This is a genomic window from Deinococcus sp. Marseille-Q6407 (assembly GCF_946848805.1).
GTDB lineage: Bacteria > Deinococcota > Deinococci > Deinococcales > Deinococcaceae > Deinococcus.
Genome location: NZ_CAMPFU010000007.1, coordinates 57672 through 102037 on the forward strand (window position 1 = coordinate 57672; position 44366 = coordinate 102037).

34 protein-coding genes, 2 pseudogenes and 1 riboswitch (1 of these 37 only partly in view) are annotated in these 44366 nt (G+C 60.2%); of the genes and pseudogenes, 13 read left to right on the top strand and 23 right to left on the bottom strand.

Translation table 11 applies throughout. The annotated features are described in order from the left end of the window. On the bottom strand, positions 1-503 hold the 5' portion of the coding sequence (locus OCI36_RS12420; RefSeq protein WP_261665397.1) for an ABC transporter permease. 322 nt of this gene lie to the left of the window's left edge; the window shows 503 of its 825 coding nt (coding positions 1-503); the start codon lies at positions 501-503; the stop codon falls past the left edge of the window. A 168-nt stretch (positions 504-671) separates the two neighbouring features. Between OCI36_RS12420 and OCI36_RS12425 the strand changes: the two genes are divergently transcribed. After that, positions 672-1823 (top strand): ABC transporter substrate-binding protein, encoded by a 1152-nt coding sequence (locus OCI36_RS12425; protein WP_261665398.1) that lies wholly within the window; start codon positions 672-674, stop codon positions 1821-1823. Between the two features lie 59 nt (positions 1824-1882). On the opposite strand, the gene OCI36_RS12430 is transcribed toward OCI36_RS12425, so the two are convergent. Next, positions 1883-4201: a glycoside hydrolase family 3 C-terminal domain-containing protein gene (locus OCI36_RS12430; protein ID WP_315941287.1), complete on the bottom strand. Its 2319-nt coding sequence runs from the start codon at positions 4199-4201 to the stop codon at positions 1883-1885. Positions 4202-4222: 21 nt separating this feature from the next. Continuing rightward, entirely contained in the window at positions 4223-4354 is a 132-nt protein-coding gene (locus OCI36_RS12435) for a hypothetical protein (RefSeq protein WP_261665399.1), read from the bottom strand. 140 nt (positions 4355-4494) lie between these two features. Continuing rightward, positions 4495-4617, top strand: a riboswitch (SAM riboswitch). 164 nt (positions 4618-4781) lie between these two features. Between OCI36_RS12435 and OCI36_RS12440 the strand changes: the two genes are divergently transcribed. From OCI36_RS12440 to OCI36_RS12460, 6 genes and pseudogenes are all read left to right on the top strand, one after another. After that, positions 4782-5804 (top strand): methionine ABC transporter ATP-binding protein, encoded by a 1023-nt coding sequence (locus OCI36_RS12440; protein WP_409996744.1) that lies wholly within the window; start codon positions 4782-4784, stop codon positions 5802-5804. Further along, on the top strand, positions 5801-6460 hold the full coding sequence (locus OCI36_RS12445) for a methionine ABC transporter permease (protein ID WP_261665400.1): 660 nt from the start codon (positions 5801-5803) through the stop codon (positions 6458-6460). Before OCI36_RS12440 ends, OCI36_RS12445 begins: the two co-directional genes overlap by 4 nt. A gap of 96 nt (positions 6461-6556) precedes the next feature. Beyond that, positions 6557-7486 carry a MetQ/NlpA family ABC transporter substrate-binding protein gene (locus tag OCI36_RS12450; RefSeq protein ID WP_261665401.1) on the top strand — a complete coding sequence of 310 codons (930 nt, stop codon included), beginning with the start codon at positions 6557-6559 and terminating at the stop codon, positions 7484-7486. A gap of 46 nt (positions 7487-7532) precedes the next feature. After that, the gene (locus OCI36_RS12455) at positions 7533-8465 is read left to right on the top strand and encodes a MetQ/NlpA family ABC transporter substrate-binding protein (protein ID WP_261665402.1); all 933 of its coding nucleotides are present in this window, start codon (positions 7533-7535) and stop codon (positions 8463-8465) included. A 318-nt stretch (positions 8466-8783) separates the two neighbouring features. Continuing rightward, positions 8784-9230 (top strand): annotated as a pseudogene (locus tag OCI36_RS13465) (TniQ family protein); the annotation flags it as partial. Positions 9231-9848: 618 nt separating this feature from the next. Beyond that, positions 9849-10328, top strand: a complete 480-nt coding sequence (locus OCI36_RS12460) for a hypothetical protein (protein ID WP_261665403.1) — start codon at positions 9849-9851, stop codon at positions 10326-10328. 585 nt (positions 10329-10913) lie between these two features. Here OCI36_RS12460 and OCI36_RS12465 read toward each other — a convergent pair. The 5 genes from OCI36_RS12465 to dcm form a co-directional block, all read right to left on the bottom strand. Next, positions 10914-12842, bottom strand: a complete 1929-nt coding sequence (locus OCI36_RS12465; RefSeq protein ID WP_261665404.1) for an AIPR family protein — start codon at positions 12840-12842, stop codon at positions 10914-10916. Continuing rightward, positions 12832-13833, bottom strand: coding sequence for a PD-(D/E)XK motif protein (locus OCI36_RS12470; RefSeq protein ID WP_261665405.1), 1002 nt, complete (start codon positions 13831-13833; stop codon positions 12832-12834). The genes OCI36_RS12465 and OCI36_RS12470 overlap by 11 nt, the downstream gene beginning before the upstream one ends. Beyond that, a complete protein-coding gene (locus OCI36_RS12475) occupies positions 13830-16574 on the bottom strand; it encodes a Z1 domain-containing protein (protein ID WP_261665406.1) in 2745 nt (914 codons plus the stop codon). Before OCI36_RS12475 ends, OCI36_RS12470 begins: the two co-directional genes overlap by 4 nt. Then, positions 16571-18025, bottom strand: a complete 1455-nt coding sequence (locus tag OCI36_RS12480; RefSeq protein WP_261665407.1) for an ATP-binding protein — start codon at positions 18023-18025, stop codon at positions 16571-16573. The genes OCI36_RS12475 and OCI36_RS12480 overlap by 4 nt, the downstream gene beginning before the upstream one ends. Positions 18026-18099: 74 nt before the next feature. Beyond that, positions 18100-20388: a DNA (cytosine-5-)-methyltransferase gene (gene dcm / locus OCI36_RS12485; RefSeq protein ID WP_261665408.1), complete on the bottom strand. Its 2289-nt coding sequence runs from the start codon at positions 20386-20388 to the stop codon at positions 18100-18102. Positions 20389-20467: 79 nt separating this feature from the next. Here dcm and OCI36_RS12490 point away from each other — a divergent pair, with 79 nt between their 5' ends. After that, the gene (locus tag OCI36_RS12490) at positions 20468-21556 is read left to right on the top strand and encodes a transposase (RefSeq protein WP_261665409.1); all 1089 of its coding nucleotides are present in this window, start codon (positions 20468-20470) and stop codon (positions 21554-21556) included. A gap of 125 nt (positions 21557-21681) precedes the next feature. Here the strand turns inward: OCI36_RS12490 and OCI36_RS12495 are convergent, their stop codons facing one another. The 10 genes from OCI36_RS12495 to OCI36_RS12535 all read right to left on the bottom strand — a co-directional run bounded on the left by OCI36_RS12495 (position 21682) and on the right by OCI36_RS12535 (position 34007). Next, a complete protein-coding gene (locus OCI36_RS12495; protein WP_261665410.1) occupies positions 21682-22482 on the bottom strand; it encodes a DUF2726 domain-containing protein in 801 nt (266 codons plus the stop codon). Between the two features lie 23 nt (positions 22483-22505). Further along, positions 22506-23159 carry a LexA family protein gene (locus OCI36_RS12500; RefSeq protein ID WP_261665411.1) on the bottom strand — a complete coding sequence of 218 codons (654 nt, stop codon included), beginning with the start codon at positions 23157-23159 and terminating at the stop codon, positions 22506-22508. Further along, positions 23114-24574: a TniQ family protein gene (locus tag OCI36_RS13470; RefSeq protein WP_409996745.1), complete on the bottom strand. Its 1461-nt coding sequence runs from the start codon at positions 24572-24574 to the stop codon at positions 23114-23116. The genes OCI36_RS12500 and OCI36_RS13470 overlap by 46 nt, the downstream gene beginning before the upstream one ends. Beyond that, positions 24571-25386 carry a TniB family NTP-binding protein gene (locus OCI36_RS12505; RefSeq protein ID WP_261665412.1) on the bottom strand — a complete coding sequence of 272 codons (816 nt, stop codon included), beginning with the start codon at positions 25384-25386 and terminating at the stop codon, positions 24571-24573. The genes OCI36_RS13470 and OCI36_RS12505 overlap by 4 nt, the downstream gene beginning before the upstream one ends. A 2-nt stretch (positions 25387-25388) precedes the next feature. Then, positions 25389-27770: a Mu transposase C-terminal domain-containing protein gene (locus OCI36_RS12510; RefSeq protein ID WP_261665413.1), complete on the bottom strand. Its 2382-nt coding sequence runs from the start codon at positions 27768-27770 to the stop codon at positions 25389-25391. Between the two features lie 486 nt (positions 27771-28256). Further along, entirely contained in the window at positions 28257-29267 is a 1011-nt protein-coding gene (locus OCI36_RS12515; RefSeq protein WP_261665414.1) for an LLM class flavin-dependent oxidoreductase, read from the bottom strand. 162 nt (positions 29268-29429) lie between these two features. Next, the gene (locus OCI36_RS12520; protein WP_261665415.1) at positions 29430-30758 is read right to left on the bottom strand and encodes a hemolysin family protein; all 1329 of its coding nucleotides are present in this window, start codon (positions 30756-30758) and stop codon (positions 29430-29432) included. Continuing rightward, positions 30755-32098: a hemolysin family protein gene (locus OCI36_RS12525; protein WP_261665416.1), complete on the bottom strand. Its 1344-nt coding sequence runs from the start codon at positions 32096-32098 to the stop codon at positions 30755-30757. Before OCI36_RS12525 ends, OCI36_RS12520 begins: the two co-directional genes overlap by 4 nt. Positions 32099-32422: 324 nt before the next feature. After that, complete coding sequence (locus OCI36_RS12530) at positions 32423-33478, bottom strand: DUF475 domain-containing protein (RefSeq protein WP_261665417.1); 1056 nt, start codon at positions 33476-33478, stop codon at positions 32423-32425. Positions 33479-33680: 202 nt separating this feature from the next. Continuing rightward, positions 33681-34007 carry a WGxxGxxG family protein gene (locus OCI36_RS12535; protein ID WP_261665418.1) on the bottom strand — a complete coding sequence of 109 codons (327 nt, stop codon included), beginning with the start codon at positions 34005-34007 and terminating at the stop codon, positions 33681-33683. A gap of 211 nt (positions 34008-34218) precedes the next feature. Between OCI36_RS12535 and OCI36_RS12540 the strand changes: the two genes are divergently transcribed. Next, complete coding sequence (locus OCI36_RS12540) at positions 34219-35307, top strand: transposase (RefSeq protein WP_261665419.1); 1089 nt, start codon at positions 34219-34221, stop codon at positions 35305-35307. 105 nt (positions 35308-35412) lie between these two features. Then, positions 35413-36996 carry a catalase gene (katA, locus tag OCI36_RS12545; RefSeq protein WP_261665420.1) on the top strand — a complete coding sequence of 528 codons (1584 nt, stop codon included), beginning with the start codon at positions 35413-35415 and terminating at the stop codon, positions 36994-36996. A 176-nt stretch (positions 36997-37172) separates the two neighbouring features. Here katA and OCI36_RS12550 read toward each other — a convergent pair whose 3' ends face one another. Then, a complete protein-coding gene (locus OCI36_RS12550; RefSeq protein WP_261665421.1) occupies positions 37173-38225 on the bottom strand; it encodes an MBL fold metallo-hydrolase in 1053 nt (350 codons plus the stop codon). Between the two features lie 240 nt (positions 38226-38465). Between OCI36_RS12550 and OCI36_RS12555 the strand changes: the two are divergent. Beyond that, positions 38466-39256 (top strand): annotated as a pseudogene (locus OCI36_RS12555) (IS5 family transposase). 113 nt (positions 39257-39369) lie between these two features. Then, entirely contained in the window at positions 39370-39852 is a 483-nt protein-coding gene (locus OCI36_RS12560; protein ID WP_261663422.1) for a transposase, read from the top strand. Positions 39853-39866: 14 nt separating this feature from the next. Here OCI36_RS12560 and OCI36_RS12565 read toward each other — a convergent pair whose 3' ends face one another. Together OCI36_RS12565 and OCI36_RS12570 are read right to left on the bottom strand one after the other, a co-directional pair. Next, positions 39867-40850 (bottom strand): IS4 family transposase, encoded by a 984-nt coding sequence (locus OCI36_RS12565; RefSeq protein ID WP_261665430.1) that lies wholly within the window; start codon positions 40848-40850, stop codon positions 39867-39869. 350 nt (positions 40851-41200) lie between these two features. Further along, positions 41201-42206 (bottom strand): IS630 family transposase gene (locus OCI36_RS12570; RefSeq protein WP_261663102.1). Its coding sequence is split into 2 segments (ribosomal slippage): positions 41201-41737 and positions 41739-42206, totalling 1005 coding nucleotides; the frame shifts between segments, so codons are not numbered across the junction. Positions 42207-42476: 270 nt separating this feature from the next. Here OCI36_RS12570 and OCI36_RS12575 point away from each other — a divergent pair. Then, positions 42477-43397 (top strand): manganese catalase family protein, encoded by a 921-nt coding sequence (locus OCI36_RS12575; RefSeq protein WP_261665422.1) that lies wholly within the window; start codon positions 42477-42479, stop codon positions 43395-43397. Positions 43398-43550: 153 nt separating this feature from the next. On the opposite strand, the gene OCI36_RS12580 is transcribed toward OCI36_RS12575, so the two are convergent. Beyond that, a complete protein-coding gene (locus tag OCI36_RS12580) occupies positions 43551-43739 on the bottom strand; it encodes a hypothetical protein (protein ID WP_261665423.1) in 189 nt (62 codons plus the stop codon). Positions 43740-43758: 19 nt separating this feature from the next. Further along, a complete protein-coding gene (locus tag OCI36_RS12585) occupies positions 43759-44253 on the bottom strand; it encodes an APC family permease (RefSeq protein ID WP_409996746.1) in 495 nt (164 codons plus the stop codon). Between the last annotated feature and the right edge of the window lie 113 nt (positions 44254-44366).

Below are 44366 nucleotides of genomic sequence, written 5' to 3' on the forward strand. Positions count from 1 at the left end.
AGCGCCGGCGGCACATTCAGCAGCGCCCCCGAGACAGCCAGCGCCACCGGAATCAGGGCTTCCAGCACCACCACAGCCAGCACCGCCCGCTCGTTCAGCCCAAAAAACAGAATGGCGAAAGGGACGAAGGCAATGCTGGGCACGCTCTGCAGGCCGGTCAGGTAGGCGCCCAGGGTGGCCCGCAGCGGCACCCAAATGCCCATCAGGATTCCCAGCAGGCCACCAGTCAGCAGGGCCAGAAGATAGCCGGATAGCACCCGGCGCAGGCTGCTCAGCACCGAGATCAGCAGTTTGCCGTCCTGGGGACCTGTGCCCCACAGACCGTAACTGATCTCGTCCCAGACGGCACCGGGGCTAGGAAATACATAGGGCGGGTACAGTTTCAGCACATCGGTCACTAGCCACCAGACGGTCAGCAGCAACAGCAGGCCGCCCAGTTGCCAGGCCAGAGCGGTCCAGCGGCCAGGGGTGCGGGAGGCGGAAGAAGGCACAGTTTCTGTCATGAACACATCCAGGCAAAGGGGAGAAAACGGTGATATGGCTTGATTCGATAGCAGATATAGTGCTAAACCATACCCCATCGCCGGGAAACTTTACAGTGACGGCGCAGCGAAAGCAGGCCCCTGTGCCTGTCTCCCCCTTTTTTCAGCCCCCTTGCAGGAGGTTCCCCTATGACGACCACCGCCATCTCCCGTTTCCGTGCCCCGCTGGGGCTGCTGCTCACCGCGCTGCTGGCAGCCTGCTCGTCCCAGAATGGCAACGGGTCGGCGTCCTCGGGAACTGCGGCCACGTCTCAGGCAGAGACGGTGACTACCAGTGCGGTCAGCACGACCAGCACCGAGACAACCAGTGGCAGTGCTAATAACAGTGCTGCCAGTAATAGTGCGGCCAGTGCAGCAACCGGCGGCGCCACCGCGCCGGAACTGCGGCTGGGGCTGTTTCCCAACGTAACCCACGCGGCCGGCCTGGTGGGCGTGGACAAAGACCTGTTCAAGAAGAACCTGGGCAGCACCACCCTGGCGGTCAGTCATTTTGCCAACGGTTCACAGATCAACGAGGCGTTTGCGGCCGGTGCGCTGGACGCGGCGTATGTGGGCCCCGGCCCGGCCATGAACGCTTTTATGCAGGGCATTCCGCTGAAAGTCTATGCCGGCGCGGCCAATGCGGGCGCAGTGCTGGTGGCGCAGTCGGGCAGCAAGGCGCAATCGGTCAAGGACCTGGCCGGGCTGAAAGTGGCGGTGCCTACCCGGGGGTCCACCCAGGACATCAGCCTGCGGCACCTGCTGCATGAAAACGGCCTGAAAACCACCGATGAGGGCGGCGACGTGACCGTGGTGCCGATCAACCCGGCCGATATGCCGGCTGCCTTTGCCGGCAGGCAGGTCGAGGCCGCACTGGTGCAGGAACCCTGGGGCACCGTGCTGGAAGACCAGGGCGCCCGGCTGCTAGTAGACGAAAAAGGCATCTGGGCGAATGGTGACTACACCACCACCGTCCTGGTCGTGAACAGCGACTACGCCGAGAAGTACCCCGGCACCCTCCAGGCACTGCTGAAAGCGCACCGTCAGGCGGTGGCCTTTGTGAAAGACCAGCCGGACGAGGCCCGCGCCGCTGTGGCCCGGCAGGTAGAAGCCATGACCGGCAAGCGCCCCAGCGACGCCGACCTGAAAAAAGCGCTGGGCCGCACCCAGGTGACCTGGGACATCAACCAGACCACCCTGGCCGAGTACGCCCAGCTGAACCAGGAAGCCGGGTTCTCGCGGCAGGTGCCGGACCTGAACAAGATGCTGGACCTCAGCGTGGTTCGCAGCCTGAACGAGTAATAGTGACCCGAGAGGGGCGCCCGCCTGAGCTACACAGGCAGGCGCCCTTTTCCTTTGGCTTAGAACCGGCGTTTGTGCCAGCTGCGGCGCAGGGCCAACGACAGTTCACGGCCGGCGGCCCGGTAGCGGCCGTTGATCACTTCGGCCAGAAAACGGGCCAGCGGCGGATTGGCGGTTACGCCGGGGTTCATGGTCATGGCCCGCAGCGGCAGCTGGCGCAGGTTGTGGGCCAAGTTCATGCTGGCGCCGCTGTCGTCAACCAGTTCGCGCTGATGCCACACCAGTGCCCGGAACAGGCTGCTGGCCAGCGGGTGCTCCTGCATGGCGTCCAGCGGGGTGTTGGCGGTGTACTCACCACTGCGGTAGTCGCGGTTTTCCGGCAGCGGCCGGCCATACAGCGCCCGGAACGCCGGCTGACCGATGCGCAGCGGGAAACCGGGATAGCGGTACTCATTCGGCAGCTGATCGGGCAGAGTCTCACCCGAGACCTGCAGGCGGTACTCCACCCGGATATCCCGCGACGAAGCCCCGATACGTACCTGCCACTCACCCGCCTCGGTGCGCCAGCGGCCCCAGAAAGGGTCGTAGTGGGCAAAGGCACGGGGCGGCAGCTGCAGGGTAATGTCCCGCGATTCGCCGGGCGCCAGGTCCACCCGGGCGTAGGCGGCCAGCTCCTGCCCCGGCCGCAGCACCGCCGAGGTGGCCTGCGAACGGCGCAGATACAGCTGCATGACCTCGGCACCGGCGCGGCTTCCTACATTGGACACGGTCAATGTCACTGAGCGGCCATCCGAGGAGGGCCGGGCGTCCGCATAGCGAAACCGGGTGTAGCTCAGGCCATGTCCGAAAGGAAACGGCACCGGCGCCGGCACGTCTTCCCGGTCAAAATAGCGGTAGCCCAGCAGCAGGCTCTCGCGGTACTCCACCGTGCGGGGACCACCCGGAAACTGCGCGGACGAGGGCCAGTGTTCCAGCTGCGCAGCCCAGCTCTCGGCCAGCCGCCCGCTGGGGCTGGCCGCTCCGCTCAGCAGGGCGGCCAGGGCGCTCCCGCCGGCTTCCCCGCCAAGGTACGCGTTCAGCAGCGCCGGCACCCGGTCGGCCCAGGGCAGTTCGGCCGGCGCGCCGCCCTGCAACACCACCACCATCCGCGAGTTGCTGAGTAGCAGTTCCTCAATCAGATCGTTGTGGCTGGCTGGAAGCCCCAGGTGCTGCCGGTCGATGCCCTCGACCTCGAAGGCTTCGGGCAGGCCCACGAACGCCACCACCACGTCCGCCTCGGCAGCCAGCCGCGCCGCTTCTGCCAGCAGCTCCGGGTCGGTTTCCTCGCCGTAGCGGTCGTAGCCGGCCGCGTAGCTCACCTGGGCCGCGCCGAAAGTTTCCCGCAGCGCTTCCAGCGGAATATCCAACTGCCGCGGCACCATCTGCGAGCTGCCGGCCCCCTGGTAGCGTGGCTGCGCTGCAAAAGCCCCAACGACCGCCAGTCGCTGGCCTTGGTGCAGCGGCAACAAGGGTGTGCCGGCCAGCGGTGCATTCTTCAGCAGCACACTGCCCTGAATCGCTGCTTCACGGGCCAGGGCGTGGGCCTCGGCTGGCACGAACGGCTCGGCAGCCTGGGCCTGTGCCGTGTCTGCCCGGGCGGCCAGTTGCAGCACCCGGGCGGCGGCGCGGCGCAGGTCGGCTTCCTGAATCTGGCCTGCTTGCAGGGCGACTTCCAGTGCCGGAGCCGTGAGGGCCGCCACGCCGGGCATATCAAGGTCCAGACCACTGCGGAAGGCGGCGGCCCGGTCGCTCACGGCGCCCCAGTCACTGACCACCAGGCCGTCGTAGCCCCATTCCTGGCGCAAAATGCCCTGCAGCAGCCGGGGCGACTCGCAGCAAAAGCGGCCGTTGACGCCGTTGTAGGCGGCCATCACCGTCCAGGGCCGAGCGTCCTGCACCGCTTTTTCAAAACTGGCCAGATACAGTTCGCGCAGCGCCCGCTCGTCCACCACCGCGTCAATCGACATTCGGCGGTATTCCTGGTTGTTCGCCACAAAATGCTTCAGGCTGGCACCCACGCCCTGGCTCTGAATGCCACTGATCCAGGCCACCGCCAGGTCGCCCGAAAGCAGCGGGGCCTCGGAGAAATACTCAAAGTTGCGCCCACACAGCGGGGACCGCTTGAGGTTGGCCCCCGGCCCCAGCAGCACATCCACCCCGGCCGCCCGGGCTTCCCGGCCTAACATCTGCCCCACTTCACGGATCAGGGCCGGGTTCCAGCTGGCGGCCAGCGCCGCCGCTGTAGGGTAACAGGTGGCCGGCGCGCTGTTGTCGAGGTCGGAGGTGGTCTGCTCGCCCAGCTGCCGGCGAATGCCATGGGGGCCGTCGGTCAGGTGCAGCGCCCGCGCGCCGCCCGCCGCCTAGGTGTGCCAGTAGTCGCTTCCCGAGAGCAGGGCCAGCACCTCGGCCAGCGGCAAGGCTTCTGCGCGGCGGAGGCAGGCCTGAAAGTCGGTCGAAGGAGAAGGGGCGGGCGGAGGTGTCGTGGCAGGCATGACAGGCAGTCTAGCGGGCCAGAGAGCCTTTTCAGCTGCTTGTGGCGCATGCTGGTGCATGTGCTCCAGGTGGCCGCCCCCTTGACACTCCTGCCCCCGGGGACTACACTTTTCCACCAGACCCCCATACGCGGGTCACACCTTTATCCAGAGCGGTGTAGGGATCTGGCCCGATAACCACCGCAGCAACCGGCCCTCATTACGGCTAAGGTGCTCTGCCAGCCCGCGTGAATCACGATGTGAAGCGACGGGAACGATAAGGGAAGGGGGCACCCCACCTACGGGTGGCAAGCGGCGCCAAGCGAGAACAGATTTTTCAGCGTTCCCTTCCGAGTTTTAACGCCCAGGAAAGGGAACGTTTTTTTATCTTCCGGCTGCCCCGCGTGGCCCGTTCCGCTGACCGCTCACTCACGAAGAGGTACTTTCCGTGACCACAGCGCCCCTCTTTGCCGTTTCTGCCGCCGGCACCGCCGCAGCTCAGCCTGCCGGCGGCCCCGCCCTGGAACTGCGCGGCATTACCAAACGCTTCGGTGACCACACCGCCCTTGACGACTTTACCCTCAGCGTGCCGCGTGGCAGCCGCACCGGCATCATCGGCCGCAGCGGCGCCGGCAAAAGCACCCTGGTCCGGCTACTGAGCGGCCTGGACACCCCCGATAGCGGCGAACTGCGGCTGAGCGGCGAGAACCTGCTGGCCCTCAGCCCTGCCCAGCGCCGCGCCCGGCAGGCCCGCACCGGGCTGGTATTCCAGCATTTCAACCTGCTGGCTCAGCGCACCGCCGTGCAGAACGTGGCTCTGCCGCTGGAATTTGCCGGCGTCCCCAAAGCCCGCCGTGAAGCGCTGGCCCGCGAGGCCCTGGCGCAGGTTGGCCTGGCTGACCTGGGTGGCCGCTACCCGGCGCAGCTGTCGGGCGGCCAAAAGCAGCGGGTAGGCATTGCCCGCGCCCTGGTCACCAACCCCGAACTGCTGCTGGCCGATGAAGCCACCAGCGCCCTGGACCCCGAAACCAGCGCCAGCATTCTGAACCTGCTGATCCGTATCCAGCAGGAGCGCGACCTGACCCTGATCATCGTGACCCACCAGATGGAAGTGGTGCGCAGCTCGACCACCCACGTGGCGGTGCTGGACCAGGGCCGGCTGGTGGAAAGCGGCGAAACCGGGCAGGTATTGGCCCGGCCGCAGCACGCGACCACCCGCGCCCTGCTGGGCGCCCACCAGCCGCAGGTGCAGCTGAGCGCGGATGAAGCGCTGCAGCAGCTGACCCTGCCTGCACTGGACGCGGCGGTGCTGAGCCGCCTGGCCGCGCTGGGTGGCCGGGTGGTAGAGGCGCAGCCCACCGTGATCGGTGGCCGCCAGCAGGTGCTGGCCTGGCTGGCGGTTCCGGCACAGTTCAGTGTCGCCGAGCTGTACGCTCAGCTGTTGGTCAACCCGGTGGAGGTGAGCGCATGACCCTGGATCCGGCTGTCTGGCCGCTGCTGTGGCAAGCCACGCTGCAAACCCTGTGGATGGTGATTCCCGCTGCCCTGCTGGGTCAGTTGCTGGGCACCCTGCTGGGCGTCTGGCTGACCCTGACCCGCCCCGGCGGGCTGACGCCCAACCCGGCGCTATACCGGGTGCTGGACGCTGTCGTCAACGTGGGCCGCTCTTTTCCCTTCATCATCTTGATGATCGTGCTGATTCCGCTGACCCGCGCCCTGGTCGGCACGTCTATCGGCAGCACCGCCGCCATCGTGCCGCTGACTGTGGCCGCCGTCCCGTTTCTGGCGCGGCTGGTAGAAGGCTCGCTGCGTGAGGTGCCGGCTGGCGTGACCGAGGCGGCCCGGGCCATGGGCGCCACCACCGGTCAGATCGTGACCAAGGTGCTGCTGCCCGAGGCCTTGCCGGGCCTGCTGCACTCCCTGACGGTGCTGGTCATCAGCCTGCTGGGGTACTCGGCCGTGGCCGGAGCCATCGGCGCCGGCGGGCTGGGCGACCTGGCCATTCGCTACGGGTATCAGCGGTTCGACACGCCCACCATGGTCGTGACCGTTGTGGCGTTGCTGCTGATCGTGCAGCTGATGCAGTGGCTGGGCGACTGGGCCGAGCGCCGCGCCGACCACCGCTGACCCATGTCTGGCCGCTCATTCTAGAGCCGGCGAATCCCTTTCCAAACCGGCAGAGTGCCACTTTTTACCCCTCATTTCCCTTCAAGGAGCACCTCTATGCGCCACGCCCTGCCTGCACCTGTCCTGCCCACGCTTGCCCTGACCAGTCTGTCTCTGCTGGCTGCCTGCAACAAGACGGCCCAGCAAACGACCAGCAGCACCCAGACTGTTACTGCGTCCTCCACGGCGACTACGGCCAGTTCAGCAAGTGGCGAAGCAGCCCCGGCTAGCGCTGCAACCACTTCGGGAACGGCGGCCAGCAGTCAGCCAGTTACCCTGCGTGTTGGCGCCACCCCGGTGCCGGCCGGCGAGCTGCTCGAATTCGTTAAACCCAAGCTGGCCCAGCAGGGGATCAATCTGGTGGTGACCGAGTTCACCGATTACGTGACGCCCAACACGGCGCTGGGCGAGGGCAGCCTGGACGCCAACCTGTTCCAGAGCCAGTCGTATATGGACACTTTCCAGGCTGACCGGCCACTCAACATCGTGGCGGTGCGGGACATCTATTTGCCGCCGCTGGGCCTTTACAGCAAAAAGGTCACCCGGCTGGCCGACTTACCCGACGGCGCCACCATCGCTGTTCCTAATGACCCCACCAATGAAGGCCGGGCGCTGCTGATGCTGCAAAAGGGCGGCCTGCTGACCCTCAAGCCGGAGGCCGCCACCGACGCCGGCCTGAACGCCATCACCGAGAACCCGCACCACTTCAAATTTCTGGAACTGGAAGCGCCCCAGCTGCCCCGCTCGCTGCCCGACACCGACGCTTCTATCGTGAACGCCAACTACGCCCTGGAAGTAGGACTCAGCCCGGCCAAGGACGCCATCTTGCACGAGGATAAAGGCAGCCCTTACGTGAACGTGCTGGCCACCACCGCCGACAAGAAGAATGACCCCAGCATCCAGCGGCTGGCTGACGCCCTGACCACCCCTGAAGTGCGCGACTGGTTGCAGCAAAAGTACAGCGGCAGCGTCATTCCGGTTTTCTGAACTTTTTTCCCTCTCCCGAACTTTCACGTTGAAAGGAAGACACATCATGGCTCTCCCCTCCTCCCTGCGTTTGCTCCCGGCCCTCACCCTGACCGCCCTGCTGGCCGGCTGCTCGTCGCCCAATACGGCCAGCGGAACCACCAGCACCGATACGGCCACCAGCGCCCCTGCAGCGGGTACGGCCAGCGCAGCCACCACGGCTGTCTCTGGGACTGCCGCTGCTCCGGCAGGCGAGGCTTCGGGCACGGACAGCACCCAGAACGCCGTACTTCGAGTAGGCGCCAACCCGGTGCCGCACGCAGAAATTCTGGAATTCGTCAAACCACAGCTGGCCAAAGAAGGCGTAGACCTGCAGATTGTGGAATTCAGCGACTATGTGCAGCCCAACGTGGCGCTGGGCGAAGGCAGCATTGACCTGAACTACTTCCAGCATCAGCCGTATCTGGATGAATTCCAGGCGCAGCGGCCCCTGGGCATTGTGGGTGGCGCCAAGATTCACGTGGAACCGCTGGGCCTTTACAGCCACCGCTACAACACCCTCAGCCAGCTGCCGGACGGCGCCACCATCGCCATTTCCAACGACCCCAGCAACTCGGGCCGCGCCCTGAAACTGCTGGAAAAAGGCGGCCTGCTGAAAGTGGACCCCAAGGCCGGCATCAGTGCCACGGTGCTGGACATCAGCGACAACCCCAAGAAACTGCAGTTCCGCGAGCTGGACCCTGCGCAGCTGCCGCGCTCGCTGGACGATCTGGACGCCGCCGTGATCAACACCAACTACGCGCTGGAAGCCAAGCTGAACCCATTGAAGGACTCGCTGCTGCTGGAAGACGCCGACAGCCCCTACGCCAACCTGCTGGCCACCAAACCCGAAATGCTGAACGATCCCCGTTATCTCAAGCTGGTCAAGGCCCTGCAGAGCAACGAGGTCAGAAAGTTCATTCTGGACAAGTACAAGGGCGCCATCGTCCCGGCTTTCTGAGCCACCGATTCTCCCCGCTGCAGCCTCTGCCCCAGCCAGGCGGGGGCTTTTTTTGGTCTACGGGAGGTCAAAGAAAACCCGGGAAAGAGGCGCCATTTGCTCTCTCCCCCGGGTTCGCTGCAGCCGGGTGGCGGATTGGTCAGCTCACACCGTCGCCAGGTCTGCAGGGGCCGGAGCTGCCGTCAGGCCAGCAGCTGTCAATTATCGTTCCCGGTGGCACTGGTTGTGCGTTTGCGTGGCATTAGTGTTTGCGGTGGCACTACTCCCACGTAACTGGATTTTTCTCGTCAGGGAGACCAGACTCTTCCAGATTGGCCTATGCGTGAGCGTTTGCCATGGCACTGCCTCACGTGCTCTGATAGCAGGGCCGTGACTACTCAAAGTAACCTCTGGCCCATTCACCCTCGCCTTCAACAGGGTGAGTGGCTGGGCAGCTGGATGCTCCGGGTCGCTGCGGCTAACGAGACCACTCTTCAGCGCCTTCTGCTTGACATGGGTCTGGAGCGCGGTGATGTGCGTGATGTCCTTCCTGCGGACAGGCTGGGCGATCTTGCTAGGCGTTCCGGTCAGCCTGTCTCCGCTCTTCTGGCGGCCGGGACACCTCCACCAGTCATACTGCGTACTGCAGGACGGAACGGTGAAGTGCCTGCGCCGTTCCTTGGGATTCACCTGCTGCAGTACTGTCCGCTCTGTCTTTCCGGGGACACTGTGCCGTACATTCGTCTTTCATGGCTCAATCGCCGGGAAGTGCACTGTCAACATCACGGAAGATTGCTGCTCGATGCATGTCCGCACTGTTCTGGTGCACTCCGTGCCTCTTTCAACCTGGACAGAACCTGGCGCCGTCCTAGAACCGGCGGCACCCCAGGAAGAACGCCTGTCACATCCTGTCCGTGGTGCCTGGGTGATCTGGCTGCTCCAGCCGTTCTGCCTTCTCCCGAGAGTGCAGTCCTGCCTGTTGTAGAGCGCTCTGTCGTCTCCGGATCTGACTGGACGCTCTTTCTGACATGTCTGGAGGATTTCCTGGCCGGCTTTGGCCTCTGGGACATCCTGCAGAATGAACACCCTGTCGCCAGCATTGAACCTCCCCCGGCAAGTGCCTGGATGTCTTCGAACGGAAAGGGATTGAGACCCTCTGTTCAGGAGAGACTGAATGTGCGTCTGGGAGCTGCTCGGACTGGAACGTGGCTCATACAGGGTAACGTCCAGCTGCGTCTCAAGCATTTCGCACGTGTTGCGCTGATTGAATCTGAGTCGCCCTACGGTGCGGGAGCGAACCGGGTATTGCTCCTACGCATCTGGCTACTCCAGGCGTTGCTGGACATGTCTCCTGGGAAGTTGCAAACTGATTGGCCAGGGTTGCTTGAAGGTGCACATGCCTACATGAGCTGGGAACACCGTGCTCTGCCGGACTTCTCGCTCACTGACGAGCAGTGGGCAGTCATAGCAGAAGCAGTTGCCCCAGCTTCGAATTGGAATGTGAACAATCGAAGGGGGCCGCAGACAGGTGCTCTTGATCGCCGTACTGCTGTGAATGATTTCCTGAACGCGTTGCGTACAGGTCAGGGAGTCACCTCGGCTCACAGTGTCAGTGGTAGAAGTCTCTCGCACCTCATCACACGCCTCAGCGACGGCGCTCAGCTGGGCTTCGCTCTCGGACTTCTGTACCGTCACCTGAACACTCCGATGCTGGAGATTCGCAAGGAGCGTAGTACCCGACGAGGCGGCGATGCTGACTGGCGGCGTCAGACGGACGCACTCTTCCTGAGCGACGGGATGATCGAGCTGATGCGCTGGCTCAATCCCGCCCTGCACCGCGAGCTGGTGGCGCGCGTGCTTCTGGGGAAACGCTTGCCAGAGTAGAGATGTGCACGATCGTGTTCGGGCAGGCCCCGGAAATGAACTACCATGCACAGGTGAACCATTCCTCTGATGGACTTCCTATCCTGTATGGAGCTGTGGAAGCTGGACTGGTACAGACCAGCCAGGGACCTCATATCAATACTGGACAGCTATGTACTCTCTACGTTTACCCGGATGCTGCCCGGGTCCTGTGGGTGCCAGATTGCGATGAAGATGAGATTGTCCTTCAGGACGGCATGGAAGGAGAGGGACAGTGGTTTGTTGCCACAAGGGAATCAGATGCGTGGACCCTCCGGCGAGATTACTGGGATAGGGTCCGTGATGAATCGGCGGAGGAGGTGGTGATTACCGGTGACAGGAATGATGTACTCAGATACCTTGCGGCAATCCTCCTGAGTCCACCCACTCATGTTTGAGCCTGACGGAATGATTCCCTCAGGCTCCGGTATGCTCCCACGTCCCACGCCTGCTGAGCTGATTGAAGCTCCGTTTCCGAGCACCTGAACTGCAGCATTTCATTACAGCAAGCTTTTCTACTGGTTCTGGAGGCGCTGATGAAAGTTCATGGCTATCCCCCTCCTGATTTCAATCAGGCGAGGCCTTCTGTTCGGGGTAAATGTCCTCCAGGGGCGTGGTCGACAGATGCTGTTCTGGCCCGGTATTGCCTTCGGCATCGTCATCATCCAGGATGTTTGCTGCAGGGTTTTCCTCCCGGGGAAGAGCCTGGAGTAAGACAATCGGCTGATTAGTAAGGAAATTGCTGAGACTGTCGGTAGCCGGGATGCTCAGTTTCATGATTTCCTCCCAGGCCACTGGTTTCTTGCACCACTCCGTGACATTGGCGCCGGCTGGTCTGGTATTGATCTCATTCTGAATCTGCTTCATAACGGCCTGCATGATGTCCAGTAGTCCCTGTGGCACTGCCTGTTCACGCCAGATGCGATCCAGATCAAGGCGCTGTTCCGTTCGGTTCACGATCCACGCCAGTGTGTAGGTGACGATATTGACCTTGTATGCTGGATAGGCACGTGCCATTTTGCTGGCTTCCCTGGAGAGGATAGCTATAGCCACGAGGCGCTGGAACAGCTCCCTGTTCACATCTACCGCGCCGATGTTGCTGAGACGAAGTGTGAAGTACGCAAAGTTCTTCTGATTACCACGGCTCACAACGTCTGGCATCCCGTCCCAGATATCAATGAAACGGGCCACGTCAACCTTGGTGATCTTCTGATTCTTCGGATTCTCCTTGCGGAAGGCTTTCTTGCGCGCAGTCGTGGTCATGCCTGACTCTGCATCCTGGTATTGCCCACGAGCACGCTCATAGAACCAGTGTGACTGGGTGACTCCTGCCAGTGCAGGTGTCCACACTCTCTTGGACTCCTGCTCAAGTGCTACATGGAAGGAATCGTTGGCCGCCAGATCAGCCTCCTCGATCTTGTTCTGACTGTTGGCATAGCGTGAGATCAGTGGCACCATCTCCATCATTCGCTGCTGGTCGACGATGGTAATCTTGGCCTGCACATGCACCTGTCCGAGGTCCGCCCTGTCGCGCACCATTGCCCGGTGCAGCGAGGCGGTGGTCTGACCCCCGTTGACAATCTGGAGATCATGGATGCGGCTGATGGCCCGGCGCCCATTGGAGAGTGTCACGTACTCAACCTTTGATGCAGTGGCGGAGATGCCGTTGTTGTAAGCAAGGAACCGGCCCGGCTCCTTCAGTATGGTATGACGGATCCCCTTGTTCACTCCACCACGTGCCTGCAGGAATGCACGCACGTTGCGCTCGAGGAGACGCATTCCATGCTCAGCGTAGATCCTCGCTACCACATTCCCTGGGATGATGGCGAGGCAGGCATCGTAGTCCTGCCCACTGCCAGGCATTTCGAGGCAGGGAATGTACTGCCCGAACATCTCCTGTAGGTCTATGATAATGGTTCTCGGTTGCTGTCGGTGGGCATGGTGCCGCTGGAGTTGCTGGATGTCCCACACGTGCCGCTTCACCATGAAGGTGCCGATGTTCACGTCCTCAGGCCGGTGGTCTCTTACTAGCCCGTCCGTGAACAGGTGCATCTGGACATGGCTCAGGTACTCGCGGTTCTCGTGTATCCGGAGGGCCATGTCGTAGCCAGGCATGGCCGACTCCATGTTCAGGTGCAAGGGGTTCTCCGCTGAGAGCGCACGTTCCAGAAAGCGACCAAGCTGCCTGAAGGCACGCTGTACCTCCACGGGCGGGATGTACTCAGGCGGTATGACGCCGCGCTGGATGGTCACGAACAGATCCAGCCGGTCTCCGGCATCTGAAAGGGAGTAACCACTGACCCGCATTCGGGCATTCTGGTAGTGGGCAACCTCGCCATCCTCGAATGGGGCGTTACGTAGGTCATCGGTGAGCTGGTCGATGAACAGAGTCGTCAGCATCTCCGCGTGGTAGGCACCGCCTTCCGGAGCGCTGTCGAGGCCAGTGCTGATGTCCTCCTGTACGCGTGTGGCAAATTCGATCAGATCAGTGTTCATTGTTGCTGGTGATCTCCAGGGCAGGGTTCCAGGGAAAGTCTGTCGGGACCTGAAAGTAGTGGCATGAGGCGAGGTTGATGGTGTAGGTACACTGTTCGATACCGACTGGTACGCTAGCGACAGTCAGTGCCGGGAAACCGGATGTGACGTGGAAGATGCGAAGATCCTGCACGGCAAGCCGTAGATCATCACGCAGTTCGCGGTCCTGTTCAACATAGCCTGCGGCCAGTAGACGGCTTTCCAGAAGCTGGTGCGCCTCTGGTGGAAGCATTGCGCGGATGCTGGCGCTCAGTTCCCTGAGCGTCATTCCCTGGCTGTCCCGGCGCAGGCGCAGGTGGCCCAGCAGGAGCTTGCTACCGGGAGACGGTGTCAGTTGCTGAAGACTGGAGATGCTGACGGTCTCGCTGCCAGTTGTCCCGGTTTTCAGTTCAATGGTGCAGGCACCCAGCTCGAAGTCATGGGCGGCACCGGCTGGCCCGAGCCAGCATCCCAGACCGGCCAGACCGGGGCGGTGGGGCAGAACATGGTGCTTCAGGTACCACAGTTCCCCGAAGAGTCCACGCGCCCAGCGTTCAGTGTCTCCCTCTTCCCGGCGACGCAGGAACTCCCGCCACAGGTCGAGGCGCGCGAGGATCACATGTCCTGCATTCACGGGGTCATCTTCAAGCTGGGCGATGAGGTCATCACCGATCAGGGTGAAGAGTTCCTGGTAGCGCTGATCAGCAGAAGCCAGCTCAATGTTCACCTGTCCGGAGAACAGCCGGTCATCCTGCAATCGTGTGAGCGTGATCGCGGTGGTCATGCCCTGGCGTTGGAGGATTCGCGCCTGAGCGGAGTCCAGCCGGAGGATGAGCACCCGCTGTGCATCCGGAACACGCAGGCCCGCTGCCACGGCTGAGTGAACGCCATCATGGCTGCTCTGCATCAGCAATGCTGTGTCAGGCCCGTGGGGCTTACTCTCCAGGGCTGCCCAGGTATCACTGAGATTCAAAGCGCGTCCTCTTCAGAGTCAGGGAGTCCATGTTCATTCTGCCAGTAGGTCTCGTTGACCAGATACTTCATCTCACGTGCTTCCGGGTCGGACGGAAAGCTTACGGCAATGCCGAAAGTTTGCAGCGCAGGTGAGGAAGTAGGTTCGGCTGTCTGCGGATTATCCCCGGACTGTCCGCCAGGTGCGCGCAGCTGGAGAGGATAGATCAGTAGCAGCCCACGCTGCGGGCCGCGCTTCCTGCGGGCAGCCACAGGCGAGAACTTGACCACCGGTCCGTTGCGGCCCTGCACTTCCTGTATGCAGGCCTTCCTCTCCCCGGGTGTCAGATCAAGGGCCTCGTCCGGCGGGCTGAGGAGACGGCGGATTGCGAGACGTTCCTGCCTTGTGGGGGGAAGGTGAGTGCGCTGGATGTAGCCCACGGTCTGACCGGCCAGGGTCGTTGTGTTGTCCCCCGCCCGGCTGTTCGAGACGAGCACGACTGTCCAGTCGATGAGGGCACCTTTTGTGTTACGTCCCTCGATGTACTGGGCCAGCGCGGTGGGGATCATGCGGAAATTCGCGCTCGATATCCGGTAGCCACGTAGGAAGTCCACGATGAGATCTGGATCGACATGGTGCCAGATGATGTTCGGTAGCTTTCCTTGTTGATCTGCTGAAGCTGCCGGCTGCCCTGCAGAAGTCAGAAGCTTCTTCACCTGATTCTGATTGTTAATATTGACCGCTGGCGCAGTCAGGAAGGTCACCTGCTCACTCAGCGTGGCGGAGTAGCTCAGTTGGAGCGGCGTGCCAGAGCGCATCTTGTTCATGGACGTGACCGTCATAGTCTGATTTGGATCGGTCCGGACCCGCAATCCGAACTGTTCCGGTGTCATCTCCAGCTCGGACATCAGCTCCAGCTGCCGCCGCAGCTCCTCGGATGCCAAAGTTACATGCACGTACTGTTCGATCAGCGACGGCGAGGTGAAGAGGCGGCACAGATCGAGGTAACCTGGCCGGTACCCGAACCAGCGGCCCATCTGCAGCAGTGTGTCATAGGCACCAGCGTTCCGCAGATAGTAGCTGGTCACCAGTCCCTCGAGCGTCAGGCCTCGTGAGAGGCGATCGCCGCCGATGACGATGACTTTGAGGCCCACCTCGCAATGCTCATGGTACTGAAGGCTGTCCTTCGCATCGCCATTAATTGTCTTGACGACGATTTCCTCTGTAGCCTCGGTGAGGCAGTCATTGACCTGCTCCCAGGTCAGGCCGTCATCCAGTGGCGTGAACTCGGCATCCCACAGCTCATGTAGTTCGTCACGTATCGTCTCGTCTTTGAGTCCGTAACGTATACGGTTTCGCAGGGAACTCATTTCGTCATTGATCTGATCGGTCACCCTCTTCTGCACAGCCTTGAGACGGGTGACATGGACCAGCATGGAAGAGTGCTTCAGACCCTGGCCGCGTGCACGCCGGGCTGCGGTAGCTAGGATGAAACAGCGAATAGCCGTGTGCAGACTGGGGGGCAGATCAGGCGAGGGGATCCAGGCAGTGTCATGTTTTGCGGGAACCCAGTCTGCCCAGTCGGTCACTGGACGTGCCAGGTCGAGACCCTCTCTTCCAGTGCCGAGAATGGGATCGTCACTCATGCCGAAGATACGTTCAGGGCCGATGTAGTTATCAGGTGCTGGCAGGCTGACGATGAAGCTGCGTGGGAAGAGGTCATCCCCGTACTTCGTTGACCTGCCCTCGCGGGTAATGAAGATGTTGGCGTACGGGGTGGCGGTGTAGCCCAGATAGCATCGACGGTCGAAGGCGTTCAGGATGAGCCGGATCAGGCCGTTGATAACAGTGGGATCGTATTCCGGGTCGAGATTCCCATTCTCGTCCAGGATGGTCCTCGTGTTGACCGATGAGTCGTCCGCTTCGTCATCAATGATAAGGACCGGCATCGGTGTCGACTTCAGGTTCTCGCACCACTTCAGAAGGCGCTTGAGCACGGTCTTTTGCTTCTTGACCACCATGACCACCGGGTCCTTGCCCGGTTTGATTCCGCCAGCCGAACTGGAGAAGTCACCGTTCTGGGCGCTGGTGGTCGGGCTGTTGATGTGGCGGGTGCCATAACCGTACACCTGCCCCACTCCGATGCGGTGTGGAGCATTCTGAGCAGGGTTGAGCGTCAGGGTGTCGTAGCCTAGAACCCCCTCATCGATGCGCTGCTGCGTCTGACTGCGCAGATCGTTGAAGCGTCCAGCCAGGACGATGATCAACGGGTACCCTGCGTCCAGCGCACGGTTGATCAGGGCAGTGTAGTTCGCCGTCTTGCCGGACTGTACCTGCCCGACGACCATGCCCCGCCGGTCCCAGGAGCCCTCGCGCCTGGGATCCTCGAGCAACCCGAGGATACTGGCGGACAGTTCGCTGAGTCGGCTCAGCGTCCTCGGATGCCAGCCCTGGCTGGCGAGGTACTTCTCGTAGCGGCGATAGAGGTTCCAAGTGATGGATGCGCTGCGTGCCTGGAGCCAGGGTTCGTGGTCGCGGTTATCTATGAGGATGGCCCCCTGGCCGATCGACACTGCATAGAGTTCTCGCAACTGTGAGTTGATCTGTTGCACCTCCTCCGGCATCAGAGTCAGCTTCAGGGTCTGCGATGCCTGGGTCACAGTCTCCGCGATCAGGTCATAGGTGATCTCCTGCCCAGCAATGTTGAGCAGCGTGCGGGTGAGTTCGAGGATACCTTCATGATGGTTGTTGATGGTGGTCATGTAGCTGACTCCGGTGGCAGGGGAAGGGGCGTGATGCCGGGATGATTACAGAAGGGCTCCATGCCGCGGGCCAGCAGGAGAGCCTCCTCCTCGTTGTAACCATTGCTGACGAGCATAGTCACAACATCGGTCAGTGTTTTCCGGAGAGCATCGAGCTCATCGGGACTCTCCGGCGCAGACTGATCCCTGGTGGTCTCTGTGAGCCAGATGCGTTCAACTGGCAGGGTCGCCTCGATCATTTTGAGAAGCGCGTTCAGGCCCGGTTGTGCGCCTGGCACCTGCTGGAGAGCCTGGATCAGAGGATGGAGACGGTCGATCTCATGCTGGTAGCCCCCCTGCGTGGTGGTCCGCACAGTCCACAGGCTGACAGGCTCATCCGGCCGTCGGGGGGATAACAACCTCGCACGATGACGGTAGACACGCAGTGCCCGGTCGCGGGTAAGCCGGGCAATGCTCCTCAGGCGTTCACGGAGGGATGGAGGGACAGTCACCCGAGCCTTGCGGATATCCACTCCCCACTGGGCGTCCAGGCTGGAGGGCAGGTCAATGCGGATGCGGGCCAGACGGAATCTGTCGTCACGTTCAAGGCCAAGCCCTAGCCACCCACCTGCGACAAGCAGGCGCCCGTCACGGTAGACGTGAAACCCCTGCTGGGAATTCCAGCCGCGTGGCCCCTCTGCCTCCAGCAAATCTGGACCCGCTAGGCGGGAATGATGGGGCAGGACGGTTCCCTGTACCCGTATGGCCTGTCCATCCAGCCAGAGCCACTCCTCGGGCTGCTGCTCAATGTATTCTCGGCTGGCAAGCAGTGGATCCCATGGTTTAATCGGCTTACCATTCAGGAGGAGTTCAACCTTCCCCTGGCCTGTGAGAAACTGATGGAACGTCATGGCTAGGTGCTGTTCCACCTTCCTCGCCTGGGCCAGGAACTGAGCCCGTGCGCGCTGCTGCGAAGCAGGATCAGCCCCGACCGTCCCTGTCAGTCGGTCCAGACATTCCCAGAGGACAAGCGTGCCATGCTCTATTCCGGTCAGCCTGTCAGCCTGCCACTCGCTGCCAGGCCGGAAGCCGTGCAGCAGTTGCCACTCCTCCGTAGCAGCCACATGATCCAGGTCCCAGCGCCTGACCTCGATTGGGCCTCCAGCTACCCGCGTAGCAACAGTGAGGCAACGACACTGCGAGAACGATGCAGTCTTGAGGCCCATCCCGAAGCGGCCGAGGTCACCAGCCGCCCGCTTCTCCAGCGGGTTGCGGGAACCGGGCCGCATGGCGTTGATCAGCGTCTCACGGTTCATCCCGATCCCATCGTCGAGGACGGTAACTGTGGCCTGATGTTCACGCCAGTCCAGGCGGATCTCGATCCTGCGGGCATTAGCAGAGATGGAGTTGTCAACAATATCGGCAATGGCGGCTTGGAGGCTGTAGCCCAGAGCACGCATCGCCTCGATCATGGCAGTAGCTGGAGGCGGAGCGAGATCATGCTCCGGTATGGCTACGCCCTCGCTCACGGTGTTGCCTGGCGCCTTCACTCTCTGATCTGCCTCTCGCGTGCCGCCCTGCTGTCGTAGCCAGCCGCCTGCAATAGATTCAGGATGCGCAGCAACTGTTTGGCGATCGCTTTCCCGAGACGCGGTGGCACAGCGTTGCCGATCTGCTGATACTGATCTCCCCGGCTGCCTGTGAAAATGTATGAATCCGGGAACGACTGGAGCCGGGCAGCTTCCCTCACGGTGAGGGATCTCGTCTGCGTGGGATGGATGAAGCTGTTCCCGTCCTTCCGGAGGTGAGCAACGATAGTCTTTGAAGGCTGATCGGGGTGCAGCCGGAAGTACTTGTCGTGGAAGCTGCCAGTACTGTAGTTCCGGAGGTCGCTACGGCGTTTGACCAGATCAAGGTAGTTCTCCCCGGGCTGCAGTTCTGCATAACGTTCCAGGTCCGTGTCATTGTTGTAACGCGCGACATGGGATGTCAGCAGCCCCTGTGGATGGCGGAACGCCGTGCCGGGTGTTTCCATGTAAGACTGACCGGCAGTCATATCGCCGGCATGTCCGACCCACTGACCCTGTCCTGCTTCCACCGGGGGGAGATCCCCGATGGCTTCCCGCAGTGTGACTGGCGGTAGTAGATCCGCCTTATCACTGCGTGAGTGTTCGCGGAACTGGTTGCTGGCAACGCGGTGCGTCACTGGCGGTGGTTCCTCGATCAGGCTGCGAATGTATCTCTGCAAATGGGCAGGCATGCGTGCCAGGCCATGGACACCGACGATGATGCGCCGGACTCGCATCTGAGGAACGCCATAGGCAGCAGCGTTCAGCAGCCAGACATGGGTTGTGTAACCCGCACGGCGCATGGCCTTCTGCATGACGTCAAGGAAACTGTCACCGTTCTCGAATTGCACCTCACCAATGCCAGGAACATTCTCCATGACAAAGATGCGTGGCTGCATCACATGCAGCAGCCCAACCAGTTCCTTGAACAGGTAGTTGCGGTCATCCCCTGTGGCTGTGAACCTCCGTCCGGTGTTGCGGGAGCGCCACCCTGCCCTGGAGAAACCCTGGCAGGGTGGTCCCCCGATCAGCACGTCGATCCGCCGATCACCGACAAGCTTCATCAGGTGCTCGCCGTCCTTCCTGAAATCACGTAAATCCTGGCACACAACACGGTCCTCAGCCACTTCTGGATGATTCAGCCGGTAGGTCTGCAGGGCAGTGTGGCTTGAGTCAACAGCCAGAATGGTGCGAAAGCCGGCCTGCCGGAATCCCTCACTCAATCCACCGGCACCGCAGAATAGGTCGACGATGGTCGGCTGATCGGAGGTCTCCGCCTGATGTACCTGTGCATCACGGTAGAAGTTGCACATATTCCGGACGGCACATTCACCGCAGAGTGGTGTCTGTTTGCAGACTGCCCGTCCGTGCAGGACGAGACTGACATGAAGTGAATGTCTCAGCTCGGGCGCGACCAGATCAGCCAGGACATCCTGCACAGCCTTGTGATCCAGGCTGGCCAGGTCAAGCCCTGCCTCGCGGAAGACGCCCACACGGGTGAGCACACGGATCGCGTGGGTGTCCACCGGAAAGGCTGCGCGACCAAGCGAGTACATCATCACGCAGTAGGCAGACTTTGGCCCCACGCCTGGCAGGTCTGTCAGAAATGCCTCGATCCGATCGTCTTTCCAGTCACGCAGCTGTTCAAGGCTATATTCCCCGAGTTTCTCCCTGATCTGTTTCAGGGCAGTTTGCAGGTCCCGGGCGCGCTGGATACCCATGCCAGCGGTTGCAGTGATGGCATCAACCTCCTCCACCGGTGCTCTGGCCAGCATCCCCCAGGTCGGGAAGCGTTCCTTCAGACGGGCAAAGACCTGCTGATACGCTCCCTCACGTGTGCGCCGGGAGATCATGATGTAGATCAGTTCATCGAGGGGATCCGGCAGATTGCCAAGGTCACGCTCCGGGTAGACGACCTGGAGGAAACGGGTGGTGGCTCCCTGTTTGGCTGCCTCACGGTCAATCATATTGCGCAGCAGGGTATCGCTGGCGGCAGTGGCATCATCCAGTCCCGGGAATCGTTTGCGGTTGGCCCTCAGAAAGGTCATCATGCGGCGGCGCCAGGCATTATGAGCAGGCGAGAAGCTCTTACGCTCCGGCCACAGTTCCCCATCCGGAGCGAGCACAGAACAGGTGCTGATCATTGCTGGGAGTCGTGGAGATCTTCCGGGCATATGGTCATCCTTGCAGTCACCCTGCTGTTCATGAGTGTCACTCATGACAGGAAGTGACGGAAGATCTGCCTGGAATGGTGGAGCAATAGTCATCTGGAAACAAGTATAGAACTCAGAACTTGCACCTGTATAGGGAGACAAAAAGCGCTCCCAGAGCTGAAATTCTGGAAGTGTGTACAAACAGGCTTCAGGGGAGCGCGCCCATATTCTCTCACAGCGGATTCTGGACATTCCAGAGACGCTGTACCAACGGCGAAGCCTGGAGGCTTCGCTGCACCTCTTCCACAGTCCAGGTCAGAAGACCAAGTTCAGCCAGGCAGAGGGAGTCAGCCCCAGTGCACTCAGCCGTTTCTTCAACATCTACGACTGGGATTCAGACCGTTGCTGGGAAGAGATGCAGGACACCCAATGGCGCATGTTGCTGGACGCGGCTCGTCACAAACGCAGACCTCGTCTGCGTCTCAGTGTGGACCTGACCACGGTGGAAAAGGTGGGGACTCAACTGCCCTACGTCAGCGTCTACAACGGCAGGCACGGCATCCATCTGGTGGTCCTGTTCGCCGAAAATGGGGAACTGAAGTTCCCCATTTCTTACCGGATCTACCAGGGCAAGCACACCAGCACCCCGGTCACACTGGCCCTCGACTTGCTGGAAGAGGTGCCAGACTTCGTCGGGAAGCGCTTTCAGGTCTGCGTACTGGCAGACAGTGGATTCGAATCCGCTGTTTTTCTGGAAGGCGTGCAGCGCCTGGGTTTTGAGTTCGTGGTGGGTGTGCGGAGCAACCGACGCACGGATCATCCTGGGCGGGTGACGGTTGCGGACTGTCCGCATGGGGGGTACGTCAACCTCGCCAACTGGCCTCTGGAAACGCTGTCTCTGGGGAGGATGGACCGTGGGGACCGTGAATTCTTCGCGGTGTCGTCTGAGCTGTTAGAGGGGGATGACATCCTGGCCGAAGGAAAACGGCGCTGGGCACTGGAGTCGTTTTTCAAAGAAGGGAAGCATCAGTTTGGGTTGGCGCAGTTCGCGCTGCGAACTGCCAGGGGTCTGGACCGCTGGATTCTGATGGTCTTCCTGGCCTTCACCCTGACGACGCTGCACCGCTCAGAGGCCCTGACCTTGAAGGAAGCTGCACGCCTGGCTCTCTACGCCTTGTTCCCCGAAGTCAGGCTCAACCACCTGCTGGGCCAGCTTCGGAAAGAGCAAGAATTCCTCCACCAGCACGGCTATTCGCTCAGCTATGCAAGGTGCAACTTATGAGTAGAATGCCTCCTGTTGCATTTTCTGTCAGTTTTGCGCTCCATGCAGGGACCAGCTGGCGGAAACAGAGCTACCTTTTCCGGATAACCCGGGTTCAAATGTACTGTTCACGCATATCCTGATCTTTAACGCCTCAAACCTGTTAGGGCGCTGGCCAGTTCCTCATGACCGCGGTGTTCTGGTCGGGCAGCACGTGCCAGGCGGGTGAGTTGACTTCCAGGCTGCCGGACAACCTTCTCTTCATTTATCTGTGTGCGGATGCGGACACGTACCAGTGGCAATCCTACGACGTGGCAGATGCGGTTCTTTTTAGTGTCCTGTGCCACTTGATCGGGGTGATTGTGCTGGTCGCCGTCTGCTTCAATGGCAAGGATGGGTCTGAGGGAGGTTGCCCCTAGCACCACGACATCGAAGTGAGCGCTGGGATGGGTGGCGAACCGCATGTCCTCCTCGTTCAGAAAGCGGCTGATGGTATCAGCGTTGATCACGCGGTGCAGAGGCACGTTTAGGATGACCGGGCACCCCGTGAACAGCTGGATGCAGACCTTGTAGATCATGCGTTCGTGGTACGACTCGCACGGTTGAAGCAGCATATTGGGTTGCGCAACGATCAGCGATACGTGCATGGAGGCTCTGGCATCTGCCTGGGCGATGGGCCGGGCAGCACTGGTGAGTTTCCAGCCCCCGGGAACCTGAATGACCATTCCTGCCCCAGAGAGCTGACTCATGCGGCTGCGGATCAGATCCATGTCAGTGGCAAGGCTGGACGTGCTCATCTCTCCACCTGCCCTGGCCAGGGCACAGAGCATATGGCGCTGATACAGATCCAAGCGCTGATACTGCCCGGTGGCACTACGGTAACCGGAGGATTGCTCCACATGACCTGACGGGAGCGCTGGTGTCTTTACCCTGGTGATGGCTGTCATGGTCTTTCCTCCGTATGCGAAGTTCAGCTTCGCGTGGCGATACAGTGTAAGAAATACCCCTGCATCTGAACGCTCTCCACATCGAACGTCAGCGGCGAGCAGTCCAGATTCTCACTGGTGAGGGTGACGCACCGACCCTTGCGGTGCCAGCGTTTGAGTATGGCGGTGTCCTCGCCCGGAATGCAGACCAGCGTGATGGTACCGGGTTGTGGCTCCTCATGGCTGGCGCGAATCACCACCAGGTCACTGGGCTGAATCCCGATGCCGATCATGCTGTCACCGCGTACCCTGAGGAGAAAGTCTCCCGGGCGCACACGGAACAGGTGCTGCAGATGGCCGGCATGACCTGGGGCCTGATCGGAGGTGCATGTGGGCTGTCCTGCAGCCACCTCACCCAGGATCGGCAACCCCGTGCTCTCCGTTGCCGGTGTCATGCCCAGCTCCGCATACCCGACCGGCCTTAGCCTGATGATCATCATCCTGCCAACCTCGTCTGTCTCGGGTTCGATCAGGTCCAGTGATTCCAGCTTCAATACCTGCTGCCGGACATTCTGTCTGATCATGTCTGTACGGGCCGTGATGCGTGAACTGGTAATCATGACATCCTCCACGGTCAGTTCTCCGATGATGTTCAGGACCTCGCAGGCGCGTCCACCAATTGCTTTTTCTCGTTGCATGAGGGCCTTACAGTTCTGTTTGTTCCATGCTTCTCTTTCCCGGCTTCTATGATCATGCAGGCGGACTGACCGATCACAAGGCGTCTGTCTGTCTGGCATATGGTGAGCTGAGCCAGATATTCCGCTTCACTACAGCCTGCCTGTCTGAGCTGGCGCACCGTCTCGGGACTGGAGAGAACCTCGCAGGTATTCCCTGTTGGGTGGTCCAAGAGAACCTGTATGATCCGGTCAAGGACCCCTGTCTGTGCCAGGGTCCGGGTACGTCTGCGCATAGTTGGGACGCTCACTGCCCCCTTCCAGTGCTCATCCGTGGTTCCCGCTGCGCAGCGGGAGAGGAAGTTCTCGAGGACCTGGCGGTGGGTTCTGCGTCCTGCCCTGCCACCACCGGTGGTGGGTTCAGGTGGGAGCAGAGGTGTGATGGCCTCCCACTGCTCTTCCGTGAAGGTGAACGAGGCCGGGCCCTGCCAGCTCCGGCGCGCATGAGGTCGTCTGGACAGAACGTCCTGCACTGCCTGAGCGAACCAGTGTGGTACGCACTCCTGGGGGAGTCGTGCCAGCAGGGTGACAGGGGTTAAATCCTGCTGCTGGAGCCGAGACAGGCACCCTGTCAGCCCTCCGGACATCAGGTGGCCGGTTGAGGACACCATGCCCAGACGAAGCTGAATGGGAGCGGTTTCCGGGCGCCAGCGGGGATGCCGGAGCGCGGCCGCTGGGCGGTTCAGCCTGAGCAGACATTCAGTGATGCCGGCGAATTCGTGGCTGCTGAGGGTCAGATCTCCCCAGCAGACGTTGTCCCCGTTTGCCGCTCTGGACATGGCCTGCTGGAGCCACAGAGCGTATCCGTCCTGCAGGGTGGGAGCCTGAAGTCCCTGCTGGCAGATGCCACACAGGTCGGGGGTGTAATCGAGGGGTTGTGCCGTGCGACCTGCACGAACGTGTTTACGGCTGTGGTTGATGGCATGGCCACAGTGGTTACATCTGTCGACCAGCGCCAGGCCGTGCTCCTGGCAGAGAACGGTAGTGGTCAGTCGCCACTCACGCCGCATGGGTTTTCCTTCAGCCAAGCAACGGGGACACACAGGATGCCCGTACTGTCCGGGAACGCGGGTATGGCGGCCTGTGACGGTGATGAATCTGATCAGGGTCGTGTCGCCTGGCATGGCAAGGTGCAGGTTGCGTATCAGGGCACGCATGCTGGTGGTTTCCAGTGTGCCCACGGGGAGGCCGGTTTGCCTGTCCATTTGACGGAGGAGGTCCTCCGGGACATGGCAGTCAGGATCGCGTTGCCACAGGCGTGGCTGGTTCAGGTACCGGGCCAGCTGTGCAGGCCGCAGGCTGTTGGCCAGTGCCAGCCGGATCAGGTAATCACTCAGCAGACCACCCGGTGCCGGTACAGGATGAACCGGCAGGGTCATAAGAGACCGTCCAGGACATCCATTGTCTGTCTGACCTCACGCAGGTTTCCGATGGTGATGGCGCCGTGATGTTGCAGGGTATCCTCAACCAGATCGAGGAGGTGGCCCATGACACCACGCGTCTCCTTCAGGATGAAATGGATGCACTCGTCGGTGGGCTGTGGAGTACCGGGGCCTGACAGTTGCTGTACGAGGCTCAGGACGACTGCGGGGTCCTGTACCCGTCTGAGACGTGCGCGGGAGAAATGGAACCGGGAGCTCAGCTGCCGGTCCTGCGCAAGCACTGCCGCGAGCTCCTCGGTGCCGATGGGAACGACCATGAAGCCGTCGTTCATCAGTCCCTTGACGATCCGCAGGAAGGCCTGCCCCCGTCCCGTGGTGGTGGCACAGTCATGGAATTCGTCGAGGAAGATGATGTTCAGCTGTACCGCTTCTGCGAGTTTGCGGAAACGATTGAGGCGTTGCTCATGGGATCCCGAGGCAGAGTCGGGGGCACCGATCTCCTCCAGGAGGACGCGGCTCAGATCCTCGACGCGTGCGAGGAGAGTCATGTTGATGAAGATGGCCGGAATGATCTGGTGATCGCCTGCATTCACCGGGGGGTGGGTTTTCATGAAGCGTCTGACGAGTGCTGTCTTTCCGCCATTTGACTCCGCGACGATGGCAAAGGAGCGTTTACGTTTGCGTTCCCCGGTCTGCAGCAGGAGCTCGAGGTCGTTCAGCAGTATCTTCCTGGATTCCTCTGCATACCACATCTGTTCACGCCGCCGAATCAGTTCTTGAAGGGGTGTCAGCTCGTTCGAACGTGCCATCTTCAGGCGTCCCGTTCGAGTTCAAGCTCGATTGCGGCGGGTTCAAGGGTAATCGCGTTCTTTGCGGATTTTTCCTTTCCCGTGTCCTGAACCCTGAGTTCGCGCCTCGGTTTGCGCTGCTTCCGGCTGGCCTGTGTGAACACGTCGGATTGTAGTTGCTGGAGTCCGGGCAGGCTCTGGTGAATAGCTTCCCGGAAATGAATGGCCTGTTTCCGGTAAGCGTCCCAGACCGCCAGGGGCACCGGAGCGGAGGGGTCAGGGAAAGCGTCGATGAAAGACTGTGGTAGACGTGCTGTGGCGCGGATGATCACTCCGGTGGCCGGGTGGATGATGTCAACGGTCCGGATATCTCCGGGATCATGCGAGACAATGACCTGTTCCCTGGTAACGGCCAGTTCTGCAAGAGCGTCTGCGCGGTATTTCAGCCCGTGCAGACTGACGCCATCGCGTGCGACCCGCCTCCTGTGTTCCACGAACAGACGCGTCTGGATGTACTCCAGCTGCGACGGTGTGGGGGTCCGCAGAGCACACCGTCCCTGTGCGATCAGGGCAGCTGCCCGGTCGTGCCGGCTGGCCAGCTCCAGTGGTCGGGGGAGCAGATTATGGTGTTCCGTGACGAGGGTGTGAAATCTCGCAAGGGCAGCGAAATCGATTGTGGCGTTTTTCTTCGCATCGTAACGGGCGCGGGAGGCGATGTTGCTCATCGTGGTGCCGGGCAGAGTGTGGTGTGTGCGTACCAGGGAACCGATGGTCCGTTCCTCGTCCCCACCATGGTGCCGGGTTCCCCTGTTGCGCCGAACGATCTGGATGCCCAGATCGCCGAGCACGCGTGTCACCTGCTGGTTCGCGAATTCGCTCCCCGAATCCATACGTATGGCGCCGGGGAGGCCCTGGGCCTGTGGGATGGACCTGGCACCGGCCTCATGGAATTCGGTGGTGCGGCCAATGAACAGGCTCTGTAGAACAGACAGGATCTCGCTGGCACCCACGCCGTGGGGGAAGGATGTGCTGCGTAGAACCTGTCCGGTGGCCACATCGATGACGGTCACGATGCGGGGACGGAACCGGTGGTTGTCAGCATGCCGGTCAGCGTGTACAAAGACGTCGGCTGGCGTGCAGTCGATGGCCCACAGCTGTCCATACTCACTGGTTTCCAGATGTCCCATACGGCCAGCGAGCTGATGCGCCACGTCATCTCCCTCACGGGCCCGGGCCGCTCTGATGGGGTTAGCCTGCCGGATCCGGTCGAGATGACGTTTGACTGTCGTGTGAGCAGGGGCAGTCAGACCCTCCTTGGCGCAGACCTGCTGGATCCTGCGATACAGGGTGGCGACGGTGGCGGCGCGACCGCTGTATCCAACCGGTCGGAAGTAATGGGCCATGGCCTGCTCCTCGATGATCCGTGCAACATCCGGGTGCACGTTTCTGGTAGGGGCATGGGTGCGCAGGGCTGCGGGAAGGTGAGGAAGCAGGTCCTGGAATGTGATCCCCGGGGCACCGGCTGCAATGAGTGCCTTTCTGTAGCGAAAGGCATTTCGCCTAGACACACCGATCACCTTGCAGATGTTCTCCAGGAGTGGCCCGGTCAGGGGGACATTGGGGTTGTTGTACATCTCCCACAGCTGTCTGTACTGCTGTCCGGCCGGGGTATTCAGAAACCGCTGTGCCTCCGCCAGCAGACTGGTCACCTTTTCCGTCAGGGCAGGTGTGCTGACGGGATCTGGTGGTTCGGCCAGAATCCCGGTCAGTAGACGTCCGATGGGCGGTGGCTGGTGGTGATGGTGGGAGGGCAACAGAACCGTCCCCTGGTATGGTTGCTGACCTGCGGCGAGATCCAGGATAAGCTCCTGGCGCGCGATCATGCCGCGGAGGGTGTCGTCCATCAGGCTGAACACTGCCGAATTGATGCCTGGCTCTGCCCGGACGAGGTCGCGAAGGATGTGCATCGGCACGCTCACCCGCTGTTTCAGCAGTTTGATGATTGCCCGCTGGATGGTGGGATCTGCCGGGCTACCGTGATACGGCATAACGGCTTCAGCAATGCGGGTCTGCTGCGGGTTCAGATAGGTGTCGAGAACCAGATGCAGAGGCATACCGAGCTCACGCAGCACGTCACTGCGCCGTTGCCATTCACTGGCGCAGTCAAGAATCTCACTGTTCAGCAGTTCAGCTGGTTTCACCTCGATTGTGAGGATGCGGCCGTCACTGAGCGTGACCCTGAAATCGGCAGTGTACTGACTGATCTGACCGGTAGGCGAGAATACGGTGATACTCTCGCTGCGTTCCACCTTGACAACGTCAGGGTGAGCATCGAGCAGCGAGAGAAGCTGGCATTCGATGTTGCTCTCGTAATGGATCTGGCTGTTGCAGCGGTAGAGGTACAACACACCGTGTTGCGAGCGAATTCCAGCGTATCCGCGGCTGGAATCGTCACACCGGGATGACCCTGCGGTATGATTCATATGTCTCCAGCAATGTGGGCACCCACACTGACCGTCTCCGCCTGAGAAACCGAGTCGGTCAGTGTGACATTTGTGGTGTCCTGGCTCTTGCCGGAATCAGTCTAGAACATCCAGCATTCTTATGCAATGCCATAATGCGTCCTGGACATAACTCTTCATGACTTATGCATAACGATTGATGACGTTATACATGGTGTTCTGTGATGGTCTGTGTATCAGGGCAGGGTGGCTCGTGCGCATGGAGCTGGTATTCCGTTTGTGTGACACAGATCAGTGCCATGGCAAACGCTCACAGAAAGGGTTCTGGTGCCACGGCAAAGACTCCAACCAGTATCCAGTGCCATGGCAAACGCTCACAGTGCCGCGGCAAATGAAAAGAATCAAGGATTTCCCCGGCTTTCAGTGCCATTACGGACGACAATTGACAGCAGCTTGAGCTAGCAGCTCATAGCTGCGGCGGCGAGCCACCGGATCAAACACGTGGGTGGTCACCAGCAGTTCCTGAGCGCCAGTGCGCTCGGCCAGCGCCTGCAACTGCGCCCAGGTTTCTTCACCGCTACCGATAGCGGCTTTCTTCAGCATCTGCTGCGGCGTCACTTCCATCTGTTCCAGCCACTGCCGGGCGTCGGCAGGGTTCATTAGTGGGCCACGGCGGCCCGAAGCGATGCCCAGTGCCAGCGCCGCACTGGAGAGCGACAGTTCCTGAGCTTCCGCCTGGGTGGGGGCGGCCACAGCGTTCACGCCCAGAATGGCGTACGGCTCGGCCAGATACGGGCTGGGGCGGAAGTGCCGGCGGTAAGTGTCCAGCGCTTCGCACGGATCGAAGCCGCTGAAGTGGTAGGCAAAGGCGTAGGGCCGGCCCAGTTTCCCGGCCAGCTCGGCTCCGTAAAGGCTGGAGCCCAGGATATACAGCGGCGGCAGCTGGCCCTGCGGGTGCGCCTGCACGGTGCTGAACAGTGAGGTGCCGGGCCATTCCGCCTCGCCGCCAAAGGCCTGCAGCATGGCAATCTGGGCGCCAAAGTCGTCGGTGGCCAGGGCGTCGGGGGCGCGGCGCAGGGCTAGCGCGGTGCGGCCGTCGGTTCCGGGAGCGCGGCCCAGACCGAGGTCAATCCGGCCCGGGAACAGCGCATTCAGGGTCAGGAAGTTCTCGGCCACCTTCAGCGGCGAGTGGTTGGGCAGCATGATGCCGCCGGAACCCACCCGCATTCGCCGGGTGCGCTGCGCCGCCTGGCCAATCAGAATCTCAGTAGCGGAGCTGATAAACGTTTCGGTGTTGTGGTGCTCAGCCACCCAGTAGCGGGTGTAACCGCTGGCGTCGGCCAGTTCAGCCAGTTGGAGGCTCTGTTCCAGTGCCTCGCCCGGCGTCATGCCTTCGCTGACGGGAAACAGGTCCAGCACGGAGAGTTTGAGATCAGTCATACCTTGTTTTACGCCTCTGCTGTAAAAAACAAAGTGCCCTGGCCGCTGTTCCCCACTCTGTAGCGGCAGCGATGAGAAAAGAGACAACGCCTTCTAGAGCGCTGTCTCCTTCACAGTCTTACACAGAACCTGCCACCACAGAGCTCGGTAGCCTGGCAGCGGTTACTCTGCGGGCATCTCCACGTTCTCTTCAGGCCGGGGCCGCAGCAGCACCCGGGTGATTTTCAGGCCCTGGACCTCCTCAGCTTGAAGATCATAGCCAGGCAGACTGATCGCGCTACCTACGCTGGGCAGGGTGCCGTGTTGTTCCAGCAGAACCCCGGCAATGGTGGTGGCCTCTTCGCTCTCGATCTGGATAGCGTAGTCCTCGCACAGTTCCGACAATGTCACTTCGCCGTCCAGCAGCAAAGAGCCGTCACTCTGAACCCGCACCCAGTCGCTGGTCAGGGGGTCATCATCCTCAATCACATCGTCAATCAGGTCGTCCAGCGTCACCAGGCCCATGGTGCCGCCATATTCATCCACCACTAGGGCCGCGTGCATCCGCTCACGCTTAAACAGGGTCAGCAGGTCTTCAGCAGGCGCGTGCGCCGACACGCTGGCCAGGCGCCGCACCAGCTGCGGCAGCGGCGGCACGTAGCCACGGACACGGGCACGAATAAAGTCCTTGGCCAACAGCACCCCCACCACCTGATCCAGGCTGCCGTCGTATACGGGATAACGGCTGCGCGGCGACCTCACGATCAGATCACTGATCTCCTCGGGACCGGTATCCACCGAAATGGCCTCAATCCGGGTGCGGGGCGTCATCAGTTCCTCGGCAGTGCGTTCTTCCAGGGCAAAAATGTTCTGAATCAGGTCGCGCTGCTCCTCGGCCAGCTGCCCGCCCTCGGTGCTTTCCTCGGTCAGGATCGAGAGTTCCTTGGAGGTATAGAGCGAAGCATTGTCTCCCGGGTCCTTGATACCCAGCAGGTGCATCATGCCCAGGGCGATCCAGTTCAGCAGAATCACCAGCGGCCGGAACACGAAGGAAAACACCTTCATCATCGGGTAAATGCGCAGACTGATCTGCTCAGGGCCCTGCAACGCGAGCGCCTTGGGAATCATCTCGCCGAACACCACATGCATAAACGTGATCAGGCTGAGGCTGATGACAGTTGCGACCGTGTGAGCGCCGGCTTCGGTCAGCCCGCCCTGTTCCAGCGGATGATAAAGCCAGCCGGCCACCTGTTGCTCGCCATACATCCCCAGGCCGATCGAGGCCAGGGTAATGCCCAGCTGCGCTACCGCCACATACTGATCCTTGCCGGTGGGCTGGTCGAACACTTCCAGCATCCGGTTGGCGGCCGGATTGCCGGCTTCGGCCATCACCGCAATGCGGCTGCGGCGTGAGCTGACCAGTGAGAACTCGGCCGTGACAAACAGGCCGTTCAGAACAATCAAGGCCAGAATCACCAGCACCGGCACCAGATAGGTCAGCAGGGCACTCATGGTTGCACCTCCTGCGCGCCCAGCATTCGCTCTGGCAGGACCGGCAGATCGAAACTGACCCGGCGCACGGCGCGGCGGTCCATGGCATCAACCTGCATGATCAGGTCGCCCACCACCACCTGATCATCCACAGCAGGCAGGCGGCCCAGTTCACTCCACATCAGCCCACTGACCGTGTCGACTTCCTCGGCCGGCAGGTTCAGGTCATAGCGCTCGTTGAGGAACTCCAGCAGCACATCACCGCGCACGGTAATGCGGGTGCCGCTGCGGGTAATCAGCTCGTCTTCCTGGTCGAATTCGTCCTGCAATTCTCCAAACACCTCTTCCAGAGCGTCTTCCATCGTCACGATGCCCGCCACGCCGCCGTATTCGTCCACCACCAGAGCGTTGGGGCGGCCCATCTCAATCAGCTTGCGCCACAGCTCGCCCACCAGCATGGCGTCGGCCACCACCAGCGGCGGTGTCATCACCTGCGACACCGGCACATCGGGCGACGCTTCCGACATCTGATACAGCCGGCGCAGCGAGACCATTCCGCGCACATCGTCCACCGAGTCTCCAATGACCGGGAAACGGGTATAGGGTGTGCCGGCCAGCTCACGCAGAGCCTGCCGCACGCCCATATCGGCTTGCACCGTGACCAGCCGGGTGCGCGGCGTCATAATCTCACGCACCACCCGGTCCTCAATATTGAAGACGCCAGCCACCATGTCGCGCTCGGCCGCGTCAATCAGTCCGCCGGCCGCGCTGGCCTTGAACAGCCCTTCAAGTTCATCCGGCGAATGTACGTGGGCGTGGCTGTGGTCGGTGTTCAGTCCCAGCAGGCGCATCACGGAAAAAGCGGTGCCGTTAAACAGCGTAATCAGCGGCCGGAACAGCACCAGCGACACCTGCATCGGGCGCAGCACGGCCAGCGCCAGGCGTTCCGGGTAGCGTAACGCCACCGTTTTGGGCAGCAGTTCGCCCAGCACCACCTGCAGCACCGTGATCAGCAGCAGCACAATGACCGCCGAGGCCGCCGCGCCGCCGATCGGCCCCAGATAAGGGGTCAGCAGCGGAGACAACTGTGACTGCCCATACGCACCCGAAATCACACTGCTGAGCGTGATTCCGATCTGGCAGCCGGCCACATAGTCGTCCATCAGACGACTGTCGCGCAGGATGACGTTCAGGTCGGCCGCCGCAGTGTCGCCGCTTTCGGCCATTTCCTGCACCCGGGAGCGGCGCGAGGCCACAGTGGCGAACTCGGCCGCCACATACAGCGCGTTGATCGCCACCATCACCAGCAAGGCAATCACAGGAACGATGGCCGAGACCCAGGGCGCCTGAGCTGCCGTCACTGCCAGACCCCGGCATCACTGCTCAGCCCGCCCACTTGTTGCCCGCAGGCGCCAGTGGGTAGGTTCAGAGAAAAGTCGGGACGGGAACTCGAAGGTTCTCCATTGTCGCTGCTGGACAAAATCATCACCCGGCATTATAGGGAAACAGAATGACCACACTTCTGCTCTTCTTTACAAAAACCTACGGAAACGGGCTCGTCTCTCCTTCTTGCCACGACCACCCTGGCCGCCCAGGAGGGTGAACTCATGGCAGCCCTTCCCAAAAAAAGGCCTGCCCCGAGGAGAGGCAGACTCTATACCAGAAAGCGACCAACAGCCTAGGAATCAGTTCAGCTGTGCGTACCGTTCCCGCCTGTTCGCCTGCACACTGCTCCAGATGGCCAGGCCGATAAAGCCGGCACCGATCAGGCCGGTGACCAGCTCAGGCACATGCACATCGCGGTTCATGCTGACCAGCATGATGGCCGCCAGAGCGCCAATGCCGTAATGAGCGCCGTGTTCCAGAAAGCGGTAAGCTTCCAGCGTTCCCTTGCGCACCATCATGCTCGTCAATGAGCGCACAAAGATGGCCCCGATGGTCAGGCCGGCAGCGATCAGAACCACGTCTTTGGTCAGAGCAAAAGCACCGATCACCCCATCCAGCGAGAAGGAAGCGTCCAGAATCTCCAGATAGAGGAAGGCGGAAGCGCCGGCCGCGCCGCTTTTCTCGGTCAGGCCTTCCACATCAAACAGGTTGCTGATGGTGTCCATCACCAGATACACCAGCAAGCCGGTCAGGCCAGCGCTCAGCGCCGTCAGCTGCTCAGCCGGCGCGACCGTGTAGTGAACCAGCACCAGTAGTAGCGTGCCGACAATAATGCCCTGAATCGAGTTCAGCTTGCCGGCCTGCGCCAGCCATTCCTCGGCGCGCCGCAGCCAGTGCACCTCCTTGGCCGAGTCCATGAAATATTTCAGGAAGACCATCATCAAGAAGGCACCCCCGAAAGCGCTGATGGCGACGTGAGCCCGGTCAAGGTGCTCGGCATAAAGGCCAGGGTTGGCGAAAGCTTCGCGCAGCACCTCGCTGAAACCCAGTCCAGCCGAAAGCGCCACGATCAGAATCGGGAAGAAAAACCGCATGCCGAAAACGGCAATCAGAATGCCCCAGGTCAGAAACCGCTGCTGCCACTTGGGCGACATGGTTCGCAGCACAGTCGCGTTGACCACAGCGTTGTCAAAGGAGAGAGAAATCTCCAAGATGCCCAGCAGCAAGGCGATAGCCAGGGCTTGCCACATGGCGCCCAGGCCACCGCCACGGGTGTATCCGTCCCAGGCAGCAACGGCCAGACAGACCAGCGACACCAGCGCCGCGAAGCCGAAAAATTGCCTGAATACTTTCATTTCACCTCCTGAGGAGAGCCAAGCTTTCTGGTGTCGTCTGAACACGGAGGGTCAGCCTAAAGCCAGAACAATGCGCCAGTGTACCCTCTGCGAAATTCGGCAAAGGAACAACCCAGCAAACCACAACCAAAAAAGCCACAGCCAAAAAACAGGCGCCCGCGAGGGAGCCTGCCTTTTAACAATTGCTGCGCCAGCCAGCCGCTTAGCGACGGGTGGTGTCGTTGTTGGTGGTGGTGCTGCTGGTCGTGGTGGTATGGGTCGGGGTCGTGGTGGTGTGGGTAGGTGCGGTGCGGACCACGGTTTCGGGTTCGCGGCGGCGGCCACCGGCCAGACCCAGCAGACCCAGCAGGCCCAGCCATCCCCAGTCAAAGCCAGTCTTCTGCTTGGTTACAGTGGTGGTGCTTTCAGGGGTGGTGCTTTCGGTCGCGGTGGTGGTGGTGGCAGTGCTGGTGCTGTCGGTCTGAGCGCTAGCAGTGATCGGGGCAGCCAGCAGGCTGGCCAGCAGCAGGGTGTAGGTTACTTTTTTCATTTTGTATCTCCTAATTGGGGAATAGCCGGGAATTTCGGAATGACCGTTCCCGGTTCTGCCTAGCAGTTTGTGGCCTAAGCGAGATTAAAGTCTGAGAAGCAACTAAATATTTTTTACCCAGTCCACAAAATGTGGGAAGAAAACCTTTGACTCAGAACTTGCACCTGAATAGGGAGACAAAAAGCGCTCCCAGAGCTGAAATTCTGGAGGTGTGAATCAACCGGTTTCAGGGGAGCGCGTCCGTATTTTCGCACAGCAGGTTCTGGATATTCCAGAGACGCTGTACCAACGGCGAAGCCTGGAGGCTTCGCTGCACCTCTTCCACAGTCCAGGTCAGAAGACCAAGTTCAGCCAGGCAGAGGGAGTCAGCCCCAGTGCACTCAGCCGTTTCTTCAACATCTACGACTGGGATTCAGACCGTTGCTGGGAAGAGATGCAGGACACCCAATGGCGCATGTTGCTGGACGCGGCTCGTCACAAACGCAGACCTCGTCTGCGTCTCAGTGTGGACCTGACCACGGTAGAAAAGGTGGGGACTCAACTGCCCTACGTCAGCGTCTACAACGGCAGGCACGGCATCCATCTGGTGGTCCTGTTCGCCGAATATGGGGAACTTCAGTTCCCCATTTCTTACCGGATCTACCAGGGCAAGCACACCAGCACCCCGGTCACGCTGGCCCTCGACTTGCTGGAAGAGGTGCCAGACTTCGTGGGGAAACGCTTTCAGGTCTGCGTACTGGCGGACAGCGGATTCGAATCCGCTGTCTTTCTGGACGGTGTGCAGCGCCTGGGTTTCGAGTTCGTGGTGGGTGTGCGGAGCAACCGACGCACAGACCATCCTGGGCGGGTGACGGTTGCGGACTGTCCGCATGGGGGGTACGTCAACCTCGCCAACTGGCCTCTGGAAACGCTGTCTCTGGGGAGGATGGACCGTGGGGACCGCGAATTCTTCGCGGTGTCGTCTGAACTGCTGGAGGGGGACGAGGTCGTTGCTGAGGGTGCGCATCGCTGGGGGGTGGAATCCTTCTTTAAGGAAGGTAAGCACCAGTTTGGGTTGGCGCAGTTCGCGCTGCGAACTGCCAGGGGTCTGGACCGCTGGATTCTGATGGTCTTTCTAGCCTTCACCCTGACCATGCTGCATCGCTCAGAAGGGATGACCTTGAAAGAGGCGGCACGCCTGGCCCTCTACACCCTGTTCCCCGTAGTCAGGCTCAACCATCTTCTGAGTCAGCTCCAAAAAGAACGAGAATTTCTTCTCCAGCACGGCTATTCGCTCAGTTATGCAAGGTGCAACTTATGAGTTTAAGCAACCGTGTCAATCAAGATGGCCGCGCGTCCCTTCGTTCGCAAAAAAGAAGTGTGCCCGTCGGCTTTTCTGCTCTAGACCATGCGGTAAGGTGGGCCCATGATTAGGAACGATTCTCAACAAGACCAAGACATTGCCCCATCCTCACAGGCCCAGGCTTCTGCGCCCCTGACGACCCGCCAGGGCCACCCTATCCACGACAACCAGAACAGCCGCACGGTAGGCAACCGTGGCCCGATGACCTTAGAGAACTACCAGTTCCTGGAAAAACTCTCGCACTTCGACCGTGAACGGATTCCCGAACGTGTGGTTCACGCCCGCGGCGCTGGCGCACACGGCATCTTTGAAGCCACCGGTAAAGTGGGCGACGAACCGATCAGCCGCTATACCCGCGCCAAGCTGTTTCAGGAAGCCGGCAAACAGACTCCGGTCTTCGTGCGGTTCTCGACGGTAGGCCACGGCACCCATTCGCCCGAAACTCTGCGCGACCCGCGTGGCTTTGCTGTCAAGTTCTACACCGAAGACGGTAACTGGGACCTGGTTGGCAACAACCTGAAAATCTTTTTCATCCGTGACGCCCTCAAATTCCCGGACCTGATCCACTCGCAAAAGCCCAGCCCCACCACCAATATTCAGAGCCAGGAGCGCATTTTCGATTTCTTCTCTGGCTCGCCGGAAGCGCTGCATATGATCACCCTGCTTTACTCGCCCTGGGGGATTCCGGCCACCTACCGCCACATGCAGGGCAGCGGCGTGAATACCTACAAGTGGTACAACGACCAAGGCGAAGGCGTACTGGTCAAATATCACTGGGAACCCAAGCAGGGCGTGCGCAACCTGACCCAGGCGGAAGCCGATCAAGTACAGAGCACCAATTTCAACCACGCCACCCAGGACCTGCACGACGCCATTGAACGCGGCGATTACCCGCAGTGGGACCTGTTTGTACAGATCATGGAAGATGGTGAGCACCCCGAGCTGGACTTCGATCCTCTCGACGACACCAAGATCTGGCCGCGTGAGCAGTTTCCCTGGCGCCACGTCGGCACCATGACCCTGAACCGCAATCCGGAAAATGTGTTTGCAGAAACCGAGCAGGCCGCTTTCGGGACCGGTGTGCTGGTGGACGGACTGGACTTCAGCGACGACAAGATGCTGCAGGGCCGCACGTTCAGTTACTCGGATACCCAGCGTTACCGGGTGGGCCCCAACTATCTGCAGCTGCCGATCAACAGCCCCCGCTGCCAGGTGGCCAGCAACCAGCGTGACGGCCAGATGGCTTACCGGGTGGATACTTTTGAAGGCCAGGATGCCCGGGTCAACTATGAACCCAGCCTGCTGAGCGGCCCCAAGGAAGCACCGCGCGAGCATGCACCGCACACTCCATATGTAGAAGGCAAGCTGGTGCGTGAGCCTATTGACCGGCCCAACGACTTCGGTCAGGCGAGAATGCAGTACCGCAACTTTGCCGACTGGGAACGCGACGAACTGATCAGCAATCTGTCTGGTGCCCTGGCCGGCGTGGACAAGCGGATTCAGGATAAGATGATCGAGTACTTTACCGCTGCGGACGCCGACTACGGCAAGCGCGTGGCTGAAGGCATTCAGGCCAAAGAAGCCGCAATGAAAGAAGAGGAGATGGCAGCCCCGACCTATGGCCGGGAAGCCAGCAGCCTGTACTAAGGTTGTAAGTCTCTTCCCATGAAAAAAGGCCGCCCTCTAGGGGCGGTTTTTACTTGGTGCGCCTCTATAGGCAGGCAGCCGTAGCCGGACTTTCACCTTGAAAGTTTGACTCCAAAGAAAAGTTGACAGAGCGTCATTAGGGAGGCTTTGCGAAGTCGAGCCGCCTTTGTGTCTTCTTAGACGAGAGGTTGACCGGCTGCCGGGCCCCGGCTCCAGTGAGCGGCTTCCTCTGTCCCATAACTTTCAACGAGAAAGTTTTTCTGCTCCAGGTATTCCACCAACGCCGCTGTCTGACTGAGCAACAGCCGGGCACGGGAGAGTGGCTGTTCTGGGTAAAGGGCCCGCGAAAGCTCAAAGATCGTCTGCCCCGGGTGTTCTTCAACCTGCTGCACAACTCGCTCCAGCTTTCGTCCTATCTTGCGGCGTATTACTTCGATTCGCTCTTCCGAATTTTCCAGAGGTTGCCCGTGGCTGGGCAGCGTCAGCTCTATCCCTTGGAGATGCCGGACACGCTCCAGGGCATCCAGATAATGACCCAGGCCCAGGAAGGACCGGACGCGTTCGGGCCACAGGGGAGGCAAGCTTCCCGGCAGCAAATGATCAGCCGTCAACAGCACTTCATCTACCCTTAGAGCAACTTGACCAGCGGCATGCCCCGGCACATGCGTTACTCGGAATAAACCGTCCAGCATACTACTTGCCCCTTCCAGCAGGTCGGCAACTTCCAAACCTGCCGGTAGAATGGGCCGGCCCTGCGTAGCCCGCCAAGGAGCAAGGATATCTTCCGGCAGTCCCATCCACCGATAAGTAGCTTCCTGTGAAGCCAGAGAACGCTGCTGCGCAGCCAGAGGGGCCTCTATAGATTCAGCGGCCAGGGGATGAGCTGCCAGGGGTGCCCTAGTTTGTTCCCGCAGCCGGGGGAGACCACCAATATGGTCTGGATGTTCATGGGTCAAAATAATCCGGTCCAGAGTCTGCAAGCTGATTTTCTCCCCATACTTGGTTTCCAGCTGCTGCAGGCCTGCGGTAATTTGCTGAAAACAGGCAGGCCTTTCACTCCCCACATCCACCAGGGCCCGGTATTCTGGTGCTGACCGACTTCCTGCGATGACGACAAAGATATTGACCGGCAGCGACCGGTAAGCATCCACTTCCACCGTGTAAATACGTGTGCCTGACCGGGTTGTCGTCAACTGAAGAGATGAGGGCTGCAAAATCACATCGCTCACTATAAGCACAGTGCTCTGCGAGAACCCCACAGATACAACGTTTCTACCTTCAACTTTCAAGTTGAAAGTCGCTGGGAGTCCAGAATGAAAGGCGCCTGGGAAGCATCGCCAACTGTACTCGTCATCAGGTTGTCTCTCAAAACTTGACAAGCTCTGGCGATACAGGCACCTCGCTTATTAAAGTGTGTCTGAAAAGCCTCCTGGTGCGGGTTTTTCATCTCTCGCGTGTTCGTGGATCCTATGGGTATGTCGTCCGTCTACTCAAGCGATCTGACCAACGCCGAATGGATGATCCTCGAACCTCTATTTCCACCTGTCTGTTCAACAGGACGACCTAGAAAGTGGTCCTGGCGCAACATTCTCAATGGGATCTTCTATGTTCTTCGCGGTGGTATCGCCTGGAGGCTGATGCCGCATGACCTTCCACCACGGTGTACCACTACCACCGACTCTGGAGGAAACAGGGTCTCTGGAAAGCGATTCATGCTGTCTTGCGGGAAAGGGTTCGCATACAAGCTGGCCATGATCCAACACCCTCAGCGGGAATTATTGACAGCCAATCAGTCAAAACGACAGAAGCAGGCGGACCTCGTGGCTATGATGGTGGGAAGAAAGTGAACGGTCGAAAGCGGCACATCCTGGTTGATACGATGGGCCTCGTCATGGCAATCAAGGTGCATGAAGCGGATTATCAGGATCGCGCCGGCGCGATCCTCCTGCTGCGAGACTTGCCTAACGTTTTTCCACGCATGCAACATCTTTGGGCAGACCAAGGGTATACCGGCAAATTGGGAGCTGAAATCAGAAAACATTTGGGCTGGACGTTAGAAATCGTCAAGCATCCTTGGTCGGGCCGGCAGAGTACCTGGGCACCAAAAGACGCACCTCCACGGGTGGTGGAGGTGCCAACAGGATTCGTCCTGCTGAAACGTCGTTGGGTGGTTGAACGAACCTTCGCCTGGATAGGCAAATCCAGGCGGATGTCCAGAGATTACGAAGCACTGTCAGAAACCTCGGAAAACCTCGTCTAAGAGGTCATGATTCGCTTGATGGTCAAGCGACTGGCCAAAATAGTGACTTGAAGAGTTTTCAGACACACTTTATTGATAACGGCGTAAGTATGCGCTGCTAAACTCTAGGGACCGTGGAATGGCAACCGAACCAATATTCTCGTGCCCAACTTGAGGAGCGGCGTCTGGCTGCTACCGAGTGGCTGCAGCAAGGCAGCCACACACACCGCGAAATTGCTGCTCACTTCGGCGTCTCCGTGCTCACGGTGACTTCTTGGAGTGCTCGGCTCAGAAAGAAGGGAAGCTTGCAAGCGACGGTCAGCTCTGGTCGTCCTGCTCGGCTGACTGAGTCTCAGCACGACCAGCTTCGCACCCTCCTGCGGGAGGGTGCTCTGCAGCATGGGTTTCCTGACGAAACTTGGACGACAAAACGCGTGGCAGAGCTGATCGGGCGGCACTTCGAGGTGTGGTACCACCATGATCACGTCCGTAAAATCCTACGAAAGTTGGGGTTCAGCCCACAGATGCCAGATGGGCGGGCTGCTGAGCGGAACGAACTTCGGATTGCATCCTGGCGGGAACAGGTGCTCCCGGAGTTGGAAAAAAAAGGTCGCTGAGGGAGCCACAATCCTCAGTAGGTGACAACTTCGTCTAAAGGCGCTCCTGGCGGGTAAAAAGGCTGGGTCAACAGGTCTAGGACAGCCATGAACTGTTGTGGTTTCCATCGTAAGGCATCCACGAGATGCTGAGCACCGTACCGCACCAGACTGACCGCTCTACGACCATGCTTGAGAATGGGGATGGACTGGGTCTGGCTGAGCCAGACCCCCAAGCGCAAACAAAACATCCAGGCCAGTGTCACAAGGCCGAAGAGCCGCTGAAGACGGCTCCTTTCCGTCATCCCAGTCCGCTCCAGGTCGAAGCCTCGCTTCTTGAAGCTGCTGAAGGTGCACTCGATTGACCAGCGCTGCTTGTACAGCTTCCAGGTCTTCCGAGCGCTGAAATCTGTGGCAATGATGACGAGGTCACCTGTGGATGACCTCGTCGCGACCACCCGCATGAGTTCGCCAAACACGAACACCTTTTCGTCGATTTCATGGAAATGACCGTGCTGGACGTGCTTAAACCATTCCTTCCCATTCATGTCGTCCAGCATGTCGCTGTGCCGAATGCGGATCGCCCGCTTGATGCCTTGACGACGGAGAAAACGGAACCACTCCGCACCGATGAACTCACGGTCAGCCACCAGGCCTTGCCAGCGTTTCGCTGGCAAGACGCGGAGGAGCTTCAATACCAACCACATACGGGCGTAGGTGTGGCTGTTCCCGGACTCATCAAGAGGAACCCAAATCAGGGGCAGGGTGAAGCCATGAACCACGGCTCCAAGCACCAGAAAATTGATGGGCGTTTCCCCATGCTCCCAATTGGTGCGGTCCAGACTCAGCAACACCTTCCCCGGTGGAAGATGGACGACGAGCAGAGCGATGAAAAAGTCCATGTCCAGCTGCTCATCCCGGAAGGTGCGGTCTGCCCGCCTTTTCTTAGCCTGGGGCATGCTGATACCCGGCATGTGGGCACTCAGGTCGTGATGATTGATGCTCCTCGCGGCAATCATCGCCAGAAGGACGTCAATCAAGCGCTGAAGGGTGTCAATGCGGAGATGACTGGCGTGCGCTTTGAAGTGCTGGGTGAGTGCGGTAGCCTGCTGAGCAGCGGATTCTGTTGTTTTCACACTCTCAGGAAACCGTGAACAGTCGGCCCCATCAAGCTTGATGGGGCTGTCTCTTGGTTTTTGCCGTCTGGAACGAGGTCAAACTGAAGTTGTCACCTACTGAGGTATAAGCCCTATTGGGATGCCCAGAGAAGATGTTCATGGTCCAGGTTCTAAAAACGGCTGTTGATTTTAGAGGCATGTAATTCCTGGACCTTCTCAACCTCGGAAATTGATGCTTGACGACATCACTTTTATTGATAGCGGCGTAAGTTGGCGTCCATAAGCTGACGGGGCAGGTGAATATAGCGGACCCGCTGCCAGGCGGTGACAAGCCTCTTTTTCAGCGCTCTGATGGAGTGGGCACAAAAGTTCCCCAACACATTGCGCTTGACGTAGGCCCACACCAACTCGATCGGGTTCAACTCTGGAGCATACGGAGGCAGAAAGATCAGAGAGAGGCGTTCGTGGGAACCCACGAACGCCTGGGTCACTTTCGCGTGATGAATTCTCGCATTGTCCAGCACCACGACGATGTTCCCCTGAACTTGGCGCAGGATGTGCCCAAAGAATCGGATGACTTCTCCACTGCGGATCGCTCCGGATGTTGTGTGCTGGAAGAATCGTCCATCTGAAGTGATCGCCCCAATCGTCGAAAGCTTCTCCCAGTTCGCTCTGAGCGTGACCAGGGGCGTGACGCCCCTGGGTGACCACGTTCGCCTTCGCACGCCTTTCAACGAGAATCCGACCTCATCCAGATAGATGATTGTGGCTCCCCCAGCGACCTTTTTTTTCCAACTCCGGGAGCACCTGTTCCCGCCAGGATGCAATCCGAAGTTCGTTCCGCTCAGCAGCCCGCCCATCTGGCATCTGTGGGCTGAACCCCAACTTTCGTAGGATTTTACGGACGTGATCATGGTGGTACCACACCTCGAAGTGCCGCCCGATCAGCTCTGCCACGCGTTTTGTCGTCCAAGTTTCGTCAGGAAACCCATGCTGCAGAGCACCCTCCCGCAGGAGGGTGCGAAGCTGGTCGTGCTGAGACTCAGTCAGCCGAGCAGGACGACCAGAGCTGACCGTCGCTTGCAAGCTTCCCTTCTTTCTGAGCCGAGCACTCCAAGAAGTCACCGTGAGCACGGAGACGCCGAAGTGAGCAGCAATTTCGCGGTGTGTGTGGCTGCCTTGCTGCAGCCACTCGGTAGCAGCCAGACGCCGCTCCTCAAGTTGGGCACGAGAATATTGGTTCGGTTGCCATTCCACGGTCCCTAGAGTTTAGCAGCGCATACTTACGCCGTTATCAATAATGAGCTGCGTTCTGCATCAAACCTTGATCTGGTCTGAAATGGATGTTTTCTCTCAGGGTGGGGGAAACGTTTCTTATAAAATAGAATCCAGGTCAGAATTTCTGTTACTCGGAAAATTCTGATAGGTGACACTGACTTTTATATGCCCTGAGCGTCTGAAGGTAGGCTGACCATTTCTGGGAAGTCACAGGCGCTCAGAGAACCTCTTTTCTCCAAGGAGTCCAACATGTTCTATTACGACGGAAAACTGCAGTACGAGGTCCGTGTAGATAAGCCCGATCCTCGCTTTGCCCGTATGCTTCAGCAGGCTATTGGTGGTGTAGAGGGTGAGATTCGTGTTGCTCTGCAATACCTGTTCCAGTCCTTTGGAGCCCGCGGCCCCGCCAAGTACCGCGATATGCTGCTGGCCACCGGGACCGAAGAACTGGCCCACATCGAAATGCTGGCAACTGCTGTCGCCCTGAACCTCGAAGGTGCTTCTGGTGCCGAAAAGGACTTGGCCGCCAAGAACAATCCGGTGGTTGAAGCGGTAATGGGTGGAATGGACCCCCGCCAGTTCCTCTCTGCTGGTATGGCGGCTCTGGTCTCTGACTCCAACGGTGTACCTTTTGATGGGTCGCACGTATATGCCAGCGGCAACCTGGCTGCCGACATGTACGCCAATGTGACTGCTGAAGCCACCGGCCGCGCCCTGGCCTGCCGTCTGTTCGAACTGACTGAAGACCCCGGTATGAAGGACATGCTGCGCTTCCTGATTGCCCGCGATACCATGCACCAGCAACAGTGGCTGGCTGTGATTGAAGAACTGGGCGGGCATCAGGGCACCCTGCCTATTCCCAATAGCTTCCCCATCGAAGAAGAGCTGCGTGAAGTCAGCTACACCTTCTTTGTCCCGGGCGTTGAAGGTGTCCCGGCGCCGCAGGGACGCTGGAGCGAAGGACCTTCGCTGGATGGACTGGGCGAATTCCAGCTGAGCGTGGGCCAGCCGTTTGGCCAGAAGCCCCAGCTGGCTCCGCCCCTGCCGATGGCTTACGCCGAAAAGCAGCAGATGATGTCGGCAGACGCCGCAGGCACCACGGTAGTCAGCGCAACTCAGGGCGATGTTCTGTCAAGCGATACCTTGTCGGACGATACCCAGAACCGCTAAGGCCTAGGGCCCCTGTCCATACTTGGTTTTAGGAACCCAGGCCAAGTACTGACTTTGCTCCAACTCGACTAACCTTGCAAGCATAAAGTCCCTGCTCTGCGCTTCCAGCAGTAACGCTGGAAGCGTTTTTGAAGTTCTCGCTAATATTTAGCCTCATTCCCCATCTCCATCAGGGTCAACCTCCACCCGGTACTCCACCTCGTCCGCAGCGGCGACCCACTCTATTTCCTCGCGCTCCCAGACCAGCCGCCGCCCCAGTTCGCGGCGAGCCTCGGCGGCGGTTTCATATTGGCGCAGCTTCACGTCGCCGGTCGTGGTATCGATGATGCGGACGGTGGTCATGGGTAGAAAATGCGCTGCTTTACGCGGGGTTTTCGGCAGTACTTTGCCGGCTGCGGAAGTAAAGAGCTGCTAACACGCCGAGGACCAGCCAGCCCAAACCGATGAGCTTGGTCTGGGTACTGGCATTCCAGAGGGCATAACTCAGTACGGCGGTACCCAGAAGTGGTGATATCCAATGCGTGAAAAGCTGTCCACTCTTGCCGACAATCCCGAACCGGTAGATTACAGATAGGTTGAGCAGGATATACGCCGTAATCGCTCCAAAGGTGACCAGAGTGGTCAGGAAGCCCTGAGTTGATGCTCCCACTATGCCGATGACTAGAGAAAGCGCTGCGATAAACAACATGGCGTTCTGGGGCGCCTTGGTCTGTGAATTGACTTTTGCGAGGGCGCGAGGGAGTTGACCGTCTCTGGCCATGCTGAAGATCAGCCTGGAGGACGTGGCCTGTGAGGCAATAGAATTAGCAAAGATAGCGACCAGAGCAGAGGTCAGCGTGATTCTCATAAGTTGCACCTTGCATAGCTGAGCGAATAGCCGTGCTGGCGCAGGAATTCTTGCTCCTTTTGAATTTGGCTCAGCAGGTGGTTCAGCCTGACTCCTGGCAACAAGGTGTAGAGGGCCAGGCG

Bases quoted from the DNA above. Each gene is read 5' to 3' on its own strand.
- OCI36_RS12425 (WP_261665398.1), top strand. From the start codon at position 672: ATGACGACCACCGCCATCTCCCGTTTCCGTGCCCCGCTGGGGCTGCTG.
- OCI36_RS12435 (WP_261665399.1), bottom strand. From the start codon at position 4,354: ATGCCTGCCACGACACCTCCGCCCGCCCCTTCTCCTTCGACCGACTTT.
- OCI36_RS12445 (WP_261665400.1), top strand. From the start codon at position 5,801: ATGACCCTGGATCCGGCTGTCTGGCCGCTGCTGTGGCAAGCCACGCTG.
- OCI36_RS12450 (WP_261665401.1), top strand. From the start codon at position 6,557: ATGCGCCACGCCCTGCCTGCACCTGTCCTGCCCACGCTTGCCCTGACC.
- OCI36_RS12455 (WP_261665402.1), top strand. From the start codon at position 7,533: ATGGCTCTCCCCTCCTCCCTGCGTTTGCTCCCGGCCCTCACCCTGACC.
- OCI36_RS12460 (WP_261665403.1), top strand. From the start codon at position 9,849: ATGAGCTGGGAACACCGTGCTCTGCCGGACTTCTCGCTCACTGACGAG.
- OCI36_RS12465 (WP_261665404.1), bottom strand. From the start codon at position 12,842: ATGAACACTGATCTGATCGAATTTGCCACACGCGTACAGGAGGACATC.
- OCI36_RS12475 (WP_261665406.1), bottom strand. From the start codon at position 16,574: ATGACCACCATCAACAACCATCATGAAGGTATCCTCGAACTCACCCGC.
- OCI36_RS12480 (WP_261665407.1), bottom strand. From the start codon at position 18,025: ATGATCGAGGCGATGCGTGCTCTGGGCTACAGCCTCCAAGCCGCCATT.
- dcm (WP_261665408.1), bottom strand. From the start codon at position 20,388: ATGACTATTGCTCCACCATTCCAGGCAGATCTTCCGTCACTTCCTGTC.
- OCI36_RS12495 (WP_261665410.1), bottom strand. From the start codon at position 22,482: ATGACAGCCATCACCAGGGTAAAGACACCAGCGCTCCCGTCAGGTCAT.
- OCI36_RS12500 (WP_261665411.1), bottom strand. From the start codon at position 23,159: ATGCAACGAGAAAAAGCAATTGGTGGACGCGCCTGCGAGGTCCTGAAC.
- OCI36_RS13470 (WP_409996745.1), bottom strand. From the start codon at position 24,574: ATGACCCTGCCGGTTCATCCTGTACCGGCACCGGGTGGTCTGCTGAGT.
- OCI36_RS12505 (WP_261665412.1), bottom strand. From the start codon at position 25,386: ATGGCACGTTCGAACGAGCTGACACCCCTTCAAGAACTGATTCGGCGG.
- OCI36_RS12515 (WP_261665414.1), bottom strand. From the start codon at position 29,267: ATGACTGATCTCAAACTCTCCGTGCTGGACCTGTTTCCCGTCAGCGAA.
- OCI36_RS12520 (WP_261665415.1), bottom strand. From the start codon at position 30,758: ATGAGTGCCCTGCTGACCTATCTGGTGCCGGTGCTGGTGATTCTGGCC.
- OCI36_RS12530 (WP_261665417.1), bottom strand. From the start codon at position 33,478: ATGAAAGTATTCAGGCAATTTTTCGGCTTCGCGGCGCTGGTGTCGCTG.
- OCI36_RS12535 (WP_261665418.1), bottom strand. From the start codon at position 34,007: ATGAAAAAAGTAACCTACACCCTGCTGCTGGCCAGCCTGCTGGCTGCC.
- katA (WP_261665420.1), top strand. From the start codon at position 35,413: ATGATTAGGAACGATTCTCAACAAGACCAAGACATTGCCCCATCCTCA.
- OCI36_RS12565 (WP_261665430.1), bottom strand. From the start codon at position 40,850: ATGATTGCCGCGAGGAGCATCAATCATCACGACCTGAGTGCCCACATG.
- OCI36_RS12575 (WP_261665422.1), top strand. From the start codon at position 42,477: ATGTTCTATTACGACGGAAAACTGCAGTACGAGGTCCGTGTAGATAAG.
- OCI36_RS12580 (WP_261665423.1), bottom strand. From the start codon at position 43,739: ATGACCACCGTCCGCATCATCGATACCACGACCGGCGACGTGAAGCTG.